Here is a 56,819-nt window from a genome sequence, read left to right on the forward strand (position 1 = left end):
GTTGACCTTCGCACCGATGCAGCGGTGCCCGATCTCAGTGTGCACCGCATAGGCAAAGTCGATCGGCGTGGAGCCGTTCGGCAGGGTGATGGCATCGCCCTTCGGCGTGAACACGAAGATCTGGTTGGTGGACAGGTCGTAGCGCAGCGAGTCCAGGAACTCGTTCGGATCCGCGGCCTCCTTCTGCCAATCCAGCAGCTGGCGCATCCACGCCATCTGATCCACCTCTGCGGACTCGCTGTTATTGTTGCCGCGGGTTTCCTTGTACCGCCAGTGCGCCGCAATGCCATACTCGGCGTTGTGGTGCATCTCGTGGGTGCGGATCTGCACTTCCAGCGGCTTAGTGTCCGGGCCGATCACGGTGGTGTGCAGCGACTGGTACACCCCGAAGCGCGGGGAGGAAATATAGTCCTTGAACCGCCCCGGCATCGGCTGATAGAGGGTGTGGATGGCACCGACGGCCGCGTAGCAATCCTGCACGCTATCCACCAGAATGCGCACGCCCACCAGGTCAAAGATCTCGTCGAAGTCGCGGCCGCGGACGATCATCTTCTGGTAGATCGACCAGTAGTGCTTCGGGCGACCCTCCACGGTGGCGTGCAGCGAGCTGCGCGACATAGCCAGCTCGATCTCCTGCTTCACCTTCGCCAGGTACTGGTCGCGCTTCGGGGCGCGGTCGGCAACCAGGCGCACGATCTCGTCGTACTTCTTCGGATACAGGATGGCGAAAGCCAGATCTTCCAGCTCCCACTTCACGGTTGCCATGCCCAGGCGGTGGGCCAGCGGGGCAATCACCTCGAGGGTCTCGCGTGCCTTCTTCGCCTGCTTTTCCGGCGGCAGGAAGCGCATGGTGCGCATATTGTGCAGGCGATCAGACACCTTAATCACTAGCACGCGCGGGTCCTCCGCCATGGCGACGATCATCTTGCGGATGGTCTCCGCCTCCGCCGCGGAGCCCAGCACCACCTTGTCCAGCTTCGTCACGCCGTCCACCAAGCGGGCGACCTCGCTGCCGAAGTCGCGGGAAAGTTCATCCAGGGAGTAATCAGTATCTTCCACCGTGTCGTGCAGCAGCGCTGCGACCACGGTGGTTGTGTCCATGCCGATCTCCGCAGCAATCGTCGCCACCGCCAGCGGGTGCGTGATGTAGGGCTCGCCAGACTTGCGCTTCACGCCCTCGTGCAGCTTCTCGGCGGTGGCATAGGCGCGGTTCAGCAGGGCGAGGTCAGCGCGCGGGTGAAAGCGCCTGTGCACGGAAATGAGCGGCCCCAGTACGGGGTTGATCTTTGGCTTACCGGTGCCGGTGAGGCTTCGCGCAATGCGAGCCGCCATCCACAGCGAACCCTTTTCGTTGCTCATAGCCGCTTCAAGTCCTGCCTGTTTCTTCTCTTCTTTTTATTGACGCCACCTGCGCCAATGACCCCTGGGGGTATCAGACGGCCTGGTCGACCACGTAGAGCGGAAGATCCTTCAGACGATCGCGACCGTCCAACGCGGATACTTCTAGCACCACGCCGAGTCCGCAGACCCTTGCCCCGGCGTTTTCCAACAGCTCGCGCGAGGCGGCGAGAGTACCGCCGGTGGCTAGCACGTCGTCGATGAGGAAGACGTTCTTGCCCTGCAGCGGGATCGCGTTGTCAGCCGGGATCTCTAGTGAGGCCGTGCCGTACTCCAAAGCGTAGTCCACATGGTGGACAGGAGGCGGCAGTTTGCCGCCTTTTCGAACTGCCAGGATACCCACGCCCAGCTCGTAGGCGACGGCGCTTCCCAGCAGGAAGCCACGGGCATCCAACCCGCCGATCAAGTCGATGTCGAAATTGCGGCAGTGCTCCGCTAGATCCTGCACCAAAAGCTTGAAGGAGTGCGGGTCTGCCAGCACGGGGGTGAGGTCTTCGAAAACGATGCCTCGTGAGGGAAAGTCCGGGACTACCCGGATGCTTCGGCGCAGCGCGCTTGCCGCGGTCTCTGCGCGCTGGGGATTGCTGTCTTTGCCGGAATAGTCAGCGTGGTCGGCGTTGTCGGCGGAAGTCAAGCTCTTAGGTCTCTTTCTCTCTTAGGACTGCGAGGGATCTGCGGCAGCACGGGCATTTCCTACCTTAACGCCCCGGCCAGCCTTACAGGTGGGGCTTACTTGCTGGGCTCTTCATCTTCGGGAGCTGCGGGGGACTCGCTAGCGGAAGTTCCCTCCGCCCCGTCGTTGCCTTCGTCGGAGGCACGGCCGGTCGCCACAGGCTCGTCGGACTCCACCCAGCGATCCATGTTCCAGCTCACCCCCGTATCCGAGGAGCTATCCAGCACGTTAGCCGCATGAACCTCGGCAAGGATGGTGCGCGGCTCGGTCACCAGCGGCAAAGTCATGGCGTCGTCGGCCAACGCCGTCTCCGCCCCCCTGATCTCCTTGAGCCCGGCGCCCGGCGTGGCGTTCACCGCTGAGTTCCGACCGTTGGCCGAACGGGTGTCGAGGGCTACGTCGTAATCCACGCCCAGCAGGCCGTAGTCATCGGCCGAGCGGGGCACAGGTTCAATGTTTACCCCCGCCTCCGCGCACTGGGACTTAAGGGCGTCAACAATCTTCTTATACCGCGGCACCGAATCGAGGAAGCCCACGCGGATAGTCATTCCGTTCAGCTGCGATCGGGCCTCATCGACATTGACCTTGATATTCCGATCGTTGATGTCGTCCAGGTAGCCGCGCAGCGGGTGCTCGGAGCCGACCACTCGCAGGCCGGTCGGCTGGACGGCCGCTCCGGTCTCCTCCTCTACGGCCTTGGCGATCGCCTCCCGGTCGATGCAAGCATTTAGAGCCTTGCGGGAGTCGGGATTCTGCAGCGGGCCAAGGTCGGAGACACGCAAGGTATCCACGCGCTCAGAGTTGCTCTCAACCACGCGGAACTCATCACCGTTGAGGCCCAGCTCCTCAGCCACCTTGCCAGGAGTCTCCCCGGCACCGCGATTGGTATCCACCACGGAAAGCTGGTTGTGCTCCCCCAGCTTCTTAACGTCCGCTCCCTGCGGCCAGAGGTACACCGGGGATTGGGCGGGCTCCACCCCGCTCCATTCAGGATTCTTCTCCAGCTTCAGCGAGCCATCATCTTTCCGCGCGGAAATCTTGTACGGCCCGGAGGTCGGCACCTGGGATGGATCAGTCTTCGAGAAGGTGAACACATCCTGCCAGGCCTTACCCAGCTCCGTCAGTGCTTGTTCGTCCTTAGTGTCGACGGCGGATACGACATCCTCCACCCCGGCCTTCTCGGCCACAGTGTGGGAAGGCAGCACCGTGCCGGGCCCAAACAGTTCCCGGTAGCGTTCACCGCGCTTATCGGCGAAGTGCACGCTGAACTGTTTCGCGCCCGCTGCGCAGTCAATCTTCTCCACCTGGCCGAACAGCGGCATGTCGGAGCCGAAAAGGTCCGGGCGAGAGCTGGCCTGCAAGCTCAGCAAAAAGTCGTCGCAGACTACCGGCTTGGAATCCGAGTAGGTGGCCTTCTCGTTGATGGTGTAGTCCACCTGTCGAGGATTCCCGGGGGCCGGCTTGGCCGTCACCAAGTCGCCATTCGGCAGGTTCTGTCCGCGCGGCCCCGCGATGAAGGCTCCCGGGTAGAGGCGAGCGGAAATTTTCGCGGCATCCGTCGCCACGCCCACCGCTGTGCCCGCGTTGGAGGTCACCAGGTCGCTGGTCAGCACGTATCCGAACTGCTCCGGCGGGCTGCTCAGCGGGGAATCCTCCGAACAGCCGGCCAGACCGGCTGCAGCCAGGGCTGCGGATAGCGCCAAGGCTGCGGTGGACCGTACTGCATCCTGCTTGCGGATCACTGGTCGCCTTCCTTCCTCCAACACATCTAAACGAAAAGAGCCTGCGGGCCTCTCCGGGCTACATGCCCGGGCGCCAGGACCTTCCGGCGTCTTCGTTGTGGGTCTCGCGCTTGAAGTCCTCCGTGGAATCGTCTGCCAGGCGGGAATTCGGGCTGGATACGCTGCGCTTTCCGGCCTTCTTCGCCTCATCTGCATCCGCGCCTGCACCCGCGTCTGCGGCGGAAACTCCTACCTTTTCGTTGGCATCTTCGGCGGTCTCCACTGCGGCGTCCTCATCGGAAGACCCCTCCTGCGACGTAGCGAGGGAACGGGCGCGCTCCACGCGGGCCTCGTGCTGCTTGTACTTCTGCTGGCGCATCTTGAACGTCACCAGCAGCGGCGCGGCAAAGAAGATGGAGCTAAACGTACCGGCGATCACACCGATGAACTGCACAAGCGCCAGGTCCTTCAGCGTGCCCACACCCATGATGCCGACGGCAACGATCAGCAGCGAGGCGATCGGTACCAGGGAGAAGATGGAGGTGTTGATCGAGCGCATGATCGTCTGGTTAATGGCCAGGTTCGTTTCCTCGGCATAGGTGGCGCGCGTGGAACCAAACAGGCCGGACGTGTTTTCCTGCACCTTGTCGAACACTACTACCGTGTCGTAGAGCGAGTACGCCAGAATCGTCAGCAGGCCGATCACGGTCGCCGGCGAAACCTCGAAGCCGACCAGTGCGTAAATGCCGGAGACAACTGTGAGGTCGATCAACAGACAGATGATGGCCGCGGCGGCCATGTCGCGCTCCATGCGGATCGCGATGTAGAGGAACACCGTCAGCAGGAACACGCCCAGGGCGATGAGCATCTTCTTGGTGATGCTGCTACCCCACGACTCGGAGACTGTGGAGTCACTGATCGCATCCTGAGTGACTTCGCCGACGTTGTTCTTCGGGTGATACTCGTTGAACAGCGCCGAACGGGCCTCGCGGATCTGCTCCTCGCTCAGGCGCTCGGAGGTGATTTCGATGGACTCGGCATCGCCGCTACCGACGGTCTGAGTGGACTGCGGAGCGATGCCGGTGGCCTCCTCGAAGACCTCCGAAACGCTAGATTCGGTGGCCCCGCCCGCAGGCGGCATGGTCATACGGGTGCCGCCCTCGAAGTCGATGCCTAGAGTGAAGCCGCGTACGAGGATGGACAGCAGACACGCCACGACCACCGCAACGAGGATGCCATAGAGGCGACCGCGGTTTTGCACGATGGGGAACCCACCGTTGCCGTTATAGAGCTTCTCGAAGAAGCCGGACGCCTCGGTATCGGGCGCGTCGACCGGGGTGGCTTCGGCCGCCGAAAGCTCCGCGGACTCCACGGCCTCGGACTCTTTCACGCTTAGGGTTTCGGGGTTACTCATTTACTTCCCCTCCTTGTCGTCGGTGGCCGGGGTGTCTGCCTTTGTGGACGCCTTATCTTCCGCCTCATCCGGATCTTCGGCCTTCTCGGCCACGTCTGCCTTGTCGGCCTTCTCGGCCTTATCAGCCTTCTTGGCCGACTTAGCACGCACCGCGTGCTCGTGGGGCTTCCGCCCGTACTTGCGCTCCGCAACGCGGTAGGCCGCGCCCAGTCCGTTGAGCTTCGGCGAGGCGAATTGCGGTCGGCGGGACATCAGGATCAACAGCGGGGCGGTCAGCAGGAACGCCACGACCAGGTCGAACACGGTCGTCAGACCCAGGGTGAATGCGAAGCCCTTGACGTCGCCGACAGCCAGGAAGTACAGGATCACGGCGGCGATCAGGGAGACGATGTTACCGGTGACGATCGTGCTGCGAGCTCGCTGCCAGGCGCGTGGCACTGCAGAGCGGAACGTAGCACCATTCTTGATCTCGTCCTTGATCCTCTCGAAGTAAATCACGAAGGAGTCGGCCGTGGTGCCCAGGCCGATGATCAGGCCGGCGATGCCCGCCAGATCCAGACTGTAGCCAATCCAACGCCCCAGCAGAACGATGAATCCGTACACCAGGGCGAACGCCGCAACGAGGGACACAATGGCCACGACACCCAGGCCGCGGTAGTAGGCCAGCGCGTACAGGCCGACCAGAACCAGGCCCACCAGACCGGCAATGATGCCGGCCTTCAGGGAAGCGGCACCCAGCGATGGGGAGATCGTGGTGGTAGTGCCACCCGGCTCGCCGTTCTCACCGACGAAGCTCAACGGCAGCGCGCCATAGCGCAGGTTATTAGCCAGGTCCTGGGCTTCCTTTTCGGAGAAACTACCCGTGATCTGGGAGACCTCGCCCGGGGGCGTCGGCGACTGGATCTCAGGCGCGGAGATCACCTTGGAGTCCAGGGTGATGGCCACTCGCTTGCCCATCATCTCTTGGCCGAGTGCGTACCAGGTCTCGCCACCCGGGGTCTGCTCACCGGTCTTGAACTTAAAGGTGATGGCCATCTGCGCCGAGTTCGGCTGGAGGCCGCCGGTGATCTGCGAGTTCGTGTCGATCATCTCGCCGGTCAGGCGCTCGCCGTTCTTCTCGTCGGTCTCGCCCTTCAGCAGCGGCGCCGGGCCTAGAACCATGGGGCCCTGGTCGCTACAGGTGACCAGAGGCTTATCCGCATCATCGGAGCCTGCCATGGGATCGTTAGCTTCACAGTCCAGCAGCGCACCGGCTGCCTGCTGCTTGTTTCCGTCCATGCTCTGGCGGTCTGCCTTTAGTACCTCGACCTGCTTGTCGCGGCGCTCCTGCTCCTCGACAGAATCCTTTGGCTCCGCCGGTGGCTTGGCGGAGACCTTCAGTTCCTTCGGCGCATCCTCCAGGCCGAGCTGCGGGAATGCCTTAACCATTTGCCCAAGGCGCTCGTTGGCGAAATCTGGGGTGATAATTCCGTTCTCCACCCAACGGTTCGCCATCTTCTTCAGGGCCTGTGGGAAGTCCTTGGTGGGCTGCCCCGGCTGCGATTCGGGGCGGAACAGCAGCTGCGAGGTCTTGCCCAACGAGCGCGCCTCGCCCGCGTCCGATCCGGGAACGGTAATGACCAGGTTGTTGCCATCCGTCACCACGGAGGCACCGGAAACACCCATGCCGTTCACGCGGTTTTCCAGAATCGTGCGCGCCTGGCTCAGCTGATCCGGCGTGGGCGTATCCCCCTGCGGAACCAACGTCACTCGGGTACCGCCCTGCAGGTCGATACCCAGCTTGGGCTCGAAGGATTTGTTTCCCGTAAACATGATCAAGCCCAGCACGATGAGGACGACCACCACGAATGCGGCGAGCGCCCGCTTCGGCCACGCGAAGCCGCCCTGTGCAGCAGTTCTCTTTTTCTTCTTTGCCACCGCTTTAAGTCTCCTGCAATCCAGCCGCAAACACGCGCGGCCGGTGTACTAAAAAATCTAACCCCGTGATACTAACGCCTGGGTTCGGACAAACGGAATACCGAACCAGCTAGTTAGTCTTCTTTTTCTTCGGTCAGCTGCGTCTCTTGCTGCGAGCCCGGCTCCACAGAGTCGACGGTCTCCAGGATGGAAACCCTCTCCCAGGTGGTCACCACGCCTGTCGCGATCTCCAGGTCGACGGTCGTATCCCCCACGTGGACCACACGGCCGTGGAGGCCGGAGGTCGTCTTGACAACCATGCCCGGACCCAGCTGATCCTGAAACTGGCGGATCTGCTGAATCCGCTTGTTCTGCTTGCGGATCTGGACCAGCGGCAAGCCGACGAACACAAGTAGGACAAGGACAATGAGAATAATTTCAAATGGCATAGTGACAATTTTGCCATATGCCCGTTCCACATCCTCTTTACCCCGCTATAGCCCGATTGTGCCCTCAGGCGGTTCCAAACCGATGTGCCGCCACGCCGCCGCCGTCGCTACGCGCCCACGCGGGGTGCGGCTGACCATTCCGGCGCGCACGAGGTAGGGCTCGCAGACTTCCTCGACCGTTGACGGTTCTTCGCCTACCGCCAGCGCAAGGGTGTTGACGCCCACAGGGCCACCACCGTGGCCTTTCACCAGGGCTTCGATGACCGCCCGGTCGAGCCTATCCAGACCAGATTCGTCCACGTCGAAGACCAGCAGCGCGGCACGCGCCACCTCGACGGTGATCTTTCCGTCGGCATTCACGTCCGCGAAGTCGCGCACCCGGCGCAGCAGTCGGTTGGCGATGCGCGGGGTTCCGCGGGAACGGGATGCGATCTCCGCTGCGGCGTCACCAGTAATTTCAACTCCCAAGATTCCCGCAGCGCGCGTGACGACCCGGGTTAGATCGGCGGTGTCGTAGAACTCCATCTGGGCGGTGAAGCCGAAGCGGTCGCGCAGCGGCCCGGTGAGCATGCCCGCACGGGTGGTGGCGCCCACCAGGGTGAACGGGGCGATCTCAATGGGGATGGAGGTGGCGCCGGGGCCCTTGCCGACGATGACGTCGATGCGGAAGTCCTCCATCGCCATGTAGAGCATCTCCTCGGCGGGGCGGGCCATGCGGTGGATCTCGTCGATAAACAGCACGTCGCCCTCCATCAGGTTGGAGAGCATGGCGGCCAGATCGCCCGCCCGCTCGAGGGCGGGGCCGGAGGTCATGCGCAGGGAACTGCCGAGCTCCTGGGCGATGATCATCGCCATGGTGGTCTTGCCCAACCCGGGCGGGCCGGCCAACAGCACGTGGTCGGGGGCTACCCCGCGGGAGCGCGCGCCGCCCAACACCAGGTCCAGCTGCGTGCGCACCTTCGGCTGACCGATGAACTCATCCAGTGACTTGGGGCGCAGCGAAGTATCAATGTCCGATTCCCCGGCGGACTGCTGCGGGTCCAGGTCCGCGTTCTGGGAGAAGCCTTGGCCGCCGGGTGCGGCGCCTGGCCCCACGCCCGGTGGAAGTTCAAACTCTGTGCGCTCGGTGTCGCTCATGGTCTCCAGTCTCCCCTATTCTTCAGCAGCGTACTTGGGCTTGCCTGTGCCTATTTAATAGCCGCCAGCGAGGCGCGCAGCAGCCCGGAAGCGTCCGGGGCTTGCGGGGCGGACCATTGGGACAGTACAGCGTCGATGGTGGTACCTGCCTTGGACTCCGTGAACCCGAGACCCACGAGCGCCTCGAGGACCTGTTCCCGCACGTCCGTCGCCACGGCCTGGCCGTCACCTGCAACGCCGGCCGCGCCAACCGCGCCCGCAGCACCGGTATCCGCGATCTCTCCCAGATCCGCCACCTTGCCCTTCAGATCCACAGCCATGCGTTCGGCCAGGCGCTTGCCCACTCCGGGGGCCTTCTGCAGGGTCTTGTGGTCGCCGTTGGATACCGCTCGGGCGAGCTCCTGCGGGCTGATAACCGACAGGATCGCCAAAGCCAGCCGGGCGCCCACGCCGGAGACGGACTGCAGGGTGGCGAAGGCGCGCTTTTCGTCTGCGTCCTTGAACACGTACAGCGTCTGCGAGTCCTCGCGCACCACCATCGCGGTAGTCACGAAGACTTCCTCGCCCCTCGGCAGCTCCGAAATAGTGGTGGCGGTACCGGTGCACTGGTAACCCACGCCCGCGCACTCGATGATGACGTAGTCCAGGCCCTTATCAATCACGGTTCCGCGCAGCGATGCGATCATGGTTTCCCCTTTACTAGATGGTTCAGTGGCGCCCGCCAGCAATGGCACACGGCCAGCGCCAGCGCATCGGCCGCATCCGGCGGCTTGGGTGCTTCGCTTAGCCCCAGGATGCGGGTGATCATGCGCGTCATCTGCGCTTTGTCCGCCCGCCCGTTGCCGCTGATGGACTTTTTCACCTCGCTGGGTGTGTACATGTGCACATCTACCCCGCGCTTGGCGGCGGCCAGCATCAACACGCCGGAGGCGTGGGCGGTGTTCATCACCGTGGAAACATTCGAGCGTTCGAACACGCGCTCCAGCGCCACCACGTGTGGCTGATAGTCGTCGAACCACTCCTCCACCGCGTTGAAGAGTTTGTCGAGGCGCTGCTCCACCGGCATGTCCGACGGAGTGCGCACCACTCCTACGGCCACGGGGTACACGGCCCTCCCCTTCCCCGCCTGCACCACGGATAGTCCGCAGCGCGTCAGCCCGGGGTCTATCCCCATGACGCGCAGCCCGGCCAGCGAGGTCGGGCCGCCGACGGGGCTGCCCCAGGCGGAATTATGTGGAGTGTTCATCGTGTAGCCAAGAATAGCACACGTGTTTTAATTATTCGCTGTCGAGCTCCGCCAGCACGTCATCCGGCACATTCATGTTGGTGAACACGTTCTGCACGTCGTCGGAATCCTCCAGCGCGTCGATCAGGTTGAACACCTTCTTCGCGGTGGTGGCATCCGCCGGAACCTCCATGGACGCACGGAAGTCGAGTTCGATGGAGTCGTAGTCGATCTCGGCTTCCTTCAGCGCATCGCGCACCGCGTTGATATCGGAGGACTCGCACACGACCTCGAACTTCTCGCCGATGTCGTTGACCTCTTCCGCGCCGGCGTCCAGCACGGCGAGCAGGATGTCGTCCTCGGTGTTCTCGCCCTTGTCCAGCACTGCCACGCCCTTGCGGGTGAACAGGTAGGAAACGGAGCCCGCATCCGCCATGTTGCCGCCGTTCTTGTTCATGGCGGTGCGCACGTCGGTGGTGGCGCGGTTTCGGTTATCGGTCAGGCACTCGATGAGCATAGCCACGCCATTGGGGCCGTAGCCTTCGTACATCACGGTTTCCCAGTTAGCACCGCCGGCTTCTTCGCCGGAGCCACGCTTGCGGGCGCGCTCGATGTTGTCGTTGGGCACCGAGGACTTCTTGGCCTTGGTGATCGCGTCCTGCAGCGTCGGGTTTGCGCTGGGGTCGCCACCACCGGTGCGGGCCGCCACTTCGATGTTCTTAATCAGCTTGGCGAATTCCTTGCCACGCTTTGCGTCGTTGGCAGCCTTCTTGTGCTTGGTAGTTGCCCATTTGGAGTGGCCGGCCATGATCCTCTTTCGGTAGTCGGGTTCGTTTGTATCGCTTCCATACTAGACCCCCACGGTGTAGCCGCCGTCACGTACGTCGCTTTTTTCTTTATGACGCCCCTACGCCCCAACCGCCGAAGCTATGCGGCAGCTATTCCACGCCGTATTGCTCGACCATTCGCAGGAAGTACTCGTGCACGCGGTCATCCTCGGAAAGCTCCGGGTGGAAGCTGCATCCCAGCGCGTTGCCTTGCCGCACGCCGACGACCGTGCCGTCCGGCAAAGTGGACACAACCTCTACCCCGTCGCCCACTTCCTCCACTTTGGGAGCGCGAATAAACACGGCCTCTACGGGCGTGTCGATATCCCCGAACGGCAACTGGGTCTCGAAGGAGTCCACCTGGCGGCCGAAGGCGTTGCGCCGCACTGTGATGTCCATGGCGTGCAAGCTGTGGGCGTCACTACGAGTGTCCAAGACCCGATCGGCCAACAGAATCAGCCCGGCGCACGTTCCGAACACGGGAAGGCCGTCGGCAACCAGCGTCCGCAGAGGCTCCAGCATTCCGCCGAGCTCCAGCAGCTTAGACATCGTGGTGGACTCGCCGCCGGGCATGATCAGCCCGTCGAGGCCTTCGAGGTGTTCGGGACGGCGAACGGCGCGGGCCTCGTGGCCCAGGCGTTCGATGCTGCGCATGTGCTCGACGAACCCGCCTTGCACGCTCAACACGCCAATGATCATCGGCCTACTGCTCCTTCAGTGGCACCGATTGGGCGCCGTCGCGCAGGGTGCGGGTGAGCCCCTCCTGGGTGACCACGGCCACCAGGTCGCCCTGCTGGTTGAAAATCCGCCCGTGCGTCAGCGCACGGCCGCCGTGGGCGGACGGGGAAACCTGGTCATACAACAGCCACTCGTCGGCGCGGAAGGGGCGCAGGAACCACATGGCGTGGTCCAGCGAGGCCTCCTGGAACTCCGCCGGGCGGTGCGGCACCAGCGCGGACGACAGCAGAGTCATGTCCGACATGTAGGCCAGGGTGCAGACGTGCAGGGTGTCGATGTCCGGCAGCTTGGACTTCGTGCGGAACCACACCACCTGCTGGGAGGCCGTGTACTTGTTGTGCTCGTAGTCCTCCGGCGGGACGATGCGCACGTCCCAGTCGGCCCACTCGTCGCGGAACAGGCGCTGGACGCGGGTCAGCGACTCGGTATCCACCGCGATGGACTCCGGGTCCGGCACCGCACGCATCTCGTCGGAGTGCTGCGGGCCGTGGTCGTCGCGGATGTGGAAGCTGGCCTGCATGCTGAAGATCGCCTTGCCGTCCTGCACCACTTTCACCGAACGGGAGACGAAGGATCGACCGTCGCGCACGCGGTCGACCAAGAACACCGTCGACGCATCGGGGTTGCCCGGGCCAACGAAGTAGCCGTGCAGGGAGTGCACGGCGAAGTCCTCGCTGACGGTGCGGGTGGCCGCGACCAAAGCCTGCGCGGCAACCTGGCCGCCGTACGTGCGCGCCAGCTTCGACGGCAGCGGGCTGCCGCGGAAGATGTCGCGGTCGATGCGCTCTAGATCCAGGACATCCAGGATCTTCGGACGGTGCGGAGACATTACCAGCCGCGCTCCGCGAGACGGTGCGGCTGCGGGATCTCGTCGACGTTGATGCCAACCATGGCCTCGCCCAGGCCGCGGGAGACCTTGGCGATGGTCGCCGGGTCGTCGTAGTTCTGGGTGGCCTGCACGATGGCGCGGGCGCGCTGCTCCGGGTTGCCGGACTTGAAGATGCCGGAGCCGACGAAGACACCCTCGGCGCCCAGCTGCATCATCATCGCAGCGTCGGCCGGGGTAGCGATGCCGCCGGCGGTGAACAGCACGACAGGCAGCTTGCCGTTGGCAGCAACCTCGCGCACCAGCTCGTAGGGAGCCTGCAGCTCCTTGGCGGCCACGTACAGCTCATCCTCTGCCATGGAGGTCAGGCGGTTGATCTCCGCCCGGATGGTGCGCATGTGGGTGACGGCGTTCGAGACGTCACCAGTGCCGGCCTCGCCCTTGGAGCGGATCATGGCCGCACCCTCGTTAACGCGGCGCAGGGCCTCGCCCAGGTTGGTAGCACCGCAGACGAAGGGCACCTCGAAGTCGAACTTGTCGATGTGGTTCTTGTAGTCGGCCGGGGTGAGCACCTCGGACTCGTCGATGAAGTCCACGCCCAGGGACTGCAGAACCTGTGCCTCGACGAAGTGGCCAATGCGGGCCTTGGCCATAACAGGGATCGAGACGGCATTGATGATGCCCTCAATCATGTCCGGGTCGGACATGCGGGAAACGCCACCTTCGGCGCGAATATCGGCGGGCACGCGCTCCAGCGCCATCACGGCGGTGGCGCCGGCATCCTCGGCGATCTTTGCCTGCTCCGGGGTAACGACGTCCATGATCACGCCGCCCTTGAGCATGTCGGCCAGGCCGCGCTTCACGCGAGCGGTACCGGTGTTCGCAGCTGAAGAATTATTGGTCACGATGCTTAACTTCCCATCTATGAAGAGTTTTAGATCGGCTCTAGTCTAACCTGTCTACTTTCCAATCCCACTATCGGGATTGGATTAAAACTAGCCCTCCGCGGAGCCCCCGTTGTCGGCGGAATCTTCGCTGGGTGCGGGACTGGACAGAAGGGCTTCGTAATACTCCGGCAGCGGCGCCCGGCCGGCCAATCGCAGGACGCGCACCAGCGGGCGGGAACGCACGCTCAAGGTATCAGAGACCGCGTCGTTGTAGAAGCGGGCCGCCAGGTCTACCTTCGCCGAGGCCTCCAGGAAGTTCGGGTTGGTCCACACCTGCGAATCCAACTCGCTCAGCAACTCGTTCTCCGCCTCGCTGCGCGCACCCATGTCGGTGGCCCGCAGTGCTACGCGGTTCACGTGCGCCACGTCCTGCCCTAGCTCCGGCTGCAGCGTTGCGACCACGCTCGAGCGGGAGTGCAGCGCCCCCTCCAGACTTACGCGCGCGGAGTCCGTGCGGATGTGCAACCGGTTCAGCCGGCTGGCCATCCCTGAAGCCCACACGCCCGCAACGATCGCGAGGATCAAAACCACCGCGACAATGAAGCCCCACACGGGAATCGTGATCATGCCAGTGTCACCTTTCGCCCCTTGACCGTCACCGTGTCATACACCTGCTCCACCTGGTCGGTCACCGTCTGCCAATCGAAATCGACGGCGCGCTGCGCCCCGGCCGCGATGAGCCTGCCGCGCCCCTCATCGTCGCGCAGCAGGCCGATAGCCTTCTCGGCCAGGTCCTCGGCCGAACCATTGCGGAACAGGCGCGCAGACCTTCCGTGCTGGCCGACGGCCTCAAAGGCGGGAATGTCGCTGGCCAGCACCGCCGCCCCAGCCGCCATGCCCTCCACCAGGACGATGCCGAAGCTCTCGCCGCCCGTATTCGGGGCCACGTAGACATCGCTTGCGCTCAGCGCGCTGGCCTTGTCCGCGTCGCTGACGCGCCCGAGAACGCGCACGTGGGCGTCACTAGGCTTCGCGCTGGGTCCCAACCCCACACAGACGGACAGTCCGAGCTTCCGCACGCGCTCAACCAGGGCGTCGATGTCGCCGCCACCGGCGATCAGCAGCTCCACATCCGGCACTTCCGCGACGATCCGCGGCATTGCCTCCAGCAGAATCTGCAGGCCCTTGCGGGGTTCCTCGAAACGGCCCAAGAACATCAGGCGCGGACGCGGCCGGGGCTGCTCGAGCGTACCCAGCCCGGCCAGAGGCTCAGCGTTCCGGTAGACGGAGGTCTCCACGCCGTTGGGGATCAGCACCGGGTCGCCCGCCAGGTTCTCCACCTGCCAGCGGCGGGCCTCCTCGGAAACCGCGATGCCACCGTGGATGCGCTCCAGGTACGGGCGCAGGAAAGGCAGCGCCACTTTAAGGATCTTCGACTCGCTGGCCGAGGCGTGATACGTCGCCACGATCGGCCCTTCCGCCACGGCCATGGCCATCATCGAATAGGACGGGGAGTTCGGCTCGTGGATGTGCAAAAGGTCGAACTGATTGTCGCGGATCCACTGCTTCAAGTGCCTCTTCGTCCGTGGGCCGAAGCTCAGGCGTGCGACCGAGCCGTTGTAGCGGATCGGAATGCTGGATCCGCCGAGCTCCACAAAATCCGGCAGGCCCTCGGTGGATTTGCCGGGGCCGATCAGGCTGACTTCGTGGCCGCGCTTGCGCAGCTCCGTGCACAGGTCGATGGCGTGGATCTGTACGCCGCCCGGTTCGTCGAAGGAGTACGGGCAGACCATTCCTACCCTCATTGGCCCTGCCCTTCCGTCTGGTTGTCTTCACCCAACCCCAGGCGCTTGCGGCGCGCCTCCGATAGGTCCGAGAACCACAGCGGCTGCAGCATGTGCCAATCCTGCGGATCCATGGCGATGCCGCGGGCGAAGTTGTCCGCCATCTGCTGGACGATCTGCTGCAGGCTCCGCCCCTCCACATCTACGGGCGTGACCTCGTGCTCCCAGGTCTCCGGCGTGCCCCGCCGCTCGGGACGAGGATCCGTCGAACCGCCTCGAAAGGCCACGCGCGCGGTGAACAGGTTCGCTCCGGTGCGCTGCGCCAGCAAGGCCGCACCCGCGGGCATAGAGGTCTTCTCCCCGAAGAACTCCACCTCTACCCCGTGGCCAGTCAGGTCGCGCTCCCCCATCAGGCACACGGTCCCGCCACCGCGCAGCACTTCCTCCATCCGCTCCAGGGGAGGCACGTCCGCGCCCGTCAGCGCGATGATTTCAAATCCCAGCGACTCGCGGTACTCCACGAACGCCTCGAACAGGATCTCCGGCTTCAGGCGCTCCGCGACGGTGGTGAAGGTCCCGTAGTGGTGCACCAGCCACACCCCGGCCATGTCCCAGTTGCCCGCGTGTGGCAAGGCGATGACGGTGCCCCGGCCGGACTCGGCGCTCGCGTGCAGCAGCTCCAGCGAGCCCGGTACGAAATTGCGGTTGAGCTCCTCCGCCAGCTCGCGTCCGGCCATCGCCGGCAGCTGGAAGGCCTCGCGCCAGTAGCGCATGTAGCTGCGCATGGAGCGGCGCACCAGGTCGCGCGTGACGTTCTCCGGCCCGACGATGCGGGCGAGGTTGCGGCGCAGCTGTTCTGGCCCTTTGCCCTTTTTGGACGCCACGTCCGCGCCCCATTCGAACAATGCTTTCCCCACCGGCTTCGGCAGCTTGGAGGTTATCTTCCAACCGGCGATATACGCCGCGGCAGACAGCCGCTCGCCCATTAACACTCACTCCCCTCGGCGGGGAACTCGCGGGCCCCTTCGGGGGCGGCGATGGTCTGGGACGCGGCGTCCGAACGAGCAACAATCACCAGCCGCTCGACGACCGTGTACAGCGAACCAGCGGCGAGAATCCACAGCCCCCACGCCAGAACGTGCGGCACGCCGAGGCCGCCGATACCGACGGCGACCAGGGAGATGATGAGGCGTTCCGGCCGCTCGATGAGCCCGCCCACGACCTTGATGCCCGAGGCCTCCGCGCGGGCTTTCACGTAGCTGGTGACCTGGCTGGCGACGAGGATGACCAGGCAGACGCTCATCATCACCACGTTCGCGGGCTCCTGCAGGCCGAACCAGAGCACCAGGGCGCCGAAAATGGCACCGTCGCTGAGGCGATCACAGGTGGCGTCTAGCGTGGCGCCGAAGCGGGTGCCGCCGCCGCGCATGCGGGCCATCGTGCCGTCCACCATGTCGGTGGCGACCGTAAGGCCGATCAGTACGGCGGCGGCGAAGTGATGACCAGAGGGAATCAGCCAGAGCGCGAAACCGATCGCCAGCAGGGTGCCGAAAACGGTCACTGCGTTGGGGGTAATCCCCATCTTGTGCAGCACCCGGGCAATCGGTTCAATGATGACCGCGGCGGGGCCACGGCCGTGCACGCTAAGCATCGCTGAAGTTATTCTCCCTAATGGTCTGAACCGCTAGTCGGTGGAACGGGTAACGCTTTCCCAGGCCTCCGCCAGCAGCGCACGGGTCTCCCGCAGCGTCTGTGGCAACACCTTGGTGCCCGTCATGACTGTCATGAAGTTAGCATCACCGGCCCACCTGGGCACTATATGTTGGTGCAGGTGTGTCGGAATGGAGCCTCCGGAGGCCTTGCCCAAATTGAGGCCAACGTTCACCGCATCGGGCTTGGAAACCGCCCGCAGTGCCTTCAGCGCAAACTTCGTAAACTCCGCCAGCTCTGCGGTTTCTGCGTCGCTGAGCTCCGTGTAATCGGCCACTTGGCGATAAGGAACCACCAGCATATGGCCGGGGTTATACGGGTACAGGTTCAGCACGCAGTAGACGGACTTGCCGCGGGCGACAATCAGCGCCTCTTCGTCCGAAAGCTCCGGCAGCGTGGCGAAGGGGTCGGCAGATCGCTTGGATTTGGCGATGTACTGGGAGCGGTAGGGCGCCCACAGTCGCTCCAGCCCGCCTTGCAGGTCGGGTTGGGAGCCCACGCCTAAGTCCACATACGCTTCGGACTGCTGTTCCGGTTCCTGTTGCTGCTCCACTGCGGTGTTAAGCCTCCACCAGCGGCTGAACCAGCTCCGAGCTCGGCTGGTCGTTGCGGCGCTCAGCGATCCAGGTGGAGATGATGCGCAGCGCATCCGCGCGCGGCACGCCATTGACCTGGGTGCCGTCCAGGAAGCGGAAGCTCACCGCGTTCGCCTCCACATCGCGCCCACCGACCAGCAGCATGAAAGGCACCTTGCCGGTGGTGTGGTTGCGGATCTTCTTCTGCATGCGGTCGTCGGAGGTATCGACCTCCGCGCGGATGCCCTGGGCGCGCAGGTCCGCAGCGAAGTTTTCCAGGTACTCGTTGAACTCGTCAGCGACCGGGATGCCCACGACCTGATGCGGGGCCAGCCATGCAGGGAACGCACCGGCGTAGTGCTCCAGCAGCACGCCGAAGAAGCGCTCGATGGAGCCGAAGAGCGCACGGTGAATCATGATCGGGCGCTGCTTGGAGCCATCCGGCGCGGTGTACTCCAGGTTGAACCGCTCCGGCAGGTTGAAGTCCAACTGCACGGTGGACATCTGCCAGGTACGCCCAATGGCGTCGCGAGCCTGGACAGAGATCTTCGGGCCGTAGAAGGCCGCGCCCGCCGGATCCGGAACCAGCTCCAGGCCGGACTTGGTGGCCACACGCTCCAGGATCTGCGTGGAACGCTCCCAGATCTCGTCGGTGCCCACGAACTTGTTCGGATCCTTGGTGGATAGCTCCAGGTAGAAGTCATCCAATCCGTAGTCGCGCAGCAGGGAGATGATGAACTCCAGCACGGTGGTCAGCTCCTGCTCCAGCTGATCCTCGGTGCAGTAGATGTGCGCGTCGTCCTGGGTGAAGCCACGCGCACGGGTCAGGCCGTGAATCACGCCGGACTTCTCGTAGCGGTACACGGTGCCGAACTCGAACAGGCGCAGGGGAAGCTCACGGTAGGAGCGTCCGCGCGAGGCGAAGATCAGGTTGTGCATCGGGCAGTTCATGGGCTTGGCGTAGTAGTCCTGCGCTGGCTTGGTAACGTTGCCCTCGTCATCGGTCTCCCCGTCCAGCTGCATGGGCGGGAACATGCCGTCGGCGTAAAAGTCCAGGTGACCGGACTTCTGGAACAGGTCGCCCTTCGTAATGTGCGGGGTGTTGACGAAGCTGTAACCGGAGGCAATGTGGCGCTTGCGGGAGTGTTCCTCCATCTCCAGGCGCACAATGCCGCCGTCCGGGTGGAATACCGGGAAGCCGGAGCCGATCTCGTCGGGGAAGCTGAACAGGTCCAGCTCCTGGCCCAGGCGTCGGTGGTCGCGCTTCTCGGCCTCCGCCATCATCGTCTGGTATTCCGCCAGGGCTTCCTTCGACTCCCAAGCCGTGCCGTAGATGCGCTGCAGTCCGGCCTTGGACTGGTCACCGCGCCAGTAGGCGGCGGAGGAACGGGTTAGGGCGAAAGCTGGGATGTAGCGGGTGGTCGGCACGTGCGGGCCGCGGCAGAGGTCGTACCACTCGACCTCCCCGGTGCGCGGGTTCACGTTGCTGTAGGCGGTCAGTTCGCCGGTTCCGACCTCGGTGGCTTCGTCGGAGTCCGGATCCACATTGCCCTTGTCGGCAATCAGTTCGGTCTTGAAGGGCTCGTCTACGTACTCCGCGCGAGCCTGCTCTGCGTCGGCATAAGCCTTGCGCTCGAACTTCTGGCCGGACTTGATGATCTTCTTCATCGTCTTTTCCAGCTTGTTCAGATCCTCCGGGGTGAAGGGCTCTGCAACCTGGAAGTCGTAGTAGAAGCCATTGTCGATGGCCGGGCCGATTCCCAGCTTGGTGCCGGGGAATTCCTTCTGCACTGCCTGTGCGAGCACGTGGGCGCAGGAGTGGCGGATTACGCCGCGCCCCTCATCGGTGTTAGCCGGAACGGCGACGACGTCCACGTCCTGCTCAGGCGCCCAGGAAAGGTCACGCAGCTGGCCGGCGTCCTCCCCCTCGGTCTCCTTCACACAAACGATGGCTTCCGGACCCTTGTTGGGAAGACCCAGCTCGCGCATGGCGGCTCCGGCCGGGGTGCCAGCCGGAACGCGGAAAGTAACGGCGACTGGGGTGATTTCGGGGGTACTCACTTGTGGATCGTGCTCCTTCTCGGGCTTTAGTGACGGTCACATACCTGGTGACGGTCCTCAACGCCCGTAGATTCTACCCCTCCAGGATCTCTTGCCCCCAGTACGCCCCGTTTTGCGTGCCGGGCAGTACCCAGAACACCGCTGAACCGACGTGGGTGATCCACGTATTCAGCCGGTCCTTCTCCGCGAGGCGCTTCTGCAGAGGCGTGAATGCCTCGTCCGGGTCGGCCTGGAAGCAGATGAAAATCAGCCCGCTGTTGCCCAGAGGCGTGACTTCGTTGTCCCAGTTGTAGGCGCGGCGCCGCATATGGGTGCCCTCGCCCGCGGAGATGCCCACGTGGCTGCGCTCGTCGATCATCGGCAAACCATCATCGCCGGTCTTGTTCAGATCCACCGGGTCGAACTCGTCCTTCGCGCCCAGTGGCGCGCCGGTGTCTGCGTGTCGGCCGAACACGACCTCGCGGGACTTGCGATCCAGCTGCTCCCACCCCGGCATGTCGAACACAACCCGGCGAACCACCATGGCACTGCCGCCCTGGTCGTCCCAGATAGATTCGTCGTATTCTTCGTCGGTGCGGGGAATGGCGGTGCCGTCCTTGAAGCCCAACAGGTTGCGCGGGGTTTCGCCTGTCGGCGAATCCACGAATCCGCGCTGGGTCCACTTCGGCGTCGCATAATCACGACCGCCGCGGGTCAGCACGCGCGCGGCATGACTCACGGCAGTGAGGTCGTCGCCACAGATCTGCAGGACCACGTCGGCGCCACCAAAGTCCGGGTCGAGTTTGTCTCCCTTGAACTTCGGCAGCCCATTGAGGTTCTTCTTCACCCAGGAAGGAGCCGCGCCAATCAAGTCCGCATCCTTGATCAACTTGGGTCCCCACCCCGCAGTCACCGTCAGGTTCTGCGGGGCTATAGATAGCTCGTGTTCCAGGTCCGCCAGGGCAACCTGCCCCTGGGTTAGGGAACGCGCATCACCGGTCCAGATGCGCATCAGGCGCTCCAGGTTCTTCTTCAGCCCCCCGCGCGGTAGCCCGTCCCTCTTGAGGTTAAAAGCCACCAACAGCGCGTGGTTCTGCGAGTCTTCCCGGATACCCGCCTGGTGCGGGCCATCGAAATCAATCTTTCTTATTGACGCCCCATCGCCAGCACCACTATTGCCAGCTGTACCAGCAGAGTCTTCTGCCGTGCTGCAAGCTGCCAGGACGGATGCGGCGCCGGTCATTCCTAGTCCCGCGAAGAATCCACGGCGGGTGAACTTCACACCTTCGGGGGGCTCGGGGGTGGGGGCGTCAGAAATGGAAGAACGAAAACGTGCGGAGTCAGGCATGGGTATTAGTGCTCGTGTCCGTGCTCTTCGCCGTGCTGCATGCCGTCCATGCCGTCCATGCCCTCCATGTTGCCGCCATCTTCGTCACCGTAGTGCTCGTGGGTGGACTGCTGAACACGCACCGGAACGTTCTCCAGCTTGTACTCCTTGCCATCCTCGTCGACCAGGGTGAAGGACAGGGAATCGCCGGCAGCGATCTCGTCGGAAACTTCCATGATCATGATGTGGTTTCCGCCCGGCTCCAGCACGCTATCCTCGCCCGCGGGGATAGTCAGGCTGGAGATCTGCTGCATCTCGCCGTCGTCGTTGACCTCGTGCAGCTCGTACTTCGCACCGTCAATGTCACCCTTCACCTCGGTGATAGTGATGTCCTTGTCGGTGGTGTTGTGCAGGGTGCCGAACACAGACGTCATGTTCTTGTCGGCAGGCTTGGCGGTGACATAGGAGTCGTTGAACTCCAAAGCCTGCTCGTCCGCAGCCTTGTCGTCAGCGGACTCTGCGGACTCAGCGGACTGCGTAGTCTCCGCCGAGGTGGAAGCGTCGTTCTTGCCTTCCCCATCGTCCGAGCATGCGGAAAGGAACAGCGCACTGCTCAACGCGACGGCAGCCACGGCTGCGGCGCGCTTCTTGGTGTTATTCAGGGAGGTCAGGGACATAACGAACCTTTCAATTAAAAGGCGTGCGGGCTTCCCAACCATTTTCCCGTGTCCGGGGGCTTATTCCCCCGAACACGCTGTACGCGATTCCTAGTAGTTCGCGTGCTAGTTGGTGGCACCCGACGCGGATGCTGCGCCGGTGGCGGTTGCCTCGGCGTTATCGGTAGCCACTTCAGCGCCGTCCATCTCAGTCTCTACGGAAGCGTCGGTCTCGTCCGCATCGGTAGCGTCGGTCGCTTCAGCCTCGGACTCGGACGAGTCGGTAGCTGCTTCCTCGGTGGACTGGATGCTCGGGCTAGCCGGGCCGGTGGTTGCGGTGTCCTCGCGCTGGTCGCCGTCATTCTCGTTAGGAGGGGTGCATGCGGACAGTGCGAGGGCAGTGGTCAGAGCCAGAGCGGCAGCAGTTGCAGAGCGGAACTTCTTCACGGGAAATCTCCTGATCAGGTAATCGTCAACTAATCGGACATGAGGAACGCTCTACCCTACTGTCGGCTAGTCGTCCTTCAAGTCGCGAAAGCGTGCGATGGCGATTGCCAAAGCACCCACAACTACGACGATACCGCCCAAAGGCAATAACCAAGAAGGAACACTCAGGGACTGCTCCCCCTGTGCCCCCTCCTCGGAGCCCCCTTCGGACTGGCTTCCGCCGCTGCCGTTACCTTCGCCGCCATCCGCGGAAGCCAGATTGAACTTCAGGCTGCCACGGGTGGAGTGACCGTCGGAGCTAGTGATCTGGTAGCCGACGGTGTACTCGCCACCGTCCTTCTTCTCCTGCACATCAGCCGGAACATCCACGGAAAGCTCTCGGCCATCGGCCGTCGGCTCATCGCGGAAAAGCACCTCACCATCGTGCGACAGCGCGATGGTGTTGAAGCCCTCCTGCGGCTCGCCCGAGAAGTTCAGGACGATCTTTTCAGGCAGGTGGTCGACCGTGGAATTGGCCTCCGGGGTGGATTTCACCACGACGTCATGGGCAGAGGCTGGAGCACCGAAACCCACGGAAACGGCGGCAACCATTCCAGATGCCGCGAGGATGCGGGCGAAGGGGCGTCCAAAAGAAGAAAAACGGCGAGGCATGTAAACGGTGAACCTTTCTGTCACGACACTGCTAACACCATAGCGCCGAAAAGATTGGCCTCAATGCTGCGAAGTTTTCCAGCGCTGTGGAAGTAGTCGGGCGCCGCGGGCAAAGAGTTCCCAGCCCGACCCCGACGGGGGCACCTGGGGGGGGGAAAAGAAAACCGCCCAGCGAGAACGCCAGGCGGTGAATTGTGGTTCCAACTGGGTTCGAACCAGCGACCTTTCCGGTGTGAGCGGAACGCTCTTCCACTGAGCTATGGAACCTTACAAGAGGGAAAGGTACCACTAGGCGCTAAGCAAGACCAAAACCCGTAGGCAGGTGCCACTTTCTAGCCGCCTTCGTGCCATATTGCTGAATTGCAAGATTGTAGTTCAACGGTGTTTAATCGGCGCGAGGGCAGCCTTCCGAAGCCCTTATCTACCTGGGGATTTGTGAACTAGGTGACTAACAGGCTAGTGTTTGTTGTCGCAGCGACGAAGAATCGCTTTTAAGCGTTCAAGGTTGCTTATGCGGATGTAGCGCAGTTGGTAGCGCATCACCTTGCCAAGGTGAGGGTCGCGAGTTCGAGTCTCGTCATCCGCTCCACGCTCAAGCAATATCCCGAGCTAGTTTCGGGGCTTGGGTTGTTGTTTTAGCGCGTTTAGCTCAGCGGGAGAGCGCTTCCCTGACACGGAAGAGGTCACTGGTTCGATCCCAGTATCGCGCACAGGATCCGCTTCGGATCCACCTGCGAAGGATCAAACCTTTCGCACGCGGATGTAGCGCAGTTGGTAGCGCATCACCTTGCCAAGGTGAGGGTCGCGAGTTCGAGTCTCGTCATCCGCTCCACGGTTCACTAAAGTGGGCCACGAGCAAGAATCTCTTGCCGCGGTGGAATGGCTGAGTGGCTTAGGCAACGGTCTGCAAAACCGTGTACACGGGTTCGATTCCCGTTTCCACCTCCACATTCTTTTACACATAGTGAACTATAGGCGCGTTTAGCTCAGCGGGAGAGCGCTTCCCTGACACGGAAGAGGTCACTGGTTCGATCCCAGTATCGCGCACAGGATCCCATTGCAGGATCCACCTGCGAAGGCTTAAAAACCTTTCGCACGCGGATGTAGCGCAGTTGGTAGCGCATCACCTTGCCAAGGTGAGGGTCGCGAGTTCGAGCCTCGTCATCCGCTCCAAAATTTTTTTGGGGGCGCCAAGCCCCCTTTTTTCATGCCTTACCAGCGGCGTGGCAGCACTCCCGGGGAGATTCGGGGGCTAAAATTAGTCGGCGATGAACGCCGAGAAATCTTCCTCTACACGTGCAGAAAGCCGCGTGAACACCTCCCAGATCCTCTGCTGGGTGTTGTGGCCGCTGGCTGTAATGACCTTTATCCATCGCGTTTTCCTTCACCCTTGGAACTCGCGACTCACCGACGACTTCGGCACGGTCATCTCAGCGCTGTACAAGTTCCGAGCCCAGGAGGCGATCTACGACCAGGACTACTCCTCCACGGATCCGCACTACCTCTACTCCCCCGGCGCCACGCTGCTGCTGAGCCCCCTGTCGTTGCTGACGAACGTCGACCTGGCGCGGGCCGTGTACGTGGTCGGCAATGGTGTTGCGGCGGTGCTGGCGGTCGTGGTGCTCACGAAGCTCTTTGATTACTCCCTGCGCTCCTGGGTTCTGCCCGTCGGCATCTTCTTCCTCTTCAGCTCCGAGTCGATCGCCAACACCCTTGGGTTCGGCAACATCAACGGCGTGCTGTTGCTGGCCGAGGCGCTGTTCCTGTGGCTGCTCATCAACAACCGAGGGGTGTTGGCGGGTATCGTCATCGGGCTGGCCATCACGATCAAGCCGCAGTTCCTGCCGTTGCTCTTCATTCCCCTGATGCGCCGCCAGCTGTCCACCATCGCCACTGGACTGGCGATCCCGGTCGCCATGAACGTCATCGCCTGGCCGCTCACCACAAACGCGGGCGATTACTTCGACAAGCTGCTGCCCTACCTCGGCGGGGTGCGGGATTTCGCGAATTCGTCGATCCCCGGCGTGGGCGTGTACTTCGGCTTCCCGGATTGGACGATCTGGCTGTGGCGCATTTTGGCCGCCATCTGCGTGCTCGTGGCGCTGGCGATGCTGCTGCGCTTCCGCGACCGCGATCCGGTGATGTGGTCCGCCACCACCGCCGGCGTGCTTCTGACGGGCGTGTTCCTGATTAGCAGCCTGGGCCAGATGTACTACTCGATGCTGCTGCTGCCGATCCTCTTCACGGTTCTTTCCTCCCGCTCCGTGATGCACAGCCCCGTGGCGTGGCTGGGAGTGTACTTCTTCTTCAGCCACGATTCGTGGTTCTCGGACCGGTGGGTCAACTACGGCCGGGTGGCGGAATATACGCGCGGCACTATTGGTTGGTCACTGTTGCTGGTCGCCGCTGCGGTGGTCTCTACGATGTGGTTCTTTAGGGATCGACGCCACAACGTCCACCCGCTAGGCGATGTACACACGAACGGTCTTTTCTACCGGGATAAGGCAAAGACAGGAGAAGCAACTGATGACTGAGTTGAACCCCACCGCTGATTTCCGCGAGCTCACTGACGAACAATGGCGCGAGCGCCTGACCCCTGAGGAGTTCGCCGTGCTCCGCCGGGCCGGAACCGAGGCCCCCTTTAAGGGCGAGTACACGGACACCGAAACCGAGGGTGTGTACGCCTGCAAGGGCTGCGGCGCGGAACTGTTCCGCTCGACCGAGAAGTTCCACTCGCACTGCGGCTGGCCGAGCTTTTTCGACCCGAAGGATTCGGACGCGGTGATTACCCGCGTCGACGATTCCCTCGGCATGCGCCGCATCGAGGTTCTGTGTGCGCAGTGCGAAGGCCACCTGGGCCATGTTTTCGAGGGCGAGGGTTATCCCACGCCCACTGATTTGCGCTATTGCATCAACAGCATTGCTTTGACGCTGCAGCCGGCCGAGGATCCGGCCAGCTAGAGCCCAGTTAGGGCCGGATGCTGCTAGGCCAGCGACTCCACGAAGCTAGCCAGCTCCTCCTTGTCGCCGTTAACGCGGCGACCGGTGAAGAACGGGATTTCCTCGCGCACGTGGTGGCGAGCCTCCGTGTAGCGCATCTTGTACATCAGCTCGACGATGCGCTCCAGGGTCGGGGACTCAAAGGCCAGGATCCACTCGTAGTCACCCAGTGCGAAGGCGGGAACGGTGTTAGCACGAACCTCGTCGAAGCCCAGGGCGGCCTTGCCGTGCTCGCGCAGCAGGCGGGAGCGCTCCGCGCGATCCATGGTGTACCACTCGTAGCTGCGAACGAACGGGTAGACGCAGATCCAATCGCCCGGCTCCTCGTCCATGATGAAGGACGGCAGGTGAGCCTTGTTGAATTCACTCGGGCGGTGCAGGCAGGTGTTGGACCATACCGGCTCGCAGGCCTGCCCCAGCTTGGTTTCCTTGAGGAAGCGGCGGTAGGCCACCTGCAGATCCTGCATCTTCTCCGCGTGCCACCAGATCATGACGTCGGCCTCGGCGCGCAGTGCGGACAGGTCGTAGACACCGCGGATAACCAGATCCTCATCCTCAAAGGAATCAATGAATGCCTGAAAATCAGCAGCTACCTCCGCGCGATCCCCCAGCACGCCCGGCTCGATCTTGAAGACCGAGTAGGTGGCGAAGCGAACGACGGCGTTGAGACGCTTGATTTCCTGCGCGTTCAGTTCAGTCATGGTGTTTAGCCTCTTTAGCCTTTCTGAGTTCCATTCATAGGTTCTATGGCAGCCGTTAACGGCTTATACCAAATCCAATCTACGCGAGATCACCCTCCTGAGGAGCTAGGCGTGGGGTGGATCACGCCATCTCGCGGATGATTTCCCGCGCGGCCTCCACGCCCGAAGCGGCGGTTGCGGGCACGCCCACACCGTTGAGCATCGAACCGGCCAGCGCTAGCCCGCGAATGTCCAACACCTCGTCGTAAGCCTTGGACATTGCGTCCATGTAGCCCACGCCATAGCGCGGCAGGCCGCCCCACCAGCGCTGGACGAAATACTCCTCCGGGGTCTTCCGCTCGCCGGTGATGCGCTCCAGATCCTCGACCGCGAAGCTCAGCAGGGCACGGTTATCTACCTCCAGGTGCCACGGGTTGCCAAAGCTGCCGAAGCTAGCCCGCACAATGGCTCCCCCGCGTTCGGCCAGGTGCGGCCACTTACGAGACGAGAACGTGAAAGCCTTCGCCTCCGTGGGGGCGTCACTTCCCAAAAGAACGCCCGAACGCTCCGGGATGCCGTGTGCAGAAGCCATGCGCATGCCGACGACTACGCTGCTGGCGAGGTCGATCTCACCCAGCACGTCCGCGGCGGTGGGAGCCATGTACTGCAGGATGGCCGACCCAGTGGGCGCCGGGGTGGCGACGATGACGGCATCGAACTCGCCGATGGGATCGATGTAGTAGCCGCCTCGAGTGCGGCCGATGGATTCCACTGCGGTGTTGCGCAGGAGCTCCGGATTTGCGTGGCGCACCAGCGCGTCTACCAGGCTGGCGTAACCCCCGCGCAAGCTGCGAAAGACGGGCTTCGGATTCTCCCCCTCCTTGGGCTCGGGGCGCTGGGAAAGAAGGTGCTCGATGGCATCCACCAGGAAGAACGGTTGGCCCTCCGCGCCACGGCGATCCAGCTCCGCCGCCAGCTGCGGAAGCGTGGCGCGCACTCCCAGGTCAAAAGCGTTGCAGGAATACACGCCGCCCAGCAGCGGGGAGACCAAGCGGTCGACCACAATGCGGCCCAGGCGGGCTTCTACCAACTGTCCGACTGACGTGTCCTGTCCCGGCGTCCAGGTCATGGGATGCCCGTTACGCTCGGCGTCGATGCGCGCAGCACCGTCTTGCCCCACCACCTCGGCAACGTCCGCGCCGCGGGAAGGGATGCCCATCAACGTGCGCCGCGGAATATCCACCAGCGCACCGTCCACATAGAAACCGCTTGGCAGGCCAGAGGGCACACACAGCTGGTCCCCCAGCCCAACGGACTCAACCAGTTCAGTGAAATCCTGGCGGAAGCCCATGTAGGCCTCCGCTCCCATATCCACCGGACCGTTGGCATAGTTCACCGTCTTTAGCTTTCCGCCCAGGCGGTCGTAGGCCTCAGTCAGCAAAATGCGGGCGCCCGGCCCCAACTGGCGACGCAGCTCCCAGGCCGCGGCCAGACCCGCGATGCCGCCGCCGATCACGGCGACGCGCAGCTCCTCCAGACCGGACGTGTCAAGCTTCTCGAAGTGGCAGGAAAACTGGTTGGCCTTCATCGCTTGTGAACCTCCTCGAAGGCGCGGGTGATGGCATCGGGATCGGTGTTCGGCAAAACCCCGTGCCCCAGGTTGAAGATGTGTCCGCGGGCCTGGCCGCGCTCGATGGCGCGGTCGGCCTCGGCACAGATGCGGGCGATCTGCGCCTCTACAACGTCCGAACCAGCGAACAGCACAGCCGGATCCAGGTTGCCCTGCAGCGCCTTGGCGCGGGTGGTCGGCTCCGCCGTCGGGTTAGCCTCTTGCAACGCGGCGGATACGCGGGTGGCGGCGGAATCCAGCGGCACGCGCCAATCCACGCCCACCACGTCGGGGCCGGCCAGAGCCATGTCGCCCAACAGCTCCCCGGTGCCCACGCCAAAGTGGATCATCGGCACGCCGTAGGCGCGCATCGCATTGAAAATCTCGGTGGAGTACGGGCGGACGAACTCGCGGTAATCCCGCGCCGTCAGATAGCCGGCCCAGGAGTCAAACAACTGCAGGGCATCCACACCAGCCTCTACCTGAACCTGCAGGAAGCGGATAATAGTGGGCGTCAATTGGCGCATCAGGGCATGCCACACATCCGGCTGCGAGTACATCAGGGCCTTCGTGACCTCGTGGTTCTTCGAGGGGCCACCCTCAACGAGATAGGAGGCGAGGGTAAAGGGCGCGCCTGCGAAACCGATGAGGACCTGGTCGTCGCGCAGCCCCTCCAGCACACCGCCGATGCCTTCGACGATGCTATCGAGCTGACTGCTCTCCACGATCGGCAGCGCAGCTACCTCCTCTGCCGTGCGCACGGGGTGCTGTACGACGGGACCGCGGCCGGCCACAATATCCAGATCCACTCCTGCGGCCTTGAGCGGCACCACGATGTCGGAGAACAGAATCGCCGCGTCCGCGTCGTGCCGGCGAACCGGCTGCAGGGTGATCTCCGCGAGCAGCTCCGGGTTAAAGCAGGATTCCAGCATTCCGTAGTCTTTACGGATCTCGCGGTACTCCGGTAGCGAGCGTCCGGCTTGGCGCATCATCCACACCGGGCGGCGACTAGGGGTTTCTCCGCGCGCTGCGGCGAGGAACGGCGCATCCTTGTGGGCGCGACGCCGCGCTTCGGCGGCAGCGGTATCAGCTTGGATGGGGCAATCAATAGGCTCACTCGTCATAGATGCCATTATGCCAGCGCCCTCGGCGCGCCTCACAAACACGACAAACCTTAAAGGCTAGGTTTAGGCCTTGTGAGCCAAGAGACTGAGATCCCAGAGTACTTCCACGAAGCGGTGCGCTCCATGTCGGAAGCACAAGTGCGTCGCGGCATCAGCGTCGGAGACATCCGGCCGCCCCGCAACCTCGCACCCCTCAGCCACGCCATCGGCCTCGAGGTGCTGCCCGCCGACGAGGACAGCGACGACAGCACCGGAACCCCCGCCGGCGATGCCTTCGGCCGCCTGATCCTGCTCCACGACCCGCAGGGCGAAGAGCAATGGAAGGGCAAGCGTATGCGCATGGTCGCCTACATCCAAGCGGACATGGATGCCGCCGTGGCCTCCGACCCGCTGCTGCCGGACGTGGCATGGGACTGGCTCAAGGAGCAGCTGGATTCCCCGAGTTGTGAATACACCGACCTCGGCGGCACGGTGACTTCTACTGCTTCCGTCCGCTACGGAGAGATCGGCGGCCCACCGCGCGCCTTCCAACTGGAGATGCGCGCCTCCTGGACCGCCACCGGTTCCGACCTCACGGGCCACGTCCAAGCCTTCGCGGAGGTGCTGGCTAACGTCGCCGGCCTGCCGCCCGAGGGTGTGACCAGCCTGGCTTTCGGTGCCCGCCCCGCGGGCACCGCGGCCGCCAACGACTCCTAGTAAAACAACTTCTAGTACAGGTGGGAGGCTCCGGGGCGAGGTAACCGGCGGGCTGACGTATCGTTAGAGCCGTGAGTTTTGTCTCTGTCCCCGCCGCCGGCACCCCGGTACTGCGGGATACCCCGCAGCACATCGACGCAGCCGCCCGCGCACTCGCCGCAGGCCACGGCCCCATCGCCATCGACACGGAGCGCGCCTCTGCCTACCGCTACGACGATCGCGCGTTCCTGATCCAGCTGCGTCGCCACGGCTCCGGCACCTTTCTGATTGATCCGGAGGCCGAACCCCAAGCCACCCGTCGCATGGCCAAGGTCGTGAACGAAGCCGAATGGGTGCTCCACGCCGCGCACACCGACCTTCCATGTCTGCTGGCCTTGGATTGGCACCCACAGGTACTGCACGACACGCAGATTGCCGGGCAGATCCTCGGGGCCGAGCGCATCGGCCTTTCCGGCATGCTGGAGGCCTACTTCGACATTGAGGTGCCCAAGGATAAAGGCAACGCGGACTGGTCGCGCAGGCCGCTGACCGACGCGATGCTGAACTACGCCGCCCTGGACGTCGAATGGCTGCTGGAGCTACTGGAACACTGCCTCGATGACCTCACCGAGGCGGGTCGCACCGAGTGGTATGTCCAGGAGTGCGCACACGTGCTGGCATCCGCCTCTCCCCTGTCCGCGAACGACTGGACGAGTCTGAAAGGCTTGAGTTCTCTGCGCGGCGCCCTGCCCCGCCGGATCGCCCACGACCTCTGGGAATCCCGCGACACCATGGCCCGCCGCGGCGACATCTCCCCGGAGGCCATCCTGCGCAGCCGTGACCTCGTGGACATCGCCGGCCGTGCCGATCGCGACCGCGCCGGTGCGCTGCGGCAGTTGAACTCCTGCCTGCATCACTCGCGGGCGCGCATGAAACCTCGGGCTCGCAGGCACATGGCCGAGCTTCTTTCGGACGCCCTCACGTCCGAGACCCAAGACCTCGAAACCCAACAGTTCCTGCCGCCGCGAAACCCCACGCGCGGCATCCCGGATCATAAGGTCTGGCCGGAGGAATACCCCCGTGCGGCTGCCTACTCCGAAGCGATTCTCTCCGCGGCCGATGACGTAGCGGATCGCCTGCAGATCCGCCTCGACACGGTTGTTACCAGGAAAAATCTGCGCCAAGCTGCCTGGTCCTGCTGGCAGGCCGAAGACTCAAGCGCGCTAGATGGGGCCGATGACCCGATCGCGGAGTGGGAGGAACTGCTCGGCGAAAAGTGGTCCGCCCTGGGGCTGCGACCGTGGCAGGTGGAGTTATTGCTCGACGCTGTCACCCCTGCCGTCGCGGCAGTCTACGCAGGCTAGAGCTTCTCCGCGTAACCCACGACGGTCCGGGCGACGGTCTCCACGTCCAGGCCCAGCTCCTCGAGCACCTCGCCGCGCGAGGCATGAGCCAGGAACTCTTGCGGTACGCCCAGGTTGCGGACGGGCACGTCGATGCCTGCCTGGGACAGGTCGTAGTGCAGACGGCTACCCGCTCCGCCGTGCACGCCGTTGTCCTCGATCGTCACGATGAGGTCGAAGTCGCGGGCGAGCTCCAGCAAGCTATCCGCAGTGGGAACTACCCAGTGGGGATCCACGACGGTGGCGGAGAAGTTGGCGTCACAAAGAGCTTGCGCAGCCTCCAGAGCCTGGTCCGTAAGAGCTCCGAACGAGACAATGAGTACGCGACCGTCGGCCTGCTCTCCGCCCTGCTCGAACAGGACGTCGTAATCGGCCTCCTCGCGCACGGCGGGGATGTCGGCGGGGGCGTTGCCCTTAGGGAAGCGCACGACGGTCGGAGCATCGTCGATGGCCACTGCGCGGTCGAGGGCCAGCTCCAGTGTGCGCGCGTCGCGCGGGGCGGCGACGTGGATGCCGGGGACGATGCCAGTGATCGACAGGTCCCACATGCCGTTGTGGCTGGCGCCGTCGGAGCCCGTGATGCCGGCGCGGTCGAGGACGATGGTGACGCCCAGCTTCAGCAGGGCGACGTCCATCAACAGCTGGTCGAACGCGCGGTTGAGGAACGTCGAGTAGACGGCCACCACCGGGTGCAGGCCGCCGAGAGCCAGGCCGGCGGCGGAGGTCACCGCGTGCTGCTCGGCGATGCCGACGTCATAGGTGCGGCTGGGGTGGACCTTAGCAAAGTCGGCCAGGCCGGTCGGGCCAGCCATGGCGGCGGTGATGGCGACGATGTCCTCCCGCTCGTTGGCAATGTCGATCAGGTGGTTGGAGAACACCTTGGTCCAGCTGATCGCGCCCTCGGTCTTCTTCGCCATCGACTCACCGGTGATCGGGTCGATCACGCCGGTGGAATGCATCTGGTCGGCCTCGTCCTGCTCGGCGGGGTCGAAGCCCTTGCCCTTCTGCGTGACGGTATGGACGATCACGGGGCCGCCGTAGTCCTTGGCGTAGCGCAGAGCGTTCTCGACCTGCTTGAGGTCGTGGCCATCGACGGGGCCAATGTACTTCAGGCCCAGCTCCGGGAACATCTCATGCGGGATGACGGTGTGCTTCACGCCCTCCTTGAGGCCGTGAATCACCTGGAAGGCACGGTCGCCCACCCAGCCCATTCGACCCAGGGCGTACTTGCCGGTATCCATCACCCGGTCGTACATCGGCTGCAGGCGCAGCGCTGCCAGGTTCTCGGCCAGGCCGCCGATCGTGGGCGAATAGGAGCGGCCGTTGTCATTGACGACGATGACCAGGCTGCGCTTCTTCGCGGCGGCGATGTTGTTCAGCGCCTCCCACGTCATGCCGCCGGTCAGCGCGCCGTCGCCGACTAGGGCGACGACGTGGCGGTGAACCTGTCCGGTCAGCTCGAAGGCCTTGGCCAGACCATCTGCGTAGGACAGCGAGGCGGAAGCGTGGGAGGATTCAGTCCAGTCGTGGGGAGACTCCGCCCGATCCGGGTAGCCGGAGAGCCCGTCCTTTTGACGCAGCGTGTCGAAAAGGTCCCGGCGACCCGTCAAGATCTTGTGCACATAAGACTGGTGGCCGGTGTCGAAAATCAGCGGGTCCGAAGGCGAGTCGAATACCCGGTGCATGGCGATCGTCAGCTCTACAACGCCCAGGTTCGGTCCCAGGTGGCCGCCGGTTGCGGAGACCTTCTGGATAAGAAACTCGCGGATCTCCGCGGCCAGCTGCTCTAGCTGGTCTGCGTCCAGCCCCTTGAGGTCAGCGGGCGAAGACACCTTATCGAGAATTCCCATGTGAAACTACTCTTCTCCGTCCTCATGTCTCGCGCCGAATGTTTTGTCTGTCCATTCTAACTGCGCTCAAGTGTTTTGAAAGAATCCCCTACCGGGGTTTAAGAGCCTGCGCGACCGCGGCGGTCTGGAACCAGATATGCCAGCAGCTCTACGTGGTGGTTAAGGCCGAAGGCATCCACCACGCACAGCTCCTTAATTGCGTATCCGTTGTCGATCCAAGCTGAAAGGTCGCGGGCGGCGGTGGCCGGGTCGCATCCCACGTGAACGACGTGCCGCGGGCGGGCCTTGGCAATATCGGCAACCGTCTGCGTGCCCGCGCCCGTGCGCGGCGGGTCCAGAACCACCGCGTGCACGGATCCTCCGCTTGGCAGTTGGGGAACCAGACCCGCCACATCGCCACCGACAAACTCGACATTGTCGATGCCAGCTGCCGCCAGGGCCTGTGCCCCTGCCTCGCTGGCGCTACCGGCCACGTCTACGCAGACCACTCGGTCGGCCTTGCGGGATAGCGGCGCGCTGAATACTCCAGCGCCGCCGTACAGATCCCACGCAATCGACTGCTTAGCCTTTGCCCCCTCAGCCTTCTGCCCCTGCGCCACCGGCGGGATGTGGCGGGCAATCCAGGCGGAGTAGAACTCCGGCGCTACACGGTGCGCCTGCCAGAAGTCCTGCACCTGGCTTTCCCACTGCACGTTGAACTCCTGGTCGAGGCCGACCCCAAAGTGCACGGTGCGGGAAACGGTGGGGATCTCGCCCGCACCATCCGTGGCTTTACCCCGCAGCTGCACCATCTTGCGAGTGCCGTCATCTGCCACGGCAACGGCGATCTCGGTGTTGGGTACCAAGTTCCCGGCCGCTCGCAGCTGCTCGATTTCTTCGGCCAGCCCTTCTCGCAGCGCCTCGCTCCACTGCGCACAGGGGTGCTCTACGGGCACCACCTGGTGCGAGCCGCGTGCCCGCTGGCCGACGTTGCCCTCCCCGTCCACTGCCAGACGCACGCGCGTGCGCGAGCCCGCGAAGGGCTGCAGGCTCTCGGTATCGATGGTGACATTCTGTAGGGATTCGGCATCGATCTTGCCCACGCGAGCCAGCTGATCCAGCACCACTTGCTTCTTATAGTCCAGCGACCCGGCTGCGTCCACGAAATCCAGGTCGCAACACCCAGCCCCAGCCTGCGCTGCCGGGCATGCCGGGGACACACGGTGGGGGCTCGGCTGTCCGATGGCTACAGCCTCGCCGTTGCGGAAACCTTTCTTAGACTTCGAGTTCCGCGCCGGATCCAGCGCCACCGTCACATCCTTCTCGCCCGGCAGTCCACCGCGCACGAACACGATTTGCCCGTCCAGTCGGCCGATCACGGTGCCGCCGTTCGCCGGACCCGCCAGGTCGATCACTACTTCTTCCTTCTTAGTGACGCCCATCGGTCTCCACCTCTTCGATACCTTCTTCCATGCTTTCCGCCTCGACCTGCTGTAGGTCTTGCGTGTCTTCGCCCGGCTTCTCCGAGTGCCGCCCCTCCGCTCGGTTCGCTGCCTTCACTGCCCAAACGGTGACCGCCACTGCTACCAGCGTCAGGGGCCATCCCATTGCGATGCGGGTGTACCCGAGGGCGTCAGTCTTATCGCCAGCATAGAGCCACTGCTGAACGGCAAAGCGGGCGAAGAACACCACGGCCCACGCAAGGGTGGCGATGTTGAAGGCCCGCACTGCTCGGCGGTTCGTGCGCCAGCGGTGATCATCACCATTGATGCCGCGCCATACCGCGCCGACCAGCGGCCAGCGAACAAAGATCGAAATAATGGATGCGATGCCCGCCACCAGCGAGTACCAGATGCCGTAGGCGAAATAGCCCTTTGCATCCCCCATGATCCAGGCGATCGCTGCGCACAGCGCGACCGCGAGGAAGCCGGAGATCGCCGGCTGCAGGTTCTCCTTGCGCGCTACGCGCCACACCAGAATCAACACTGCAACCGCCAGCGCAGAAATCAGCGCGGGTCCCAGACCCCACTGGCTGTTTACCGGCACCAGAACCAGCACGGGCAACGTGGAGGAGACCAGTCCGGACAGGCCTCCCATTTGCTCCAGCAGGGTGGCCTGGGCTGCATCGCCGCCCTGTTGCGGCTCTGTCTTTCCTGCCATTACTGCAGATCCTCGCCCAGATTCCGGGTAGCTCCCTGGGATTCGGCATTCTGGCGGTGGGCCAGCTCCTGCAGCTGCTCCTGCAAAGCATCCGCCATGGCCTGCGGCATCAACACCGGCAAAGGCTGGCCGGCCGGAATTGGGTCGCTGCCGCGGCGGATAAAGGTACGTGCGATGATCTCCCGGCCCACCTTGGCCAACTCGTCCGCCTTGGACTTCTCTCCGGCCAGCGTCGCCCGGAACATCCAACGTGGACCGTTCACGCCGATCAGGCGCATCTGTCCCTCACCGGCTACCGCGCAGATCTCCTGGCCCCACGGGCCGTCCTCGACGTGAACGTCCAGGCCGTCCTTCGTCATGCCCGCGACCGTCTCCTCGACAGATTCGGCCCACAGGTCACCGTTTCGCGGTGCAGCGAAGGCAATCGGGGTAATGCGCCCACCGTCGATCTCCAGGTGAATCATCTGCGGCCCCTCCGGCCCCATATCCACCTTGACCTCACCGCCGTGCGGCACCGGAATGAGCATGGAGCCCAGATCCAAAGCTCCCGCGGCAAAATCCGAGAAGTCGAAGTCCTGGAAGTTCACCGTGTCGCCGTCAAACGGGCCAAAGTCGTTCTCCGGCTGATCCTGCTGCGGCTGAGCGACTTCCTCGGCCGGGTTCTTGTCGTTTTTATTCTTACGCCCAAACATCCCAAAACTCCGTCTTCTGTTGGCTTCTTAAGTTACTTCGAGTGCAGCTAAGCGTTGCGAGTCTAAACCCCAGTGGAGCCATAGCCGGACTCGCCCCGCACGGTCTCCCCCAGTTGCTCTACGCTCTCGACCTCTTCGACGTCGCACAGGCTGACTTCCTGCACCAGCAGCTGTGCAATCCGCTCCCCGCGCGCCAATTCAATGGGCTGCTCAGGATCCAGGTTGATCAGGCATACCTTGATCTCCCCGCGGTAGTCCGCATCGATCGTCCCCGGGGCGTTAACGATGGAAAGCCCCTTCTTCAGTGCGAGCCCACTACGCGGGTGCACCAGCCCCACTGTGCCTACAGGCAATGCGATGGCGATGCCTGTGCCGACCAGCTCCCGGTGCCCAGGGGCAATGGTCACATCCTGGGCCGTGTAGAGGTCTATGCCGGCATCCGTCGGGTGGGCGCGGCGCGGCAAGGGCAGCTCCTTGTCCAGGCGAACGATACGCAGCGGGGCGTCATTTCCGGTTTGTCCATTTTGCTTAAGGGTCACGGTCACCAAGACTACAAGTACCCAACCGAAGTTACGATGTCCGAACCCCCACGGGCTAGAATTACTAGGCAGCACGCAAAGCGAACAGATCTATCAGGAGATATTCAATTGGCATCGGACACTCAGCAGGAAAAGCTGCTGTATTCGGAGCACCAGCGCGTACCCCTAGTGTGGTGGCTGTTCGCCGCGGGCGTAGTCGCAATCATTGCGTGGCAGGCGCAAATGGGCCGTCCGATGTGGGCCTTCTACGTCGCCCTCGTGGTTTCCGGCGCGCTGGCAGTGTGGGCGCTTATTTACTTCTCCCGCACGAAGGTGGAGGTCACGGAAGATAGCTCCGGCGAGCGTTGGTTGCATGTCGGCCCGGCAAGACTCCCCGCAAGTGTGGTCAGCCGCAGCCTAGTTATTCCCCCTACCGCCAAGCGCGCCGCTATGGGCCGCCAGCTGGATCCGGCCGCCTATGTTGTGCACAAGAACTGGATCCCGACGATGGCGATGCTCGTCCTGGACGATCCGGACGACCCAACCCCCTACTGGCTGATCTCCACTAAGGAACCTCAGGAGGTTCTGGAGCAGCTTGGTCGCCCGATCTACTAACGCAGCTTAAGCGCAGTCCTTGCAGATGTACTCGCCGTCGGCGACGGTTTCTGCAATGCAGCTGCGGTGCTGCACCAGGAAGCACACGCTGCAGGTGAACTCGTCGCTCTGGCGCGGGATTACAGAGCCGGACAGCTCCTCGCCGGAAAGATCCGCCATGGGTACGTCGAAGGGCTCGACGATCTCTCCATCATCCGTATCGGAAACGGCCGGTTCAGCCTTCTCTGCGGCCTTCAGGCCTTCCAGGGAGTCGGTCTCGATGTCGTCTTCGGAACGTCGGCGCGGCGCGTCGTAGTCAGTGGCCATATTGGGTCCTTACTCACGTCGGTTGTGTCGATCAGATGGAGTGCAAAACAGCCAGCAGGGCTGGCTGAAAATTGCCTTAACTCGTCTCACTGTTCGCGGATCCTAGAGCACATGCACGCCCCTTGTCACCTTCACGCGCGCACTGGCGCCCGATAGGGGTAAATGGCTCCCCCCGCGGCTATTCCACCAGCAGTTCAGCCAGCTCCGCAGCCACCCCCGGCTTCACTGCCAATACAAGCGCCTTCGCCTCCTTCGTCACGTCATAATCCGGGGCCACGCTAATGGCTCCGGCACGCGCGGCAATCAGGCACCCCGCAGCGTGGTCCCACGGGCCCAACCCGTGTTCAAAGTAGGCATCTACTTCCCCACTTGCCACACGGCACAGGTCCAATGCGGCCGAGCCGATCCGTCGAATGTCGCGGACTTGCGGCAGCAGGCGGGTCAGCCGCTCCGCCTGGCGGCGGCGATCCTCAGCCACGTACGAAAAGCCGGTTGCAACCAGCGCCTTCCCCAGTGCTCCACCAGGCGCTACCTCCTGCTCCGCCGGTTCCACGCGCAGAGTAACGGCCGCGGCCTTATCGGCAATGTCCTGCAAGCGCCGCGCCGGCCCGCCCGCATGCGCCACGTAGGCAACCTGGCCTGTCACGTCCACCACCACGCCTGCTACTGGCTGCTCGTCCACCACTGCGGCGATGCTCACGGCATAGGCCGGAACCCCGTAGAGGAAGTTCACTGTTCCATCAATCGGATCAACGATCCATAGAACCTCCCCCGGGGCACTGTCCTCGCTACTCAGGCCGCTTTCCTCACCGAGCACGCGGGATCCGGGTACCCGCTGCAGCAGCTGCTCTGTAATGACTTTCTCGCTGGCCTGGTCTACCTCCGTCACCGGATCCACCTCGGAGGTCTTCGTCCCCACCACGCCGACGTGACCGTGCTCGTCGGCGAGTTCGCCACGACGGCGTCGAATAAGGACGGCCGCCTCGCGCGCCACCTCGAGGGCTACTGCCTCCAGGTCGGCAGGGCTAAGGGTTTTTTCTCTTGTGGACGCCCCAGCCTCCCCCGCCGTCGACACCTCGTCGAACACTCGCAGGGGCGCCTGGTTGGATTCTGCCTGCTGGAAAATCGTCGCTACCTCACGCGCCTTAGCGCTCATACTTGCTGAACCCGTGTTTTCCATGCTCTCCACCTTGCCATTCCTGATCACTCTTCACAGCCACCTTCCACGGGGCAGACTGCTAGACCCCGATGCCGAGCGCAGCCCAATATCTTCAAGGTAGTGTTATGGGCATGACTGAGGACAAGGCAGAGCAGAACCTGAGTTTCGGCGTAGACATCGGTGGATCCGGTGTGAAAGGCGCCGTAGTAGACCTCAACACCGGCGAGCTGGTCACCGAGCGTTTTAAGATCCTCACCCCGAAGCCCTCCACCCCGGATGCAGTGGCGGAGGTCGTGCGCAAGCTGATGGACATGGCCGAATGGGACGGTCCGGTGGGTGTCACGGTGCCCGCCGTAGTTAAGGACCAGAAGGCTCGCTCCGCGGCGAACATCGACAAGTCGTGGATCGATACCGATATGCAGGAGCTGTTCAAGCGCCACCTCGGCGAGCGGGAGATCGCTGTTCTTAATGACGCCGACGCAGCCGGACTGGCCGAGGTCAAGTACGGCGAGGAAAGCGCAAAGGAAGGCGCGGTGCTGATGCTCACTTTCGGAACCGGCATCGGCTCGGCCATGCTGTGTGATGGAAACCTGTTCCCCAACTCCGAGCTCGGCCACCTGCCCCACGACGAGAACGGTGACGTCGAGTGGTATGCCAGCTCCGCGGCGAAGGATCGCGAGGAGTTGTCCTATAAGAAGTGGGCCGCGCGCGTGGACGAGGTTCTGCACGCCTACAGCGCTCTGTTCAGCCCGAAGACGTTTATCGTCGGCGGCGGTATTTCTCGCAAGGCCGACAAGTGGGTTCCGCTGCTGACTGTCGAAGAGGAAGTTATCCCGGCGAAGCTGCGCAATCAGGCGGGCATTATCGGCGCTGCAATGGCCGTACAAGATGGCATCAAGCCCTAGTACCCGCTAGAAAGCAACCGCTTCGTACCAGGGATGGTTGCAACGCCGTGCTGATATTTGAGTTATAATGGGCGGTCGATTAGCACAGCAGGGGTCTCAACGCCCCTCCTAAACCATCGGTTGCGGGTATGCCGCAACCTGGTGCACCCCAATTCCTCTTCGGAATGTGGCCTTATAGGGCGGCCATTTCAGTGCACCATGCAATACGAGTGAAAGGGCTTCCGTGGCAGCGAACGACTCGACCACCACCGGCGAAGACAGCACCGAGGGTGTTGTGCGCAAGGTTGCAAAGAAGACGGCAGCGAAGAAAACTGCCCGAAAGGTGGCGAAGAAGTCGACGGTTGCCAAGAAGGCCACCGCGCGGAAGGCTACGGCAAAGGCTGCTGAATCTGTTGCCGAGCAGGAGGAGCAGGCGTCCACTCCCGTAAAGAAGGCGGCGAAGAAAACCGCAAAGAAGGCTGCCAAGAAGACTGCGCGCAAGGCCGCGAAGAAGACGGCCAAGAAGGCAACCAAGAAAACCGCGAAGAAGACCACGCGCAAGGTTGCCAAGAAGACGGCGAAGAAGACTACCGCGAAGCGCGGCACCAAGGCGGCAAAGGCGGCTGAGGAGGTCCTCGAGGAGGACGTAGCTGCAGCCGGCACCGCCGCTACTTCGGCCAAGCAGCAGGATGCGCCGGATAGCGTAGAAGAACGGGACGACTTCGACGATGACGAGGACGCAGATGCTCCGGATGACCTCGATGCGCTCGAGGACATGGATGAGGACGAAGACCTCGACGACCTGGAGGATCTCGACGATCTCGAGGACGATGACGACGACCTCGACGATGATGACGAGGACGACGAAGACTCCGAGGATTCCGACGAGGAAGACGACAAGAAGGACGGCAGCTTCGTCTGGGATGAAGACGAATCCGCAGCGCTGCGTCAGGCTCGAAAGGATGCCGAGCTCACGGCTTCCGCGGACTCGGTGCGTGCGTACCTGAAGCAGATCGGCAAGGTCGCGCTGCTGAACGCGGAGCAAGAGGTCTCCCTGGCCAAGCGCATCGAGGCCGGCCTGTACGCCGCTTATCGTCTGCAGGAGATCAAGGAGTCGGGCGAGAAGCTCTCCCCGATGCACCGTCGCGACCTGCGCGAAATCGACCGCGACGGGCGCCGCGCTAAGAACCACTTGCTGGAGGCCAACCTGCGCCTCGTGGTGTCCCTGGCCAAGCGTTACACCGGCCGCGGTATGGCGTTCCTGGATCTGATCCAGGAGGGCAACTTGGGTCTTATCCGCGCAGTCGAGAAGTTCGACTACGTGAAGGGCTACAAGTTCTCCACGTACGCCACCTGGTGGATTCGCCAGGCGATCACCCGCGCCATGGCCGACCAGGCCCGCACCATCCGCATCCCGGTGCACATGGTCGAGGTCATCAACAAGCTGGGCCGCATTCAGCGCGAGCTGCTGCAGGACCTGGGTCGCGAGCCCACTCCGGAGGAGCTGGCGCGCGAGATGGACATCACCGTGGACAAGGTGCTGGAGATCCAGCAGTACGCCCGCGAGCCGATTTCCCTGGACCAGACCATCGGCGACGAGGGCGATTCCCAGCTGGGCGACTTCATCGAGGACTCGGAGGCCGTCGTGGCCGTCGACGCGGTCTCGTTCACCCTGCTGCAGGATCAGCTGCAGGATGTGCTGCACACACTGTCCGAGCGCGAGGCCGGCGTGGTGAAGCTGCGCTTCGGCCTGACCGACGGCATGCCGCGCACTTTAGACGAAATCGGCCAGGTTTACGGGGTTACCCGCGAGCGCATCCGCCAGATCGAGTCGAAGACGATGTCCAAGCTGCGCCACCCGTCGCGGTCCCAGGTGCTGCGCGACTACCTGGACTAGTTCTGGACTAGTTCTGCACTAGTTCTGGTTGTTCTTCACGCAGTCGGAGAACTCCGTGCCACGCAGATCCTCGCAACCCTCCATGCTCTTCATGGCCACCTGGGTGAAGAAGATCGCGATAGCCATGGCCAATACCCCCAGCACCAGTCCGATAATCGCGTAACTGCGCTGCGTGCCCCGGCGGTTCGCGATGACCACCGATGCGATTCCCACCAGGATCGCCACCGCTGCCACCACGATGCCGATCAGGGGGAACATCGCCGCCGGTATAGACAGGATGCCCACGATCAGGGCGGCCAGACTCAGCCCGCTGACCTTGCGCGGCGCGATCTTCTGGAGTTCGACCTCCTGCGCGTTGGACTTATCCAGATCGATGTAGTCTTCTCGAGCCATCGTGCCGTTTCCTTCCCTCCGGGATCGCTTGCCTCTAGGCATCCGGCGATACACCGCCGTTGCTTGCCGCGGTGTATCTTACCCCACTTTCCCGGTGTCCCCCTTATCCATCCTCACCAGTCTCTTAGGTAAGCAATGCGGTCGCGCAGCTGCTGTGCCGTGCACAGCGCCGTGGACGGCCCGCCGCAATTTCTCCGCGCATCGTTGTGAATCTGCCCGTGCGGCTTACCGGTGCGGGCGGACTTCATAGACACCAGGGCGTTCAACTCCTTGCGCAGGGCCGGGAGTTCCTCGCTGGCCACGCGCTTATTGCGCAAGTCCGCGCCACTGCCCTCTTCGGCCGGCCTCTGCTTCTCCTGCTTGCGGCGCTCTTCCTCTTCCTTCGCCCGCGCGTCCAACTGCTCGGCTTGGCGCTGACGCAGCAACGTACGCATCTGTTCGGCGTCCAGAAGACCGGGTAGGCCAAGGTATGCCTGCTCCTCCTCCGACCCGCTCAAGGTGGCCGTGCCGTAGGTCGAACCGTCGTAGATGAGGCTGTCGAGCTCGGCCTCGGCGCCGACGGACTCGTAGCCCTTGTCCTCTTCCGGCTCGTTTTGCTCCTGGTTGGCTTGTTGTAGGAGTTGGTCGTCCCAGCCCTCGTTCTGTCGGTGGGGCTTGCCGAGCACGTGGTTGCGCTGCTGCTCCATCTTGGAGGCTAACTCGAGGAGTACGGACACACTGGGGAGGAAGATTGACGCCGACTCCCCCGGCCGCCTGGAGCGCACGAAACGGCCGATGGCCTGAGCGAAGAACAGTGGTGTGGAAGAAGATGTGGCGTACACGCCCACGGCCAAGCGCGGCACGTCCACGCCCTCGGAGACCATGCGCACGGCCACCATCCACTCGTCGGTGCTGGCGGAGAACTCCTTGATGCGTTCGGAAGCCCCCGCCTCGTCGGAGAGCACCACCGTCACTGGGGTGTTGCTGATCCGCTCCAGAATCCGCGCGTAGGCGCGCGCCGTGGTCTTGTCGGTGGCGATCACCAGGCCACCCGCGTCGGGAATGGTCTCGCGCAGCTGCTGCAGGCGCGTCTGCGCGGCATTGAGTACGGCGGGGATCCAGTCGCCCTTGGGGTCCAGCGCGGTGCGCCACGCCCGCGCGGTCTGCTCTGCGTTCAGCGGCTCGCCCAGGCGTGCCTCAAACTCCTCGCCGGCGGAGTTGCGCCAGCGTGCCTGGCCGGAATAGGCCAGGAACACCACCGGGCGGACGACTCCGTCCTTCAGCGCATCCGCGTAGCCGTAGGTGTAGTCGGCGGAGGACACGAGTGCGCCGTCGGCGCCCTCCACGGCTTCGTAGCGCACAAAGGGGATCTGGGAATCGTCGGAGCGGAAGGGCGTACCCGTCAGCGCGAGGCGGCGTTCCACGTGCTCGTAGGCCATGCGCACGCCGTCTCCCCAGCTTTTTGCGTCGCCGGCGTGGTGGATCTCGTCCAGGATCACCAGCGCCTTCTTGGCGGTGGCTACCTGGTAGTGCTTCGTAGGCTTCATGCCCACCTGGGCATAGGTCACGCACACGCCGTCGTAGGCGTTGTTGAACGGCGAGGAGTTGGTGAACTCGGAGTCAAGCGCGATTCCCCGCTCCGCGGCGGACTGCGCCCACTGCACCTTCAGGTGTTCGGTGGGCACCACGATAACCAGCCGGTCCACTGCACGGGTATCCAGTAGCAACCGTGCAATCGTCAGGGCGAAGGTCGTCTTACCCGCACCCGGGGTCGCCACGGCCAGGAAGTCCTTCGGGCTGGCCTCGACGTACTTGTTCAGTGCCTCCTGCTGCCATAGGCGGAGGTGCTTCACTTCTTGCGCAGCCCCTTGTAGATCTGCTCGCAATCCGGGCAGACAGGCGATCCCGGCTTGGCCTGCTTGCGCACAGGGAAGGTCTCGCCGCACAGAGCCACGACCAGCTTGCCCATCACGGCGGATTCGACGATCTGGTCCTTCTTCACGTAGTGGAAGAACTTCGGTACATCGTCATCCGTCGTCGTATCCGTGTTGACTTCGGGGCGCTCAATCGTTGTCGTACTTGGGTTACTCACAGTTCACCATCATGCCCCTGAATCTGCTTGTTTTCCAGCTGCGTACTAGCGTTAGGTCTATGGCTGATGCACGAAAAAGGAAAACGGGAGGTGAATCCCGGACCAAGCGAGCTTCACAGGTGGAAATTATCACCGATGCCAAGAGTTCGCGTTTGCAGGGATGGCACCACCGTCGCAGGCTTTACGCCGTGCTGCAGCTTCTGCGCATTCCCATCCTCGCCCTCGCCGCGTTGGTGATGTTGCTCACCCATAACGCCGCCCTCGCGGTGTGCGTGGCGGCGGTAAGCCTGCCTCTGCCCTGGATCGCCGTGCTGCTAGCCAACGAATCCGGCCAGGTGGACGAGACCACGAACAAGGTCTACAAGCCTGCCCTCGTCCGTGAGCAGCGTCGTGCCCAGCGCGCTGCTCTTGCCGGGGAGACTTCCCGCCCCATGCTGGAATCCAACTCCTCGCACCCGGAGATCATCGAGTACAACCCCGATCAGTCCTCTTCCTAACGCCGATCTAGCGCCCAACTAGCACTGACTCATCAAGGAACTTCAATGCCCGACTTTCCCCTGTGCACGCCCGGTAAAGCCACTGAACAGCTGGTTCGCACCCTAGTCGAGCGAGGATACGGCTCTGTGTTGATCTTGGAGGCGCTCGGCGTGGAGGGAGTGGCCGCCGCCCAATCGGGTTCGCCCGCGGCCGCCACATGGCACCTGTCGCGGCGCGGGTCCGCGGCCGCCCAGCTCGTCGCTGCTGTCTATTTACGACGCCCCCAGCCTGCCGCCTTCTTCCGGGATCTCATCGGGGCCGAGGTGACCTCCGGCTTGGTGGCGGAGAATGCGCTGATCCCCGTGGAGCAGCAATCCGCGCAAGACGCAGATGACAGTGCAGAATTGCTACGCCTGAACCTGGACATCCGGCCTGTCCACCACCCGGCTCACGGTGACACGGAGGTGCTGGTGCTGTCGGATCCGGACGCTTCCTTGGAAGAGCGCGTTCCCGGCCCGGGCCACGTTCCCGGAGTCGGCAACGCTCCCCTGTCACTGCTCAACTCCATCCCCCAGCTGCCTGCAGATGCAAGGGTGCTGGATCTCGGCACGGGCTCCGGCGTACTCGCATTGGTGCTGGCCGCCAACGCCGGAGCCGAGCCGCCAAAAATTTTTGGCAGCGACATCCACGCCCGCGCCCTGGATTACGCCCGCGTGGCCGCCGCTGCACAAGGCCTGGAATCACCGCTGGTCAACTGGGTGCAGGGCTCCTGGTTCGAGCCCTTTAGTGCTCAGTCCACCAACGCTGGCGCCTTCGACGTCATCGTCGCCAACCCTCCCTTCGTCATCGGCCCTTCCGTGGATCTGGATGCGGAAGAAGGGCACGTGTACCGCGACTCCGGCCTGCCACTCGACGCAGCCAGCAAGCTAGTGGTCGAACAATCAGTTCAGCACCTGGCGCCGGGAGGCCACGCGCACCTGCTGATCGGCTGGGCGATCGGCGAGGAAGGCAGCAATGCTGCCAGCTCCGCCGCCGAACGGATCCTCGGCTGGCTGCCCGACGAGGGCGCCCGCGCCTGGGTTTTGCAGCGCGACGAGGTGGACGTTGCCACTTACGTGACCACCTGGCTGCGCGATGAAAGCATCGATCCCCGGAGCACCGCGGGCCAACTACGAACCACGGAATGGCTGGACTTCTTCGCCCGCCACCAGATCACCCGCATCGGCCTGGGCTGGATCCACATTGAAAAGTTCGAGGGTGCCACCGAGCTGACCGTCGAGTCGCTCGACCATGCGCTACCGGCCGGGGCGTACCTCGGCCTGGAGGCCGCCCAGTGGTTCGCTCGCTGCCGGTGGATCGACCAGCTGGAGGTTCCCGGCCGCTCCCCTGCCACAGCGGTGGCGGAGAGCCGCTACCGGCTGGGACGGGGCGTCATACTAGAAAAAACAGCGAGCGCCACCGACCAGGGGTTCGGCGACGAGAGCGCGCGACTAACCCGCATCGACGGCCCGGGCTGGTCGCACGAGGTCGACGGTGTGCTGGCAACGATTCTGGCAGGGCTCAGCTGGGAGGGGCTAAACCTGCGCGACGTGGCCGAGTTCTATCACGCGGTGCACGGCGACGAGCTGGGGATCAGCGCCGAGGAGCTGGTGGATCAACTGGTGCCGATCGCGGTGGACCTAGTGCGGCACGGAATGATCGTGCCGGAAGATTTGCGTGATCTGTACTAGAGGCAACCTCTAGAACCTGGATGCTCTAGAACCCGGAAAAATTTTTTGGAAGGAAGGCAGAACAACGGTGAAAGCAGTAGTGAGCACAGTCAGCAGTGCAGAGGTGACCGTGGACGGCGAGGTCGTCGGATCGGTACAAGGCCCAGCTCTGCTGGCCCTCGTCGGCATCGGCGTGGCCGACATTGCAGACGAGAGCGTGGCAGAGGCGGCAGTGGAAAAGATGGCGCGAAAGATCGCCGAACTGCGCCTACTGCCCGCTGCTGGCGAGCCATGGGATAGCCCGCGCAATCACTCGGTTGAGGAAGTGGGCGGGCAGATTCTACTGGTCAGTCAGTTCACGCTCATGGGCGAGACAAAGAAGGGGCGGCGACCTTCCTGGGCGAACGCGGCACCGGGCGAGGCCGCGCAACCGGTGTTCGACCACATCGCCGAACTACTGCGCCAGCGGGGAATAGTTGTAGAAACAGGCCGATTCGGAGCCATGATGAAGGTCTCTAGCGTAAACGAGGGGCCGTTCACCGTGCTGGTAGAAACGTAGACCGGCCCGCACCGACCCGCATTTCGCCAGTTAGAAGGGCATATTAGCGACCGCATCTGCGGCGAAACGCGACGCTAAACCCTATTGCGGGGGTAAGCACGGTTCCCTCCTAGGGGGTGGGTGGGGAACAATTCATCGAAGATGTCCGTTAACCCCTTAGAGCTTCGGCACAAAACGAGAAAAATCTTGAAGAGCTTGAGCGCTATCGAGCCACGGGAGGCACACCAGCACTATGAAAAACTCCATGATTGATGACGAGTACAACGGCATCAACAGCGGTAGGGGCAACGGCGGTTCGGCCGACGATAGCGATAAAAAGGAAGACAAGGGTCGGCGGCGCGGAAACAACGAGAATCCTTCGGCGGACTTGGTTCGCGTTTACCTCAACGGCATCGGCAAGACCGCGCTGCTGACCGCCGAGGACGAAGTCGAACTGTCGAAGCGGATCGAAGTAGGCCTGTACTCCGAGTACCTGCTGGCCAACGCCGAGAAGCTCACCCGCGCAAAGAAGCGCGACCTGAAGGTTCTCGCCCGCGAGGGCAAGGCAGCCCGCAGCCACCTGCTGGAGGCAAACCTGCGCCTGGTCGTCTCCCTAGCGAAGCGCTACACCGGCCGCGGAATGCCGCTGCTGGATCTCATCCAGGAAGGCAACCTGGGCCTGATCCGCGCGATGGAAAAGTTCGACTACACCAAGGGCTTTAAGTTCTCCACCTATGCAACGTGGTGGATTCGCCAGGCCATCACCCGTGGCATGGCCGACCAATCCCGCACCATCCGCCTTCCCGTCCACCTCGTCGAGCAGGTCAACAAGCTGTCCCGCATCAAGCGTGAGATGTACCAGCAGCTGGGCCGCGAAGCCACGAACGAAGAGCTGTCGGAGGAGTCCGGCATCGAGGAGTCCAAGATCGAGATGCTGCTGAAGCAGTCCCGAGATCCGGTGAGCCTGGACATGCCAGTCGGCAGCGACGAGGAAGCCCCGCTGGGCGACTTCATCGAAGATTCCGAGGCGACTGACGCGGAAACCGCCGTGGTTGCTTCCCTGCGCCACTCCGATGTGCGCGCAGTCCTGGGCACCTTGGAGGAGCGCGAGCAGGACGTGATCAAGCTACGCTACGGCCTGGATGACGGGATGCCCCGCACGCTGGACCAGATCGGCCGTCGCTTCGGGCTGTCCCGCGAGCGCGTCCGCCAGATCGAACGCGAGGTCATGGCGAAGCTGCGCGAAGGCGACCGGGCGGACAAGCTGCGCGAGTACGCGGTTTAACCCCGCTGTAGAACCAGTACCTACACTTCTGCCCCGCTCCCAATGTGGACGGGGCTATAATCGTGAGAAGTCAACAAGCACAGAAAGGGCGTAGCGCACGTGAGGGATCTCGTCGATACCACTGAGATGTATCTCCGAACGATTTACGAGTTGGAAGAAGAGGGCATCCCACCGCTGCGCGCCCGTATCGCCGAGAGGCTCGACCAGTCCGGTCCGACCGTGAGCCAGACCGTCGCCCGCATGGAGCGCGACGAACTTCTGACCGTCGAGAAGGATCGCTCCCTAAAGCTCAGCGCGCAGGGGCGCGCACTGGCCACCGCCGTGATGCGAAAGCACCGCTTGGCAGAGCGCCTGCTTACCGACGTGATCGGCCTGCCGTGGGAAAAGGTGCACGACGAGGCTTGCCGTTGGGAACACGTCATGGGCGACGAGGTCGAGGTCCAACTGGTAAAGGTGCTCAGCGAATACGCCACCTCTCCTTTCGGCAACCCGATCCCGGGGCTGGACGAGCTGGTGGAGGGCATCCCGGAGGCCGAGCGCGCGGAGATGCTGGAGAAGGTTAACGCCCTGCAGGAGGGAACCTCGCAGCGCGCCTCCGACATTGAGCCATCGGAGCCGATCCAGGTGAAGATCCTCAGCATCAACGAAATCATCCAGGTCGAGTACAAGCTGATGGCTAAGTTCCATGCGCTTGACATGCGCCCGGGCAGCGTTGTGAGCCTGGTTGCCACCGAGGACGGCCTGGAGTTCAGCAACGACAACGGCGCCATGGTAATTCCGGAAGAACTCGGCCACGCCGTGCGAGTGGAGAAGGTTAGCTAATCAGTGCGGTAGCGTGGGGCATGTGAGTAGCATCGATCTTTCCTCTTCTGCCCTATCCCCTTCCTCCCACATTGTCGTCACCGGCGGTGCCGGATATGTCGGCAGCGTGTGTGCCAGCGTGCTGCTGGAACACGGCTTCCGCGTGACGGTCGTCGACGACCTGTCCACCGGCAACGACTACGCCGTGCCAGAGGGCGCTACCTTTGTTCAGGGTGACATCCGCGACGTCATTTCCGACGTCTTCGCAGCCGGTGACGTTGCCGCCGTGATGCACTTCGCCGCCCGCTCTTTGGTCGGCGAGTCGGTGGAAAAGCCGGACATCTACTGGCACCACAACGTGGGAACCAGCTTGTACCTGCTGGATCAGATGCGCGAGCACGGAGTGCAGAACCTCGTGTTCTCCTCCACCGCCGCTACCTACGGGGAACCCGAGCAGGTTCCGATTACAGAGGATATGCCCACCGCCCCCACCAACCCCTATGGCGCATCCAAGCTGGCGATCGACCACATGATCACCTCCTATGCCAACGCTTACGGGCTGGCCGCGACTTCCCTGCGCTACTTCAACGTCGCCGGCGCGTACGGCGACATTGGGGAAAACCACAAGGTAGAGACGCACCTGATTCCGCTGGTGCTGCAGGTAGCCCTCGGCCACCGGGAGCACATCTCCATCTTCGGCACCGACTACCCCACCGCTGACGGGACTGCGGTGCGCGATTACATTCACATTCGGGATTTGGCGGACGCACACCTGCTAGCCGCGGCCTCTAACGCTGCCGGCCAGCACCGCATCTTCAATCTCGGCTCCGGTGATGGTTTTAGCGTACGCCAGGTGATCGACACCTGCCGCGAGGTAACTGGCCACCCGATTCCGGCCGTGGAATCCCCGCGCCGTGCAGGCGACCCCGCCACCCTCATCGCCTCCTCCGCCAAGGCGAAGGCCGAGCTCGGTTGGAACCCGACCCGCTCCGACCTGCATACGATCATTTCGGATGCCTGGGCGTTTAGCGGACAACTGGGTGATAGGTTGCATTCCGCACAGCGTTAACCGCGTCCCAGTCCACAGTCTGCAGTAGGCGCTCGTATTCCCAGGCGAGATCAAGCCCGGCGTACTCCCGGACTGTGATGTAGCTGCGCTCCGGAACCCACCCGGCTCCTTCCGACTCGCCAGAATCGTCCGTATCGCCTTGGCTGCGCGGATCATCTGGATCCTCCGCCGCGTCCAGATCCATCTGCACATTCGCCATGACCGTACATGCCGCGCGCACGGCCTTGGACAGCAGCAGCTTGATCTTGCCCCTCTGGTGCGCGTCCAGCGCCGCGATCGCGATGTCCGCGGTGAACTCATCCAAGGCACTGAGCTGTGGCTGCATATCGGACTCATCGGCATCCTCCACGCCACGCAAAATGTCTTCCAGCGCTGCTTCGGGGTCGGCAGCCAGCGCAGCCGGATCGTCGGCGTGCTCCAACAGATCCAGCTTCGCGCACGCATCCTCGGTGTAGAGGTCCGCCTCGAGCTCCTCCAGCAGGCGCGTAAGCGTGTGGTAGGCCAGCACTCCTTCGTCGTTAGCCGACGCCACCAGTGCCAGAATCAACATCACCCGTCGTCGCACCGATCCCGTCGTCCGCCGCGCGGTACTTGCCAACATCTCCCGCAGGATGGCGCTGTTTACACCGAGCGACCATGCGATAACTACCGTGTGCAGAAATTCGTCGCAGCAGATCGCGGCGAGGCTATCGATCAGGTACTCGTCTTCGCACTCCTCCTCCAGCACTCGCTGGCCTTCCGCCACGGCAGCCACCCCGACTAGTACCTGGATCAGGTCGACCGTCGTGGCTTCCCCGCGATCCTGCAACATCCAATCCGGTGCTGCGATGTTCGCGGGATCTAGCCAGCGTTCCATTTCCTCTCTGTCGCCCATGCGGCGCGCACCACTGAGTGCGCTGATGTCCGCCAGCTCGTTGGTTTCCACGCTGGCGACAGTGCCCGTCTCGCCGTCCAACACGTCAGTCCATGCCTCCCCCGTCGCAATTCGCGACACCTCCAATGCCGACTGAACTTCCACACATCCGTCCTGGAGCTGCTTGATGGCGGAGGCTACACAGGCACGCAGGCGGTCATCCATGTCGCCGATGGTGAGGATGATGGCCTCTGCCGCTGGGGCGTCACAAAGAATATTGATGAGACCGCGAGCCGCTTCGGTCACGGCTGCGGGGATAAGGTCGCAGCGTAGGACGGGGCCGATGCGGAAACGGCGGTGGTTCTCTGGCAGCGGGGCGGGGCCGGTAGTGCCGGTGTTGATCGGTTCGGTGGGTTCGGTGGAGGCGACGAGGCCGATGATGACCATCGAATCGACGGGCGGGAAGCCCAACAGCGACGGAATGGCCGCAATGAGCTTTCCTTTGTCGGCCCCGAGGTGAACCGAGGGAGCTGGCGTAGCGGAGGTGGCGGGCGCGGGAATAGATTGTGCGTTCTGATCGTTGTGTTCTGGTGAGTTGCTCATACCGCAGATACTCGCCGAGAAAAATTTTTGACGCGGCCGCGGAGGCCGCTGGACTAGGCGTTGCCCCAGGGACCTGTGGATAACTCAAAACTGTGAATACAGCTTTCTAGCTGTTCGAAATACGCGCCGTCTCGGGCTAGGTTGTCCGAACTGCCTGATAGGCTTGGCAGACAGTGCTTGGTTGGACAAGGGTTCCGCCGGAAGGGAGAGCGAAACTATGAATGGTCGCCACGAGCGCAAGGCCGCGGGTCGGATGTACGAGATGGAATACCCGGCTCCGATCCAGTTCGACCGCCCCTCCATTGCGGACGCTACCGCGGGGCTTGGCGGCGCTGAGGACGGCGCCGAAGAGCTACCGATGCTGGTCGCGCTGCAGGGCTATGCCGACGCGGGACAGGCCGTTTCCAGCGCCAGCTCCCACCTGCTAGCCGCCCTGGAACACAGCCCAGTGGCCTCGTTCAAGGTAGACGAGCTGATCGATTACCGCTCCCGCCGGCCCGGTGTGACCATCGATAACTCCAAGGTTGTGGATAGCGACGATGTGCGCCTGGACCTGCACCTTGTGAAGGACACGCAGGGTCGCCCATTCCTGCTGCTCAGTGGACTCGAGCCGGATCTGAAGTGGGGCGCGTTTAGCGATGCCGTGGTGGACCTGGCCCGGCGTGGCCAAGTAGGCATGGTTGCCTCCCTATACTCAGCGCCGATGACGGTGCCGCACACCAGGCCGCTGGTGATCTCCGCGCACGCTTCGGATTCCTCGCTGATCCAGGACTTCCACACCTGGGACTCCCGGATGATCGTCCCGGGCGCGGCCGCGCTGGAGACGGAGAAGAAGCTGAACCGCCACGGATTCGAGACGATCGGGCTGACCGCCCACGTACCGCACTACATTGCGACCTCGGACTACCCGGAGGCGACGCTGCGCCTACTGCAGGCCTTCGGGGAAGTCGCGGACCGCGACCTGCCGCTGAAGGCGCTGGAGAAGGAACTGGAGCGGGTGCAGCACCAGCTGCAGGACCAGGTGGAGGACTCCCAGGAGATCGCCACGGTCGTCAGCGCCCTCGAGCACCAATACGACGCAGAGATGGAACGCATGCGTCGCAAGCGAGAGAACAACCTGCTGAAGCCGGGCCAGGACATCCCAACCGGCGAAGAGCTGGGCGCGGAGTTCGAGGCGTTCCTGCAGAACATGTCCGACGAGAACCGCGCTGACTCCGACGAGCAAGAGGATAACTAGAAAACAGTGGGTATTGCCGCCGAACTAGCAGAACTACTTCCGGACCTGGACGAGGTTCCAGAGTCGCTAATCGACGACGCAATTCTGGAATCCTTCCTCGGCTGGACGCGCGACCGCGGCATTAGCCTCTACCCCGCCCAAGAGGAGGCGGCCACCGCGCTGGTCGCCCAAGACAACGTCATTCTGGCCACCCCCACCGGCTCGGGCAAGTCCATGGTCGCCATCGCCGCGCACTTTATCGCCATGGCACGCAAGCAGCGCAGCTTCTACACCGCGCCGATCAAGGCCCTGGTGAGCGAGAAGTTCTTCGACCTTTGCCAAACCTTCGGCCCGGAGAATGTCGGGATGATGACTGGTGACGCCACAGTGAATGGTGGGGCACCGATCATCTGCGCCACCGCCGAAATCGTTGCCAACATTGCCCTGCGCGATGGTGCGAAGGCGAAGATCGACCAGGTAGTGATGGACGAGTTTCACTACTACTCCGAGCCGGATCGCGGCTGGGCCTGGCAGGTTCCGCTGCTGGAACTCCCCAATGCGCAGTTTCTTTTGATGAGCGCCACCCTGGGCGATACGAAGTGGCTGGAGGATGACCTCACTGAGCGCACGGGCCGGCAGACCACCCTGGTGACGGGCACCACCCGGCCCGTGCCGCTGGACTTTCACTACGTCTACACCCCCGTCCACGAGACGGTGGAAGAGCTGATCAGCGACGGCAAGTCGCCGATCTACATAGTCCACTTCACCCAGCGCGAAGCCATCGAGCGTGCCCAGGCCTTGACCAGCATGAAGCTGGTGAACGACGAGGCAAAGGCCGCCATCGCCGAGGAGATCGGCGACTTCCGCTTCACCTCCGCCTTCGGCAAGACCCTTTCCCGCCTGCTGCGTAAGGGCATCGGCGTGCACCACGCGGGTCTGTTGCCGAAGTATCGTCGCTTGGTCGAGCGGCTATCCCAGAAGGGCTTGCTGAAGATCATCTGCGGCACCGACACCCTGGGCGTGGGCATCAACGTGCCGATCCGCACCGTACTGATGACGGGGCTTACGAAGTACGACGGGGTGAAGCACCGCGTGCTGAAGTCCCGGGAGTTCCACCAGATCGCTGGACGTGCGGGCCGAGCGGGCTACGACACGGAAGGCACCGTCGTGGTCCAAGCCCCGGAACACGAGATCGAAAACTTCCGCCTCCGTCAGCGCGCGGGAAGCGACCCGAAGAGAATCAAGAAGCTGCGCAAGCGTTCGGCGCCGGAAGGCCAGGCGACCTGGAGCGAGTCGACCTACGAGCGGCTCACCCACGCGGAGCCGGAGGAGCTGACCAGCCAATTCCGCATGAGCAACTCGATGCTGCTGAACGTGGTCGCCCGCGACCAGTGGACCTTTGAGTCGCTCAAGCACCTGTTGCGCACCAACCACGACACGCGATCGAAGCAGAACAAGGCCATCCTGCGAACGATCGAGCTGTATCGCGGGCTTATCAACGCCGACGTTGTCGAGGAGTATGCGGCCGATACGCCCAGCGGCAAGGATGCACGCCTGACCGCGGACTTAAGCCGCGACTTCGCGCTGAACCAGCCGCTCTCCCCCTTCGCTTTGGCCGCCCTGGAGCTGCTGGATCCGGAGTCCGAAACCTTCGCCCTGGACGTCATCTCGACGTTTGAGGCCGTGCTAGAGGATCCCCGACAAGTGCTTATAGCCCAGCAGAAAGCGGAGCGGGGTGAGGAGATCGCGGCGCTAAAGGCAGAGGGCGTCGATTACACCGAACGCATGGCCATCGTCGAAGACATCACCTGGCCCATGCCGCTGGCCGACGAGCTAGACCAGGCATACGACACCTTCTGCGAGGGAAACCCGTGGGCCCGGGACTTCCAGATCAGCCCGAAATCCATCGTGCGTGACATGGTGGAAAAGGCCATGACCTTCTCCGACTTCGTGTCCACCTACGGGCTCGGCCGCTCCGAGGGCGTGGTGCTGCGCTACCTGACGGACGCTTACCGCACGCTGGAGCACTCGGTGCCGGAGAGCTACCGCTCCGAGGAGTTTGACGACATCCTCGTGTGGCTGGGCGAACTGATCCGCCAGGTCGATTCCTCCCTCATCGACGAGTGGGTGCAGATGGCCGACCCGGATGCCCCGCTGACCGAGGATCAGGTCGCCGAGCACGCCTATGGGGTGGAGGATACGAACCTGCTGTCCGCCAACCCGCAGGCTCTGACCCGCATGGTACGCAACTACTTCTTCCGCCACGTGGAGCTCTTCGCCTTCGAAAAAGAGCGCGAGCTTGCGGAGATGGACGAATACCTGGACTCGCCGCCGGACTGGCCCGCCGCGATGGACGACTACTTCGACGAGTATGCGGATGTTGGTGTGGACGCCGCCGCGCGGTCAAATAAGAACATCCTCATCAAGCGAGGCACCGGCTCCGAGGCCGGAAGCTGGTTCGTCCGTCAGATCATCGACGATCCGGAAGGCGACCACGGCTGGGCGCTGGAAGGTGTGGTGGACCTCGCCGCGACGGACGAGGCCGGTGAGATCCGCCTGTCGGAGCTCACGATCGTGCAGGGATAGCCCGCAGGTTTAACCCCGGGCTAACCACTGGCTTAGAGGTAGGTCTCCAGCACGCGGCGGCTATCCTTCGCCACGTGGTTGAAGGACTGCGCCACGATCTCCCCCAGCGCCGCATAGTCGTCGATGCGCGTGGAGCTGGAGCGGTAGGCCATGCCGATCGTACGGCCGGCGCGCACGGCACCGCCGGCGAACGTCGCCAGGGAAATTCCCGGGCGCTGGCACTCCACGGCCACCGCGGACAGCGGCACCAGGGTCGCACCCAAACCGGCAGCTACCAGCTGGATTACCGTGGACAGGCTTGCGGCGCGGGTCACGGAATGGCGCGGGTCGTTGGCCATGTCCACGGTGCGACACAGCTCCAGGATCTGGTCGCGCAGGCAGTGCCCGTCGTCCAGCAGCAACAGCTCGATGTTCTTCAACTCGTCGACCGCCAGGTCCTTACGACCGGCCAGAGGGTGGCCCTCAGGCAGAACCAGCACGAACTCTTCGGTGTACAGGTCAACGGTGTTCAGTCCGCCGCCTTCGCCCGGCATGCCGAGAATGGCAACGTCGATCTTGCCCTGGCGTAGTGCGTCGACCAGCAGCGGGGACTTTTCCTCCACGATGCGCGGCTCCAGCTTCGGGGCAACGTCGTTAACCGTGTGCAGCACGTCGGGCAGGATGTACGGCGCGACGGTGGGGATCATGCCGATGGCCAGCGAGCCGACCAGGCCGCCGTGGGCGCCGCGGGCGTGGGTGACGAAGGTCTCCAAGCTCTCCAGCGTCGCCTGCGCGAATGGCAGCAGTCCCCGCCCCACCGGGGTGACGATGACCTTGCGAGTGGATCGTTCGATCAGCTGCACGCCAAGCCCCGCCTCCAGCGCTGCCAGCGCTTGAGACAGCGACGGCTGGGAGATCCCCAGGTGCGAGGCGGCGGTGCCGAAGTGACCGTGTTCGGCGATGGTCACGAAGGTACGTAGTTGGGCAACTGTTGGTCGATACTCTCTTTGAACCACGTCCTCAACTCTACAGCAATTATTAGAAAAGTATAATTACAACCGGAAAAATAAGTACCTTTGCCCTATATCTAGCTCACCTGTAGTTCAGCGGTCCCCTCGAAGGGCGAAAGCTTGCCCAGGAAGGCCTTCCAATCGCCCTTGAGGCGCACGGTGTATTTGCCGGGCTGCACATCGCGTGTGCCCCACTCGACGGTGGTGCGTGTCTGCCCGAAAGAATTCTCGAAGGTGATTAGAGTGTTCTCGCTAGAGTCGTCCGCGACCACCTTCCCGCTGGCGTCCTCGATCGTCACGTAGCCCTCGCCGTGGCGCATGTCGTTGTTCGGGTTCGCGCCTACAAATACCACCCGCGCCTGCGAGCCGGCCTTCACCTCCCTGGGCGCTTCCAGCACCTCGCCGAACTTCTTGCCCGGCGGCGGCGCATCCATCCAGTTGTCGCTGCCCGGCACATTCGGGATCAGCCCCGTCAGATCACCCGCGGGCTGCCCGACCTCCACGGGCTTGCCCTCCTTGAGGGCGCGGGCCATCTCGTCGAGCACGTCCTGGAACGCGGGCAGCTGATACTGGCCGAAAATCGTCGCACCGCCCTCGTAGTTCTGCGCCTCGTACTCTTCGGGCGTGGTGATGTAGTGGCCGTAGGCGTTGGTGTACCCCTGTACCACGATGGTGTTCTCAGGCACGCCCAGCGCCGCTGCCACGGTGCGCTTCATGCGCAAGCCGCTGGTGACCGTTGGCTCGAAGCCGAGGCTCACCAGCACAAACGAGCCCAGGCGGTGGATCGTGAACGGGTGAACCTGCTGGATCATGCCGTCGATGTAGCCCATCGGCAGCAGGCCCTCCTTCGGGCCGTGGATATCCTTGATCTCCTGGGGCGAAAGGAAGTTGTTGAGGTCGCGCACCCACGGATTACCACCGCGCTCGCCCTCATTGAAGCCCAGGATGGGCACACCGCCGCCGTCTTCCTGCGAGGACGCAGCAAAAGCCGCCCCCAGAATCGCCGGCCCCAGCTTGTGCTCCTTCTTGTCCGGGGTAAAGCGCGGGCTGGCTACCAGCTGCGGGCAGTTCACCCATCGCATGCGCCCGTCGATACCACCTGCTGACCAGTCCTTGCCTAGGTCATTGGTCGCCGCCATCATCCGCTCGCCGAGGATCTGCGCAGATTCGCGCTCGTCTGCTCCCGGCCCGGAGTTGGGCGTCAATCCCATATTCGGCGTGATGTCACCGGGCGTCATGTTGGCGAAAGCAGCGACAAACGGCGCATCTTCGGGGTGGCGGTGCACCACTCCGTGAG

54 protein-coding genes and 7 tRNA genes (2 of these 61 cut by a window edge) are annotated in these 56,819 nt (G+C 63.5%); 21 read left to right on the plus strand and 40 right to left on the minus strand.

Features of this window, described 5'->3' with window-relative positions; translation table 11 throughout:
• The 24 genes from L8V00_RS02730 to L8V00_RS02845 form a co-directional block, all read right to left on the minus strand.
• Positions 1 to 1,359: the 5' portion of a RelA/SpoT family protein gene (locus L8V00_RS02730; RefSeq protein WP_070487562.1), read on the minus strand. The gene continues 909 nt to the left of window position 1, outside the view; only the first 1,359 of its 2,268 coding nucleotides appear in the window; the start codon lies at positions 1,357 to 1,359; its stop codon lies off the left edge, out of view.
• A gap of 73 nt (positions 1,360 to 1,432) precedes the next feature.
• A complete protein-coding gene (locus tag L8V00_RS02735; protein ID WP_035003816.1) occupies positions 1,433 to 2,032 on the minus strand; it encodes an adenine phosphoribosyltransferase in 600 nt (199 codons plus the stop codon).
• 95 nt (positions 2,033 to 2,127) lie between these two features.
• Entirely contained in the window at positions 2,128 to 3,813 is a 1,686-nt protein-coding gene (locus tag L8V00_RS02740; RefSeq protein ID WP_269944157.1) for an ABC transporter substrate-binding protein, read from the minus strand.
• Positions 3,814 to 3,871: 58 nt separating this feature from the next.
• Positions 3,872 to 5,206 (minus strand): protein translocase subunit SecF, encoded by a 1,335-nt coding sequence (gene secF, locus L8V00_RS02745; protein WP_070487568.1) that lies wholly within the window; start codon positions 5,204 to 5,206, stop codon positions 3,872 to 3,874.
• Positions 5,207 to 7,123: a protein translocase subunit SecD gene (gene secD, locus L8V00_RS02750; RefSeq protein ID WP_269944158.1), complete on the minus strand. Its 1,917-nt coding sequence runs from the start codon at positions 7,121 to 7,123 to the stop codon at positions 5,207 to 5,209. It abuts the gene before it with no gap.
• Between the two features lie 113 nt (positions 7,124 to 7,236).
• On the minus strand, positions 7,237 to 7,551 hold the full coding sequence (gene yajC, locus L8V00_RS02755; protein WP_035003811.1) for a preprotein translocase subunit YajC: 315 nt from the start codon (positions 7,549 to 7,551) through the stop codon (positions 7,237 to 7,239).
• Between the two features lie 45 nt (positions 7,552 to 7,596).
• Positions 7,597 to 8,688: a Holliday junction branch migration DNA helicase RuvB gene (gene ruvB, locus L8V00_RS02760; protein ID WP_049049269.1), complete on the minus strand. Its 1,092-nt coding sequence runs from the start codon at positions 8,686 to 8,688 to the stop codon at positions 7,597 to 7,599.
• A gap of 50 nt (positions 8,689 to 8,738) precedes the next feature.
• Positions 8,739 to 9,374 carry a Holliday junction branch migration protein RuvA gene (gene ruvA, locus L8V00_RS02765; protein ID WP_035003807.1) on the minus strand — a complete coding sequence of 212 codons (636 nt, stop codon included), beginning with the start codon at positions 9,372 to 9,374 and terminating at the stop codon, positions 8,739 to 8,741.
• The gene (ruvC, locus tag L8V00_RS02770) at positions 9,371 to 9,934 is read right to left on the minus strand and encodes a crossover junction endodeoxyribonuclease RuvC (protein ID WP_049049267.1); all 564 of its coding nucleotides are present in this window, start codon (positions 9,932 to 9,934) and stop codon (positions 9,371 to 9,373) included. The genes ruvA and ruvC overlap by 4 nt, the downstream gene beginning before the upstream one ends.
• A gap of 31 nt (positions 9,935 to 9,965) precedes the next feature.
• Positions 9,966 to 10,721: a YebC/PmpR family DNA-binding transcriptional regulator gene (locus tag L8V00_RS02775; protein ID WP_035003805.1), complete on the minus strand. Its 756-nt coding sequence runs from the start codon at positions 10,719 to 10,721 to the stop codon at positions 9,966 to 9,968.
• Between the two features lie 130 nt (positions 10,722 to 10,851).
• The gene (pdxT, locus tag L8V00_RS02780; RefSeq protein ID WP_049049264.1) at positions 10,852 to 11,439 is read right to left on the minus strand and encodes a pyridoxal 5'-phosphate synthase glutaminase subunit PdxT; all 588 of its coding nucleotides are present in this window, start codon (positions 11,437 to 11,439) and stop codon (positions 10,852 to 10,854) included.
• 4 nt (positions 11,440 to 11,443) lie between these two features.
• Positions 11,444 to 12,307 (minus strand): acyl-CoA thioesterase, encoded by an 864-nt coding sequence (locus L8V00_RS02785; RefSeq protein WP_034987869.1) that lies wholly within the window; start codon positions 12,305 to 12,307, stop codon positions 11,444 to 11,446.
• Positions 12,307 to 13,209 (minus strand): pyridoxal 5'-phosphate synthase lyase subunit PdxS, encoded by a 903-nt coding sequence (gene pdxS, locus L8V00_RS02790; RefSeq protein WP_141741116.1) that lies wholly within the window; start codon positions 13,207 to 13,209, stop codon positions 12,307 to 12,309. The genes L8V00_RS02785 and pdxS overlap by 1 nt, the downstream gene beginning before the upstream one ends.
• Before the next feature lie 90 nt (positions 13,210 to 13,299).
• On the minus strand, positions 13,300 to 13,818 hold the full coding sequence (locus L8V00_RS02795) for a hypothetical protein (protein ID WP_070487576.1): 519 nt from the start codon (positions 13,816 to 13,818) through the stop codon (positions 13,300 to 13,302).
• Complete coding sequence (locus tag L8V00_RS02800) at positions 13,815 to 14,996, minus strand: glycosyltransferase family 4 protein (RefSeq protein WP_269944159.1); 1,182 nt, start codon at positions 14,994 to 14,996, stop codon at positions 13,815 to 13,817. The genes L8V00_RS02795 and L8V00_RS02800 overlap by 4 nt, the downstream gene beginning before the upstream one ends.
• On the minus strand, positions 14,993 to 15,961 hold the full coding sequence (locus tag L8V00_RS02805; protein WP_269944160.1) for a phosphatidylinositol mannoside acyltransferase: 969 nt from the start codon (positions 15,959 to 15,961) through the stop codon (positions 14,993 to 14,995). The genes L8V00_RS02800 and L8V00_RS02805 overlap by 4 nt, the downstream gene beginning before the upstream one ends.
• Entirely contained in the window at positions 15,961 to 16,626 is a 666-nt protein-coding gene (pgsA, locus tag L8V00_RS02810) for a phosphatidylinositol phosphate synthase (protein ID WP_049049257.1), read from the minus strand. Before pgsA ends, L8V00_RS02805 begins: the two co-directional genes overlap by 1 nt.
• Positions 16,627 to 16,659: 33 nt before the next feature.
• The gene (locus L8V00_RS02815; protein WP_269944161.1) at positions 16,660 to 17,238 is read right to left on the minus strand and encodes an HIT family protein; all 579 of its coding nucleotides are present in this window, start codon (positions 17,236 to 17,238) and stop codon (positions 16,660 to 16,662) included.
• A 7-nt stretch (positions 17,239 to 17,245) separates the two neighbouring features.
• Positions 17,246 to 19,249, minus strand: a complete 2,004-nt coding sequence (gene thrS, locus L8V00_RS02820) for a threonine--tRNA ligase (protein ID WP_269944239.1) — start codon at positions 19,247 to 19,249, stop codon at positions 17,246 to 17,248.
• Between the two features lie 145 nt (positions 19,250 to 19,394).
• The gene (locus L8V00_RS02825) at positions 19,395 to 20,648 is read right to left on the minus strand and encodes a Dyp-type peroxidase (protein ID WP_269944162.1); all 1,254 of its coding nucleotides are present in this window, start codon (positions 20,646 to 20,648) and stop codon (positions 19,395 to 19,397) included.
• A gap of 5 nt (positions 20,649 to 20,653) precedes the next feature.
• On the minus strand, positions 20,654 to 21,304 hold the full coding sequence (locus L8V00_RS02830; protein ID WP_035003786.1) for a copper chaperone PCu(A)C: 651 nt from the start codon (positions 21,302 to 21,304) through the stop codon (positions 20,654 to 20,656).
• A 105-nt stretch (positions 21,305 to 21,409) separates the two neighbouring features.
• Positions 21,410 to 21,730, minus strand: coding sequence for a hypothetical protein (locus L8V00_RS02835; RefSeq protein ID WP_035003785.1), 321 nt, complete (start codon positions 21,728 to 21,730; stop codon positions 21,410 to 21,412).
• Positions 21,731 to 21,796: 66 nt separating this feature from the next.
• Entirely contained in the window at positions 21,797 to 22,381 is a 585-nt protein-coding gene (locus L8V00_RS02840; protein ID WP_192816639.1) for a copper resistance CopC family protein, read from the minus strand.
• A 195-nt stretch (positions 22,382 to 22,576) separates the two neighbouring features.
• Positions 22,577 to 22,648, minus strand: a tRNA-Val gene (locus L8V00_RS02845).
• Positions 22,649 to 22,894: 246 nt separating this feature from the next.
• Between L8V00_RS02845 and L8V00_RS02850 the strand changes: the two genes are divergently transcribed.
• The 8 genes from L8V00_RS02850 to msrB all read left to right on the plus strand — a co-directional run bounded on the left by L8V00_RS02850 (position 22,895) and on the right by msrB (position 25,342).
• A tRNA-Gly gene (locus L8V00_RS02850) sits at positions 22,895 to 22,970 on the plus strand.
• Positions 22,971 to 23,019: 49 nt separating this feature from the next.
• Positions 23,020 to 23,091, plus strand: a tRNA-Val gene (locus L8V00_RS02855).
• Between the two features lie 46 nt (positions 23,092 to 23,137).
• Positions 23,138 to 23,213, plus strand: a tRNA-Gly gene (locus tag L8V00_RS02860).
• 41 nt (positions 23,214 to 23,254) lie between these two features.
• Positions 23,255 to 23,329: transfer RNA gene (locus L8V00_RS02865), tRNA-Cys, on the plus strand.
• A 27-nt stretch (positions 23,330 to 23,356) separates the two neighbouring features.
• Positions 23,357 to 23,428 (plus strand) — tRNA-Val (locus L8V00_RS02870).
• A 50-nt stretch (positions 23,429 to 23,478) separates the two neighbouring features.
• Positions 23,479 to 23,554, plus strand: a tRNA-Gly gene (locus tag L8V00_RS02875).
• A 95-nt stretch (positions 23,555 to 23,649) separates the two neighbouring features.
• The gene (locus L8V00_RS02880) at positions 23,650 to 24,915 is read left to right on the plus strand and encodes a glycosyltransferase family 87 protein (protein ID WP_269944163.1); all 1,266 of its coding nucleotides are present in this window, start codon (positions 23,650 to 23,652) and stop codon (positions 24,913 to 24,915) included.
• Positions 24,908 to 25,342 (plus strand): peptide-methionine (R)-S-oxide reductase MsrB, encoded by a 435-nt coding sequence (gene msrB, locus L8V00_RS02885; protein ID WP_035003782.1) that lies wholly within the window; start codon positions 24,908 to 24,910, stop codon positions 25,340 to 25,342. Before L8V00_RS02880 ends, msrB begins: the two co-directional genes overlap by 8 nt.
• Before the next feature lie 23 nt (positions 25,343 to 25,365).
• Here msrB and hemQ read toward each other — a convergent pair whose 3' ends face one another.
• The 3 genes from hemQ to hemE all read right to left on the minus strand — a co-directional run bounded on the left by hemQ (position 25,366) and on the right by hemE (position 28,803).
• The gene (hemQ, locus tag L8V00_RS02890) at positions 25,366 to 26,082 is read right to left on the minus strand and encodes a hydrogen peroxide-dependent heme synthase (protein ID WP_269944164.1); all 717 of its coding nucleotides are present in this window, start codon (positions 26,080 to 26,082) and stop codon (positions 25,366 to 25,368) included.
• Positions 26,083 to 26,203: 121 nt separating this feature from the next.
• Complete coding sequence (gene hemG / locus L8V00_RS02895; RefSeq protein ID WP_269944165.1) at positions 26,204 to 27,649, minus strand: protoporphyrinogen oxidase; 1,446 nt, start codon at positions 27,647 to 27,649, stop codon at positions 26,204 to 26,206.
• Positions 27,646 to 28,803 (minus strand): uroporphyrinogen decarboxylase, encoded by a 1,158-nt coding sequence (hemE, locus tag L8V00_RS02900; protein ID WP_049050520.1) that lies wholly within the window; start codon positions 28,801 to 28,803, stop codon positions 27,646 to 27,648. Before hemE ends, hemG begins: the two co-directional genes overlap by 4 nt.
• 63 nt (positions 28,804 to 28,866) lie before the next feature.
• On the opposite strand from hemE, the gene L8V00_RS02905 reads away from it, so the two are divergent.
• Both L8V00_RS02905 and L8V00_RS02910 read left to right on the plus strand, forming a co-directional pair.
• Positions 28,867 to 29,490, plus strand: coding sequence for a DUF3000 domain-containing protein (locus tag L8V00_RS02905; protein WP_035003765.1), 624 nt, complete (start codon positions 28,867 to 28,869; stop codon positions 29,488 to 29,490).
• Between the two features lie 71 nt (positions 29,491 to 29,561).
• The gene (locus L8V00_RS02910) at positions 29,562 to 30,833 is read left to right on the plus strand and encodes a ribonuclease D (RefSeq protein ID WP_035003763.1); all 1,272 of its coding nucleotides are present in this window, start codon (positions 29,562 to 29,564) and stop codon (positions 30,831 to 30,833) included.
• Here the strand turns inward: L8V00_RS02910 and dxs are convergent.
• The 5 genes from dxs to dut form a co-directional block, all read right to left on the minus strand.
• Positions 30,830 to 32,722 carry a 1-deoxy-D-xylulose-5-phosphate synthase gene (gene dxs / locus L8V00_RS02915; RefSeq protein WP_269944166.1) on the minus strand — a complete coding sequence of 631 codons (1,893 nt, stop codon included), beginning with the start codon at positions 32,720 to 32,722 and terminating at the stop codon, positions 30,830 to 30,832. The two genes, L8V00_RS02910 and dxs, sit on opposite strands and share 4 nt — an antisense overlap.
• Before the next feature lie 98 nt (positions 32,723 to 32,820).
• Positions 32,821 to 34,143, minus strand: coding sequence for a class I SAM-dependent RNA methyltransferase (locus L8V00_RS02920; RefSeq protein WP_269944167.1), 1,323 nt, complete (start codon positions 34,141 to 34,143; stop codon positions 32,821 to 32,823).
• On the minus strand, positions 34,130 to 34,861 hold the full coding sequence (locus L8V00_RS02925) for a DUF3159 domain-containing protein (RefSeq protein WP_269944168.1): 732 nt from the start codon (positions 34,859 to 34,861) through the stop codon (positions 34,130 to 34,132). The genes L8V00_RS02920 and L8V00_RS02925 overlap by 14 nt, the downstream gene beginning before the upstream one ends.
• Positions 34,861 to 35,553 (minus strand): DUF3710 domain-containing protein, encoded by a 693-nt coding sequence (locus tag L8V00_RS02930; RefSeq protein ID WP_269944169.1) that lies wholly within the window; start codon positions 35,551 to 35,553, stop codon positions 34,861 to 34,863. Before L8V00_RS02930 ends, L8V00_RS02925 begins: the two co-directional genes overlap by 1 nt.
• 62 nt (positions 35,554 to 35,615) lie before the next feature.
• Positions 35,616 to 36,092 (minus strand): dUTP diphosphatase, encoded by a 477-nt coding sequence (dut, locus tag L8V00_RS02935; RefSeq protein ID WP_049050519.1) that lies wholly within the window; start codon positions 36,090 to 36,092, stop codon positions 35,616 to 35,618.
• A gap of 108 nt (positions 36,093 to 36,200) precedes the next feature.
• Between dut and L8V00_RS02940 the strand changes: the two genes are divergently transcribed.
• Positions 36,201 to 36,686 carry a DUF3093 domain-containing protein gene (locus tag L8V00_RS02940; RefSeq protein ID WP_049050499.1) on the plus strand — a complete coding sequence of 162 codons (486 nt, stop codon included), beginning with the start codon at positions 36,201 to 36,203 and terminating at the stop codon, positions 36,684 to 36,686.
• Between the two features lie 6 nt (positions 36,687 to 36,692).
• On the opposite strand, the gene L8V00_RS02945 is transcribed toward L8V00_RS02940, so the two are convergent.
• Together L8V00_RS02945 and L8V00_RS02950 are read right to left on the minus strand one after the other, a co-directional pair.
• Entirely contained in the window at positions 36,693 to 36,992 is a 300-nt protein-coding gene (locus tag L8V00_RS02945; RefSeq protein WP_269944170.1) for a DUF4193 domain-containing protein, read from the minus strand.
• Positions 36,993 to 37,170: 178 nt separating this feature from the next.
• A complete protein-coding gene (locus L8V00_RS02950) occupies positions 37,171 to 38,148 on the minus strand; it encodes an inositol monophosphatase family protein (RefSeq protein ID WP_269944171.1) in 978 nt (325 codons plus the stop codon).
• 128 nt (positions 38,149 to 38,276) lie between these two features.
• Between L8V00_RS02950 and ppgK the strand changes: the two genes are divergently transcribed.
• Both ppgK and L8V00_RS02960 read left to right on the plus strand, forming a co-directional pair.
• A complete protein-coding gene (gene ppgK, locus L8V00_RS02955) occupies positions 38,277 to 39,056 on the plus strand; it encodes a polyphosphate--glucose phosphotransferase (protein ID WP_269944172.1) in 780 nt (259 codons plus the stop codon).
• A 223-nt stretch (positions 39,057 to 39,279) separates the two neighbouring features.
• A complete protein-coding gene (locus L8V00_RS02960) occupies positions 39,280 to 40,932 on the plus strand; it encodes an RNA polymerase sigma factor (RefSeq protein ID WP_239315955.1) in 1,653 nt (550 codons plus the stop codon).
• Positions 40,933 to 40,950: 18 nt separating this feature from the next.
• Here the strand turns inward: L8V00_RS02960 and L8V00_RS02965 are convergent, their stop codons facing one another.
• From L8V00_RS02965 to L8V00_RS02975, 3 genes are all read right to left on the minus strand, one after another.
• Complete coding sequence (locus tag L8V00_RS02965) at positions 40,951 to 41,325, minus strand: DUF308 domain-containing protein (RefSeq protein ID WP_049050497.1); 375 nt, start codon at positions 41,323 to 41,325, stop codon at positions 40,951 to 40,953.
• A 113-nt stretch (positions 41,326 to 41,438) separates the two neighbouring features.
• A complete protein-coding gene (locus L8V00_RS02970) occupies positions 41,439 to 43,157 on the minus strand; it encodes a DEAD/DEAH box helicase (RefSeq protein WP_035003754.1) in 1,719 nt (572 codons plus the stop codon).
• Positions 43,154 to 43,396 carry a DUF3039 domain-containing protein gene (locus L8V00_RS02975; RefSeq protein ID WP_005295046.1) on the minus strand — a complete coding sequence of 81 codons (243 nt, stop codon included), beginning with the start codon at positions 43,394 to 43,396 and terminating at the stop codon, positions 43,154 to 43,156. The genes L8V00_RS02970 and L8V00_RS02975 overlap by 4 nt, the downstream gene beginning before the upstream one ends.
• A 59-nt stretch (positions 43,397 to 43,455) precedes the next feature.
• Here L8V00_RS02975 and L8V00_RS02980 point away from each other — a divergent pair, with 59 nt between their 5' ends.
• From L8V00_RS02980 to galE, 6 genes are all read left to right on the plus strand, one after another.
• Positions 43,456 to 43,893, plus strand: coding sequence for a DUF3099 domain-containing protein (locus tag L8V00_RS02980; RefSeq protein ID WP_237746254.1), 438 nt, complete (start codon positions 43,456 to 43,458; stop codon positions 43,891 to 43,893).
• 45 nt (positions 43,894 to 43,938) lie between these two features.
• Positions 43,939 to 45,603: a DUF7782 domain-containing protein gene (locus L8V00_RS02985; RefSeq protein ID WP_269944173.1), complete on the plus strand. Its 1,665-nt coding sequence runs from the start codon at positions 43,939 to 43,941 to the stop codon at positions 45,601 to 45,603.
• 67 nt (positions 45,604 to 45,670) lie between these two features.
• Entirely contained in the window at positions 45,671 to 46,141 is a 471-nt protein-coding gene (gene dtd / locus L8V00_RS02990; RefSeq protein WP_269944174.1) for a D-aminoacyl-tRNA deacylase, read from the plus strand.
• A 232-nt stretch (positions 46,142 to 46,373) separates the two neighbouring features.
• On the plus strand, positions 46,374 to 47,405 hold the full coding sequence (locus L8V00_RS02995) for a sigma-70 family RNA polymerase sigma factor (RefSeq protein WP_370646254.1): 1,032 nt from the start codon (positions 46,374 to 46,376) through the stop codon (positions 47,403 to 47,405).
• A gap of 99 nt (positions 47,406 to 47,504) precedes the next feature.
• Complete coding sequence (locus tag L8V00_RS03000) at positions 47,505 to 48,227, plus strand: metal-dependent transcriptional regulator (protein WP_035003749.1); 723 nt, start codon at positions 47,505 to 47,507, stop codon at positions 48,225 to 48,227.
• Between the two features lie 13 nt (positions 48,228 to 48,240).
• On the plus strand, positions 48,241 to 49,275 hold the full coding sequence (gene galE / locus L8V00_RS03005) for a UDP-glucose 4-epimerase GalE (RefSeq protein ID WP_192816638.1): 1,035 nt from the start codon (positions 48,241 to 48,243) through the stop codon (positions 49,273 to 49,275).
• On the opposite strand, the gene L8V00_RS03010 is transcribed toward galE, so the two are convergent.
• A complete protein-coding gene (locus L8V00_RS03010) occupies positions 49,232 to 50,731 on the minus strand; it encodes a DUF4192 domain-containing protein (RefSeq protein WP_269944175.1) in 1,500 nt (499 codons plus the stop codon). The genes galE and L8V00_RS03010 overlap by 44 nt on opposite strands.
• Before the next feature lie 217 nt (positions 50,732 to 50,948).
• Between L8V00_RS03010 and L8V00_RS03015 the strand changes: the two genes are divergently transcribed.
• Both L8V00_RS03015 and L8V00_RS03020 read left to right on the plus strand, forming a co-directional pair.
• Positions 50,949 to 51,968 carry a PAC2 family protein gene (locus L8V00_RS03015; RefSeq protein ID WP_269944176.1) on the plus strand — a complete coding sequence of 340 codons (1,020 nt, stop codon included), beginning with the start codon at positions 50,949 to 50,951 and terminating at the stop codon, positions 51,966 to 51,968.
• A 6-nt stretch (positions 51,969 to 51,974) separates the two neighbouring features.
• A complete protein-coding gene (locus L8V00_RS03020; RefSeq protein ID WP_269944177.1) occupies positions 51,975 to 54,533 on the plus strand; it encodes a DEAD/DEAH box helicase in 2,559 nt (852 codons plus the stop codon).
• 32 nt (positions 54,534 to 54,565) lie between these two features.
• Here the strand turns inward: L8V00_RS03020 and L8V00_RS03025 are convergent, their stop codons facing one another.
• Both L8V00_RS03025 and L8V00_RS03030 read right to left on the minus strand, forming a co-directional pair.
• Positions 54,566 to 55,528, minus strand: a complete 963-nt coding sequence (locus L8V00_RS03025) for a hydrogen peroxide-inducible genes activator (protein WP_035003739.1) — start codon at positions 55,526 to 55,528, stop codon at positions 54,566 to 54,568.
• Positions 55,529 to 55,599: 71 nt separating this feature from the next.
• Positions 55,600 to 56,819, minus strand: partial view of a neutral/alkaline non-lysosomal ceramidase N-terminal domain-containing protein gene (locus L8V00_RS03030; protein WP_269944178.1) — the 3' portion only. The gene runs 859 nt beyond the window's last position; only the last 1,220 of its 2,079 coding nucleotides appear in the window; its start codon lies off the right edge, out of view; its stop codon occupies positions 55,600 to 55,602.

The sequence above is a fragment of the Corynebacterium evansiae genome, assembly GCF_027570065.1.
Lineage (GTDB): Bacteria > Actinomycetota > Actinomycetes > Mycobacteriales > Mycobacteriaceae > Corynebacterium > Corynebacterium evansiae.

Bases quoted from the DNA above. Each gene is read 5' to 3' on its own strand.
- secF (WP_070487568.1), bottom strand. From the start codon at position 5,206: ATGAGTAACCCCGAAACCCTAAGCGTGAAAGAGTCCGAGGCCGTGGAG.
- yajC (WP_035003811.1), bottom strand. From the start codon at position 7,551: ATGCCATTTGAAATTATTCTCATTGTCCTTGTCCTACTTGTGTTCGTC.
- ruvB (WP_049049269.1), bottom strand. From the start codon at position 8,688: ATGAGCGACACCGAGCGCACAGAGTTTGAACTTCCACCGGGCGTGGGG.
- ruvA (WP_035003807.1), bottom strand. From the start codon at position 9,374: ATGATCGCATCGCTGCGCGGAACCGTGATTGATAAGGGCCTGGACTAC.
- ruvC (WP_049049267.1), bottom strand. From the start codon at position 9,934: ATGAACACTCCACATAATTCCGCCTGGGGCAGCCCCGTCGGCGGCCCG.
- L8V00_RS02775 (WP_035003805.1), bottom strand. From the start codon at position 10,721: ATGGCCGGCCACTCCAAATGGGCAACTACCAAGCACAAGAAGGCTGCC.
- pdxT (WP_049049264.1), bottom strand. From the start codon at position 11,439: ATGATCATTGGCGTGTTGAGCGTGCAAGGCGGGTTCGTCGAGCACATG.
- L8V00_RS02785 (WP_034987869.1), bottom strand. From the start codon at position 12,307: ATGTCTCCGCACCGTCCGAAGATCCTGGATGTCCTGGATCTAGAGCGC.
- L8V00_RS02795 (WP_070487576.1), bottom strand. From the start codon at position 13,818: ATGATCACGATTCCCGTGTGGGGCTTCATTGTCGCGGTGGTTTTGATC.
- L8V00_RS02800 (WP_269944159.1), bottom strand. From the start codon at position 14,996: ATGAGGGTAGGAATGGTCTGCCCGTACTCCTTCGACGAACCGGGCGGC.
- L8V00_RS02805 (WP_269944160.1), bottom strand. From the start codon at position 15,961: ATGGGCGAGCGGCTGTCTGCCGCGGCGTATATCGCCGGTTGGAAGATA.
- pgsA (WP_049049257.1), bottom strand. From the start codon at position 16,626: ATGCTTAGCGTGCACGGCCGTGGCCCCGCCGCGGTCATCATTGAACCG.
- thrS (WP_269944239.1), bottom strand. From the start codon at position 19,249: ATGCGCGAGCTGGGTCTTCCCAACAAGGGTCCGGAAGCCATCGTTTGT.
- L8V00_RS02825 (WP_269944162.1), bottom strand. From the start codon at position 20,648: ATGCCTGACTCCGCACGTTTTCGTTCTTCCATTTCTGACGCCCCCACC.
- L8V00_RS02830 (WP_035003786.1), bottom strand. From the start codon at position 21,304: ATGTCCCTGACCTCCCTGAATAACACCAAGAAGCGCGCCGCAGCCGTG.
- L8V00_RS02840 (WP_192816639.1), bottom strand. From the start codon at position 22,381: ATGCCTCGCCGTTTTTCTTCTTTTGGACGCCCCTTCGCCCGCATCCTC.
- L8V00_RS02880 (WP_269944163.1), top strand. From the start codon at position 23,650: ATGAACGCCGAGAAATCTTCCTCTACACGTGCAGAAAGCCGCGTGAAC.
- msrB (WP_035003782.1), top strand. From the start codon at position 24,908: ATGACTGAGTTGAACCCCACCGCTGATTTCCGCGAGCTCACTGACGAA.
- hemQ (WP_269944164.1), bottom strand. From the start codon at position 26,082: ATGACTGAACTGAACGCGCAGGAAATCAAGCGTCTCAACGCCGTCGTT.
- hemG (WP_269944165.1), bottom strand. From the start codon at position 27,649: ATGAAGGCCAACCAGTTTTCCTGCCACTTCGAGAAGCTTGACACGTCC.
- hemE (WP_049050520.1), bottom strand. From the start codon at position 28,803: ATGGCATCTATGACGAGTGAGCCTATTGATTGCCCCATCCAAGCTGAT.
- dxs (WP_269944166.1), bottom strand. From the start codon at position 32,722: ATGGGAATTCTCGATAAGGTGTCTTCGCCCGCTGACCTCAAGGGGCTG.
- L8V00_RS02920 (WP_269944167.1), bottom strand. From the start codon at position 34,143: ATGGGCGTCACTAAGAAGGAAGAAGTAGTGATCGACCTGGCGGGTCCG.
- L8V00_RS02925 (WP_269944168.1), bottom strand. From the start codon at position 34,861: ATGGCAGGAAAGACAGAGCCGCAACAGGGCGGCGATGCAGCCCAGGCC.
- L8V00_RS02930 (WP_269944169.1), bottom strand. From the start codon at position 35,553: ATGTTTGGGCGTAAGAATAAAAACGACAAGAACCCGGCCGAGGAAGTC.
- L8V00_RS02945 (WP_269944170.1), bottom strand. From the start codon at position 36,992: ATGGCCACTGACTACGACGCGCCGCGCCGACGTTCCGAAGACGACATC.
- L8V00_RS02950 (WP_269944171.1), bottom strand. From the start codon at position 38,148: ATGAGCGCTAAGGCGCGTGAGGTAGCGACGATTTTCCAGCAGGCAGAA.
- ppgK (WP_269944172.1), top strand. From the start codon at position 38,277: ATGGGCATGACTGAGGACAAGGCAGAGCAGAACCTGAGTTTCGGCGTA.
- L8V00_RS02965 (WP_049050497.1), bottom strand. From the start codon at position 41,325: ATGGCTCGAGAAGACTACATCGATCTGGATAAGTCCAACGCGCAGGAG.
- L8V00_RS02980 (WP_237746254.1), top strand. From the start codon at position 43,456: ATGGCTGATGCACGAAAAAGGAAAACGGGAGGTGAATCCCGGACCAAG.
- L8V00_RS02985 (WP_269944173.1), top strand. From the start codon at position 43,939: ATGCCCGACTTTCCCCTGTGCACGCCCGGTAAAGCCACTGAACAGCTG.
- L8V00_RS02995 (WP_370646254.1), top strand. From the start codon at position 46,374: ATGAAAAACTCCATGATTGATGACGAGTACAACGGCATCAACAGCGGT.
- L8V00_RS03010 (WP_269944175.1), bottom strand. From the start codon at position 50,731: ATGAGCAACTCACCAGAACACAACGATCAGAACGCACAATCTATTCCC.
- L8V00_RS03015 (WP_269944176.1), top strand. From the start codon at position 50,949: ATGAATGGTCGCCACGAGCGCAAGGCCGCGGGTCGGATGTACGAGATG.